Source organism: Pseudomonas sp. 15C, assembly GCF_055484735.1.
Genome location: NZ_JBUDGD010000047.1, coordinates 1 through 44,109, shown reverse-complemented (window position 1 = coordinate 44,109; position 44,109 = coordinate 1). Strand labels below are relative to the sequence as shown.

Genomic DNA, 44,109 nt, shown 5'->3' with positions numbered 1-44,109 from the left:
TGGCTGCGCCAGACGGTCGCTACGCTCCCACGCCCGGATCAATCCCTCCACTCAGCCTTCCGATGTCGCTGGTTAGGCAAGATCAAGAGCACTCGAGCTAACGCTCATTGTTGAGTGGTTAGAAGCGGGTGGTTGGCTTTGGATTGGTGGTGTGGCTGCCCCTCACCCCAGCCCTCTCCCTCTGGAGAGCGAGCCGATCTTTGGGCTTTTCAAATTGTGTGTACAACTCGGTATTGCATGTTGGCGTATATCTGCCAATCACCGCGGTCAGTCCCCTCTCCCTCCGGGAGAGGGTTAGGGTGAGGGGCTTTTGATTTTCAGACTGAGTCAAACATTTGCCTGAACCACCGCCATCGCCAGCAGGCTGGCTCCCACTGTGAATTCGTATGTTGTCCCAAGCCTTGCCTCCACCGCGAAACCTGTGGGAGCCAGCCTGCTGGCGATAGCGCCCCAACAGGCGCCACATCACTGCCCGACAAACCAGCGAAAATACGGGTTCCCGCCATCCCCCTGCATGACTGCGCGAATATCCCGCGCCCAGGCATCGCGATCACCGTCATAGGCATGCAGGCTCGCCCGATAAAATTGCATCAGGCGCTGGCGGTGCGCTTGCAGGCGTTCGGTGAATCCGCCATCGGCGTTCACCAGTGGCGGCGGTTGGTACAGGTCAAGCAAGGCCGGCAGCACGCGGGTGATTTCCTGGCGGCGCACCCACGGTGCGTATTCGATGCGGGGTTGATCGTCGGTCACGGCGGGGGCGTCGGCGGCGAAGCGTTCGAGGCCGGCGCGGTCGGTGACCCAGGTGGCGAGCAGGGCGGCGGCGGAGCCGATGCCGACATCCTGCAAGGTGCTGCGCACGCTGTCCTGCTGGATACGTGCGCTGATTTTCGCCGCGTCGAGGGTCATGGGTTGCAGCGACCCGACCAGCAGCATTTCGTGGAATTCGCTAGTCCACAATGAGGCGTAGGGGAACACATCGAGGAAGCTGCGTACCAATGAGCGCGAGTCGTCGATGTTCTGCGTCGGCAGTGGCAGCCATTGCGCGACGATGCCCTGGTGTTGCAGGCGGCTGGCGGCCAGTTGGTAGAAGTCGCGCGAATACAGGTTGACCACACCGGCGGCTGACGGCGGTGGCGGTTCGAGGGTGATCAGGTCGTAGGTCTGCGCGCTGCGCAGCAGTTCCTGGCGGCCGTCGCGCAGGCGCACGTCCACGCCGGGGTCGCTGGCGGCGTTGAAGTTGCCTTTGAACAGTGGCGCGGCTTCGACCACGGCAGGTAACAGCTCGGCAACCACCCGGTGCTGCAGGCCCGGGTAGCGCAGCAGGGCGCCGGCGGTAATGCCGGTGCCGAAACCGATCACCAGGGCCGAGCGCGGTTCGCCGTTGTGGATCAGCAGCGGCAGCAGTGCCTGAATGCGCATGTAGCGCAGCGACGGCATGGCATCGCCGGTGTTGGATACGCCTTGAATGTACAAACGGTGGAACGTATTCGCGCCGCGACCTTGAGCGACGACCGCAACGGTGCCGCCACGGCCTTCTTCGTAGAACGCGAGGGTGCCATTGCGTGCACCGGGCAGCTGGCTGGCGAGTTTTTCGGCCGGGGTCAACAGCGCCACGGCCACGGTGACCAGCCCCAATGCCACCACGGCCTGACGCCGGCCTTTCTTGACGTGATGCCCTTTGCGCACGGCGAAGTAACCGATGCCTGCGGCGATCATCGCCAGCAGGCCCAAGGTGCGCACCAGACCCAGCCAAGGGATCAGCAGAAAACCGCAGAGCATCACGCCGACAATCCCGCCCAGCGTATTGAACGCCACCACCGCGCCGACGTCCCGGCCGACGCGCTGCTGGCCGACGCTCAAACGCAACGCCAACGGAAACGCCGCGCCCAGCAACAGGGTCGGCACAAACACGATACTCAGCGCCGCCACGGCAAAGCGCGCACTCATTCCGGCCAGTTCGCTGGCTCCCATGTTCAACAACCAGGTTTCTGCCTGACTCTGTGCCAGCACCAGCCAGCGCCCGAGCAGGGCGATTTCCAGCAACGCGACCAGCCCGGCGCCGGCAATCAACAGACCGAACACGCCCCACGGATCACGGATGCGCTCGACGCGGCGGGCGAGCAGGGCGCTGCCGATGAACAAACCGGCCAGATAGGTCGCCAGCACCACGGCGAAGGCATAGGTGCGTGTGCTCATGAACTGCACGATCGATTGTGACCACACCACTTCATAACCGAGCGCCACGCCACCGGCGACGGAGTACAGCCACAGCGCGGTGCGGTCCGGCGCTTTCTCAGCGTGATGTTTGATGGGGGTTGTCACAGCGGCTGGATGCTGGCGGGCGAACCACAATGCGCCGGCCGCCGCGAGCAGGTTGAGCATCGCCGCAAACAACGCACTGCCGCGAACGCCGAGACTGGCGATCAGCATAAACGCGGCGAGCAAAGTGCCGATGATCGCCCCCAAAGTGTTCGCCGCATACAACTGCCCGCCAGCCTTGCCCGGATCGTTGGCCAGCGCGCGCACCAGCACCGGCAAGGTGCCGCCCATCAACACGGCGGGAATGCCGACCAGGGTGAACGGCAACAGCCAGGCGAACACGCCGACATGGCTTTGCAGCCAGGCAAACGCGCTGGCCGCAAGGCTCATGCCCACCGTGGCGCCGACCCCGAGGATCGCCACCAGCACCTCCAGCCCGGCATACAGCAACAACGGTTGCGCCACGCGGTCGGCCCACCGCCCGAACACCCAGCCGCCGATGGCCAGCCCAGCAAAAAAGGCGCTGATGCCCGTGGTGATCGCATACACCTCGACCCCGACCACCAGCGACAACTGCTTGATCCACAGCACCTGATAAACCAGCGCGGCAGCACCGGAAATGCACAGCAGGATGGCGGGGACGAGCAGGGTCTCAGCGGCGCTGGGCGAGGCGGGTATGGCCGACGGCTTGCTGGCGATACGTGTGGACATTGCGGGGGCCTTGTTTCGATTCGAAAATCATCATGAAAGTGCCGGCCTCATCGCGGGCAAGCCCGCTCCCACAAGGAACTCCGGTGATTACCGGTTTTGTGAACCACAGAGATACCTGTGGGAGCGGGCTTGCCCGCGATGGAGGCGACACGGTCTCAAGTCAAAAGGGCCGCCCGCCGACGAGGGCGAGCGGCGGTGCAACGGTGTTACTGAGCAGCTTTCATTTTTTCAGCGATTTTAGCGTCTACTGCCGCACGGATCTGGTCGATACTGAAGCTCGCCGGTTTCTGGCTGGGTGGATAGTCGATGAAGGTCTGCAGGAATGCGGCAGACTTGCCAACGGCCATTTCAGTCAGATAAACGTTCTTCGTCGTCCAGTCGTAATACTGGTCGGAGACGATGTCGGCACGTTCATACGGGTCCATGCGCAGGTTGAAAATCTTCGGTACGCGCAGGCATACGAACGGTTCGCTCCACACCTTGAATCCGCCCGGCGCGCGCTGCTCGCAGAACACCGCTTTCCAGTTGCCAAAGCGCATCGACACCAGTACGCCGTCGTCATTGAAGTAGTAGAACTCTTTGCGCTCGCTCTTCGGACTCTGGCCAGTCAGGTAGGGCAACTGATTGTAGCCATCCAGATGGACTTTGAAGGTGCTGCCTCCAGACGTCGGCGCCCAGCCTTTGAGCAATTTGTTGGTCACATCGGTTTCACCGGCCGCCGCGAGCAAGGTCGGGAACCAGTCCAGACCCGAGAACAGCTCGTTGGACACTTCGCCCGGTTTGATTTTGCCCGGCCAGCGCACCATTGCCGGCACCCGATACGCACCTTCCCAGTTGGAGTTTTTCTCGTTGCGGAACGGCGTGGTGGCAGCGTCTGGCCACGACCATTGGTTAGGACCGTTGTCGGTGGTGTAGACCACAATGGTGTTGTCGGTGATTTTCAGGTCATCGAGCGTTTTCAACAGTTTGCCCACGTCACCATCATGTTCGAGCATACCGTCGGCGTAGTCATTGCCGGGCATGCCGCTCTGGCCCTTCATTGAATCGCGTACGTGGGTAAAAGCGTGCATGCGGGTGGTGTTCATCCAGACGAAGAAGGGTTTATCAGCCTTGGCCTGTTTCTCGATGAAGGCCTGTGCAGCGGCCGTGGTTTCGTCGTCGATGGTCTCCATGCGTTTTTTGTTCAACGCGCCGGTGTCTTCGATCTTGCCGTCGGCGAAGCTGTGGATGACGCCACGCGGGGAGGTTGTTTTGACGAACTCGGCATCATCCTTGGGCCAATACGGGCGTTCCGGTTCTTCCTCGGCGTTGAGGTGATACAGGTTGCCGAAGAATTCATCGAAGCCGTGGTTGGTCGGCAGGTACTCATCCTTGTCGCCGAGGTGGTTCTTGCCGAACTGACCGGTCGCATAACCCTGCGCCTTGAGCGCCTGGGCAATGGTGATGTCACGTTTTTGCAAGCCTACGGGTGCGCCCGGAATGCCGACTTTCGACAGCCCCGTACGCAACGGCGTCTGCCCGGTAATGAACGAGGATCGCCCGGCCGTGCAGCTGTTTTCCGCATAGTAATCGGTGAAGATCATGCCTTCTTTGGCGATACGGTCGATGTTGGGCGTCTTGTAGCCGACCACGCCCATGGAATAGGCGCTGATGTTGGTCTGGCCAACGTCGTCGCCGAAGATCACCAGAATGTTGGGTTTTTCAGCCGCTGTGGCGGTTGCCGACAACGCCATCACCGACGTCGCCACGAGGGCGAGCTTCGGTAGCCACTTGCGTATGCGAGTCATATGACTTGCTCCTTTCGCGGGGGTGGTTGTTTTTGCGACAAACGTTTATTGCAGTCCTGCAGCACGCTTTCTTTTATTGCACCTGCTCGGTGGCCAGCGGTTCGAACGGGTAGATACGCCGCCATTCGGCAGCCATGTCGACCACGGTCCAGCCGCGGGATTCTGCTTCGTCGAGGGCCAGGTCGAGCCGGCCAATACTCGATTGGCGGTCATAGGCCCACTCGCGTTTGGCGTCGGTGTGATGCACCAGCCCCATGAATCGTTTGCCTGGCCCGGCGGCCGTCCACTGCAGCATCTGCAGGTCGCCGTCGGAATTGCCAAAGGCGAGGATCGGGCGCTTGCCGATGACCGCGTCGATGCTTTCCGGTTTGCCGGGGCCGTCGTCGTTGTGCGCCAGTTTCGGCGTGCGCAGGATTGAGGCCTTGCCGTCCTCGTATTGGAAGGAAGTGATGAACGTGGTGCCGATCACTTGCTCGGGGGGAATGCCGTAGACCTTCTCGGCAAACGCACGCATGAAGCCGGTATCGCCACCGGAAACGATGTAGGTCTTGAAGTCCTGGCTGCGCAGGTAGTCGAGCATTTCCAGCATCGGCTGGAAGATCATTTCGGTGTACGGCTTGCCGGTCTTTGGATGGCGCGCCTGGCTCAGCCAGGTTTTCGCGTAGTCATCGAAAGCTTCGGTGGTCATGCCGGTGTGGGTGGCACCGACGATTTTCAGCACGCCCTCCATACCGGTCGCGGCCAGGGCTTTGTGATCGCTTTCCAGTACCGCTTTGAAGGGTTGCGTGGTTTTCCATTCCGGATGCTGCGCCGCGGTGCGCTTGATCTCGTCAAAGGCGAAGAGCAGTTCGAAGTAGGCGGGCTGCTCACTCCACAACGTGCCGTCGTTGTCGAACACGGCGATCCGGTCGGCCGGTTTGACGAAGTCCTTGCTGCTCTGGTCGGTCACAGCCTGGACAAATTCGATGATGCTTTTTTTCGCCGGGCCTTCCTGCCACGACGGTAGCGGCTCGCTGGCCTGGGCGAGCAACGGCAGGGCCAGTGCAAACAGCAAGGCGAGTCCGAAACGTTGGCGGTACAGCATCGGGTTCGTCATGGGAAATCCTTCTCGTGAACAGGGTTGAGCGGACGCAGCGCCGAGGCCGTTTTTACCTGCTGCTGTTCGGCCTGACTTTGAAGCGTAGTCAAGGATTGGCGCAGTTGAACAAGTGTTTGCTCAGTGGTCGGTTGACGTCCGTAAAGCCCGCGTAACAGTCCCTGCAGGCGCGGCCCGGCCTCGACCAGTTTCAGCCCCAGTCGACTGCGCCGCAGCCACAGATACAGGGCGCTCAATTGCGCCGGGCGGGCTTGCAACTGGCCATCGATTTGTTGCCAGGCGAACGCGGGGGATTGCAGCCACGCCATCTGCCTGGCGTGCCTGCGTGCCAGCCAGCGCTGCCGGGCGCGAGTGAACGCAGGGCGCAGCAGATAAACGGCGCTGATCAACGCGACCAATACGCTCAGCCAGAGCAACCAGCGGGTGGAAAAACGCAGTTGATCGCGACCCAGTTGCTTGAGGTCTTCAGTGATCGAAAACACCGGCTGATAAGCGCTGTTCGCCACTGCCTCGAAGGTGACCGCCGGTACTTGTGCACTGCGCAGTTGTTTCGCCGTAGCGTCCCACCATTTCATCTCGAGCGCCGGCAGCGTGTATGAACCTGCCTGATCGACGCGATAGCTGACGCTGTCGATGCGCTGCCCGCCGAGAATATTGCCGCGACCGTCGTCCATGGCGCTGACTTGCGGGTTTTGCACATAGCGACTCAGGCCACCGACATCGCCGAGTGACGGTATTGGCAGGGCCATCGCCAACGCGCCGTCCGCTTGCAGGGTCAACTGCCGGCTGATGCTGTCGCCGACTTTCAGCAGCGTGGCCGACTTGACGATTTCTTGCGTAAAGCGCAGCGCGGTCGCTACCAGCGGCGTTTCACTGGCGGCAAAACCTGGCGGCCGGGTAGCGCCGAACTGTAGCGGCTGGCTTTGGGCGCTGAGTTCAGCACTGGCCTGGCCGGGCGTGGCGCGCACGGTCAGGGCCGGAATAGCGAAGGTTTGCGCGACGTTCGGCGTGATCAGATAGCGGTAGCGCAGCCCACTGAAGGCCACGCCGTCGAAGGACTGATTGAGGTGCTGCGCCTGACCGTCCGGCGGTGTGACCAAGGCACCGTCGAGCTTGAGATCGGGCAGGGTGGCGGCGCTGGTGAACCAGGTGTCGGTGAGAACGTCGAGTTGCAGCTCGACCAGACCGCCGACCATCGCGCCTTCGGCCGGTTGCAGATGGGCGTGGACCTTGAGTTGGGGTTCGGCGGCGAAGACCTGAAGTGTGAACAGGCAGCTCATTAGCAAGCTGATTTTTGTGATCAATGATCGGGCCCCATCGCTGGCAAGCCAGCTCCCACAGGGGCTCACTGTGTTAAGGCGAGATTTGACTACTCTGCAATACCCTGTGGGAGCTGGCTTGCCAGCGATGGCGGCAGCAGGTCTGAAAAAAATCATCGACTGGCTGCCGCCTGTTGATCCTGCAACCTGAACTTCTGCCGCAAAAACTTCGCCGGCGAGGTGGTCAGGTTCTGCAACCACAGCGCATCGGACGCCGCTTGTTCAGTCTTGATCGCTTTGCTCTGGCCCTTGCCCGGTGCCTTGTCGAATTTCACCTCGTCGGGTTTGGTTTCAGGGACGTTCTGCTCGGCGCTTTCGGTGTCTTGCAGCAGCGCCTGCGCGAGGGCCAGATTGGCCGTGGCTTCGGGGAACTGCGGTTGCAGTTTCAAGGCTTGGGTATACGCAGCGATGGCCTGATCGAACTTGAAACGGCGCACGTAAATATTGCCCAGATAGAAATACGCCTGCGGCGTGTCCAGCCGCGCAAAGGTCGCCAGTGCGAGGTCGTAATCGGCCGCGTGATACGCCGCAATGCCTTTCCAGTACGGGTCGATAAACAGCGCCGCCGCTTGCGGCAAGTGATCGTGTTCGAAGGCCCAGCGGCCCTGTTGATCGCGGGTGAAAAAAGCGTCGGTCAGCGCGTTGGCCTGCGCCGGCGCTGCTGGCCAGCCCAGCCCCGCGGTCAGCAACAGTGCGGGCAGCCAATTGACGCTCCAGCCCTTGCGCACGTTGAACAGCGCCAGCAACAACAGCGGCCAGCACAGCCAGTAGCCAGCGTCCTTCCAGTGCAATTCGCGCTGCTCGGCGCTACTGGTCTGAAAGTGCCGTTGCGCGTGCAATTCGATCCAGTCCAGATCGTCGTTGTTGAGGGTCAGACTGCCCAGTGGTGCATCAACCGCAGACGCCAGTTGCTTGAGCGCGGCCTGATCGAAGCTGCCCAGCACCGGGCGCCCGTTGTCATCGCTGCGCGGTTGGCCGTTGGCACCCTGAATGACGCCGCCGTCAACACTGCCGACCGCGAGTACCAACACTTGCAAGGCGCTACCGCGCAAACGCTGATCGAGGACGCCGAGCTGCGCGGTGTCGGCGCCGTCGGTGAGCAGCAGCAGGGTGCCGGGTGTCTTTTCCGCGTCGAGCAAGCGTTTCGCCTGATCGATCACGGCGCTAACGTTCTTGCCCGGTTTATCGATCAGCCCCGTGTTCAACGCTTGGATAAAGGTATCGAGCAGCGCAGGATCATCGGTCGCCGGTAACACCAGATGCGCACTGCCGGCGTAGGCAATCAGTGCGGTGCGCGCGCCGGCACGACGCTGGATCAGATCGTGCAGCTTGTGTTTAACCGCCTCCAGCCGGGTTGGCTGCACATCGCTGGCGTCCATCGACGGCGACAGATCCACCGCGACGATCAGCGGTGCGCGGTTTTCGAGAAAGTCCGGGCGGTCCTGTTCCCAGGTCGGACCGGCAGCGGCGATCGCGCCAAGCATCAGCAACGCGCAGAGCCCATGCACCGGGCGCAGGCGTTGGTGATCTTCAGGCGTGACCAACAAATGTGCCAGCAGGTGTTCGGCGATCTGCCCGCGCAGCTGTCGTTGCAAGTCGCGGCCGCGGCGCCAGAGCAGCGGTAAAAACGCCGCGAACAGCGCTGGCAGCAACCATGCTGGGCGTAGAAAGTGCAGATCGCTGAGGTTGATCTCCATTTCAAGCCTCCTCGCGCTGGCGAGCGAAAACCAGGCGAACCCGCAACAGGGCGCCGAGGTGATACAGCGCCAGAATCAGCAGCGCGGCAGCCAACGGCCAATAAAACAGTTCGCGCTGCGGCTGATGGCTGAGGGTTTTGACCTGATGCGGCGTGAGGCGATCAAGGGTGTCGTAAACCTGATTCAGCGCGTTGCGGTCTTCGGCGCGGAAGAACTGACCACCGGTGCTTTGGGCGAGTTGTTCCAGCGCCGGCAGATTGACCTTGGCCTCGCCCGAGGCGCTCGGGTCGCCGATGCCGATGGTGTGAATGATCACGCCTTTGCTCGCTGCCATTTGTGCCGCGTGGTCCGGGGTGATCGCGCTGCTGGTGTCATTGCCGTCGGTGAGCAGGATCAGCACTTTCTCCTGCTCGTGGGCCTGATCCAGCAGCTTGAGACTCAAACCGATGGCGTCGCCAATCGCCGTGTTGGGGCCGGCCATGCCGATGCCAGTGTCGGCGAGCAGCAGTGACAGGCTGGCGTGATCGAGGGTCAGCGGGGCCTGCGGATAGGCGCCGCTGCCGAACACGATCAGGCCGAGGCGATCATCCTTGCGCTTGTCGATGAAGCCTTGCACGACGTCTTTGACCGCTGCGAGGCGATTGATTTTCGCGCCGTTCGCATTGGTGAAATCTTCGGTTTCCATCGACTGCGAGAGGTCGATGGCGAGCATCAGATCGCGTACCGGTTGTTGCCGTTCAAGGGGCTTTTCGACAAAAACCGGGCGCGCAGCGGCGAGCAGGATCAGCGCCCAGACCAGCAGGTTGAGCAGCAGTTGCCAGTGATTGCGGCGGCTGCCGACAACGCCCGGCGCTTCGCCGACCGCGCGGCTCATCGCAGCAAAGAACGGCACGCGCACGGCACTGCGCGCTTCGTTGTAGGCGGGGAGGTAGCGGTAAGCCAGCCAGGGCAGCGGCATCAGCAGCAACAGCCACGGGTAATCAAGCTGCCACATGGTGATGCTCCACCCAGTATTGGCAGATGTCGAACAGCGCCTGACGTTGCGGCGCGGGCAGGGCGCGCAGGGTGTCGTCGGGGGCGTAGGCGAGTTGCGCGAGTTGAGTGCTGAAATCGGCGGGGAGCGGTTTTTTGCTGTGGCGTTGCAGGAAGGCTTGCCAATCATCCTTCGTTAGCGCCGCAATACCCTGTGGGAGCTGGCTTGCCAGCGATGGCGTGCTGTCAGTCAACGCCGATGCTGAATTTGATGGCCTCATCGCTGGCAAGCCAGCTCCCACAGGGATCGGGTTCCATCTTTGTGATGATGTGGGCATGGACAGCGCCACGCGCTTGAGCAGTTCCGGCAGTTCGCGCAAGGCATTCAAATCATCACTGCGCCCGCGCAACTGCGCCAGTCGCGCCAGGCCTTCGCGTCGGTAAGCGTCTCTGCGCCATTGCCCATAACGCCTCAGCCCGATCAGCAATGCAGCCAGCATCAAAATCGCCAGCAGTACCCACCAACCCCACGTTTGTGGCGCGTAGCTGACCGGTGCCGGCAGGCTCAGCTCCTTGAGCTGGTCAATACTGGGGATGTTCGGGTTCACCGCCGTGCTCCGGCGCTTTTGCCCAGTTCGGCACGTAGCTGCTCGTGAGCGGTTTCAGCGCTGCTGAACATCATCAGCGGCACCTGACTGCGGCGCAGCAGGCTGGCGACGTCTTGCAGGCGACCGCTGAGAAAATCCCCCAGCGGCTGGCGTACGTTGCGCTTGTCGACCGCCAACTCGACCTGCAACTCACCCTGAGTGACCAACAGGCGGCCATTGTTTGGCAACTTCAGCGCCAACGGATCGTAGACCTGCAAGGCGATCACATCGTTGTGCGCCGCCAGTTGCCGCAGCAACTGCAAGGTGCGCGGGCCGGCTCCGGCAAAGTCGCTGACAATGCAGATCAGATGATCATGCCCGGCCAGTGCCAGGCAGCGTTGCAGGGCGGTGTCCAGCTGTGCTTCGTCTTCAGCGTCGGGGTTGCTCGCGTTCAGCGCCTGATTGTGCTCGGCGACACGGCTGAGCAACGCCTCCACGCGTTTGCGGCTGCGCAACGGCGCGACACAGTCGATGCGCTGATCGTTGAACACCAACCCGCCGACCCGATCGCCGGCATTGAACACCATCCACGCTGCCAGTGCCGCCAGTTCGGCGGCGAGGGCGGATTTGAAGCTGCGCTGCGACCCGAAAAACATCGACATGCGCTGGTCGACGACGATCAGCGCCGGGCGGTCGCGTTCCTCGGTGAAGGTACGCACCACCGGTTTGCCGGTGCGCAAGGACGCGCGCCAGTCGAGGTGACGCAAGTCATCGCCGGGCTGATAGCGGCGCAGCTCATCGAAGTTCAAACCGCGCCCGCGCAGCCGCGAGGCATGGTTGCCGGCAAGAATGCTGGCGCGTGGCTGGCGGGCAAGAAAGCTCAGATCACGGGCCTTGAACTCCAGCGCCATCAATTGCGCCAGAGACACGTAAACCAGCCCGTCGGTGTTCATGCCGGAATCGCGACTTTATCAAGGATGCGATCGAGCACCTGATCGGCACTGACGCCGTCGGCGACTGCGTCGTAACTCAGTTGCAGGCGATGCCGCAGCACCGGATGCACCACCGCGCGGACGTTGTCCGGGGAAACGAAATCCTGCCCCTGCAACCATGCATCGGCGCGCGCACAACGGTCCAGACCGATACCACCGCGCGGGCTGGCGCCGATGGCGATCCAGCGTGCCAGATCTTCGTCGTAATCGGCGGGGTAGCGTGTGGCATTGATCAGGTCGATCAGATAGCTGTCGATGGCCGGCGAGACGTGCACGGCGCTGACTTCCTTGCGCGCCGCGAAAATCACCTCCTGAGCGAGGTTGAAGCCCTTCGCCGGCGCGGTACTTGCGCCTTGGGCAAACTCTTCGTTACGCAACAGGCGCAGCACCTGACTTTCGTTTTCGGCGCTGGGATAATCGAGCAGCACCTTCATCAGGAAACGGTCCATCTGCGCTTCCGGCAGCGTGTAGGTGCCTTCCTGCTCGATCGGGTTTTGCGTCGCCACGACGATGAACAACTCCGGCAGCGCATGGCTGTTGCCGGCCACGGTGATCTGGCGTTCCTCCATGGCTTCGAGCAGGGCCGCCTGGACCTTGGCCGGGGCACGGTTGATCTCGTCGGCGAGAATCAGGTTGCCGAACAGCGGGCCGGGCTGAAAACGGATTTCGTTTTTGCCTTCGACCTGATGCAGCACCTCGGCGCCGGTGATGTCCGAGGGCAGCAGGTCCGGGGTGAACTGGATGCGGCTCATTTTCGCGTCGAGGTGTTTGGCCAGGGCTTTGACCGTACGGGTCTTGGCCAGCCCCGGCAGGCTTTCCAGCAGCAAATGGCCGTTGGCCAAGAGGCCGAGCAGGATCTGCCGGATGACTTGATCCTGACCGAGCACCGCTTCGGCGATGCTGGCTTGCAGGGCGTTGAGGTCGCTGAGCGCGGTCATGGGGACAGTCCTTTGTGGCCGAGTCTAGAAAAATGCCAGGGTCAGGTTGACGCTGAAGCCATTGCCTTCGGGGCGGTTTTTGGGGGGCGAGCTTTAGATTCCAGCTTGAGCTGATGCTGGCCTGGAGATTGGCGGCCGGACACACCCCGATTTTCCCTACGGCTTACGGATAACTCGGCACTTGTTGGCCGTTACGGCGTAATCCCTTGTTTAATCAAGCCTGTAGGACACGTCTGTCTGACGCTAGCAGCTAATCGGGGGTTAGCCAGTTGAATGGATTAATTCTTTGGTTTCATCATTTGTTCACGGATCCTTTCTTCCTGCGCTCGCGCCTCGGGAGTGAACTCGGCGCCGAAGTCTTCCGCGGTAAATATCTGGCGGATCTCGATTTCGGCCTCGGTCCCAGGCATCGGATTGGGGCAGCGCTTGACCCACTCGATGGCTTCTTCCTTCGATTTGACTTCCCAGACCCAGTAGCCGGCGATCAGCTCCTTGGTTTCGATGAACGGGCCGTCGATCACGCTGCGCTGGTCACCGGAGAACCTGACCCGTGCGCCTTTACTGCTCGGATGCAGGCCATCGGCACTGACCAGAACGCCGGCCTGGGCCAGTGCTTCGTTGAAATTGCCCATGGCGGTCAGCAGTTCTTCGCTGGGCATGACACCGGCCTCCGAATCGGCGCTGGCTTTGACAAGAATCATGAAACGCATGGTGGTGACTCCGTGGATTGTCGGGGGATTCGCTGTTTAGTCGAATGGGCGGGACGTGAATCGACAATGGGTTGTGAAAAGATACTGGCGATGATGATCCTGTCGGTCTACCTGAGCGTTTTGTTTGCAGACTCAAGCTACATCGCTGGAATGAAGGTCGGATGTTCGCTCGAAAGCCCCTCACCCTAGCCCGCTCCCAAAGGGAGAGGGGACTGATTGGGGGATGCTGAAACGTTCTGGCGACCTGTTGATCTTTCACCGAATCCATTGGCCGAAGCGGGCCAGATCGAAGTAGCCGGTTCAACATTTCAGCCCAGCCAAACGCAGATTCAGCATTCAACATAGTTCGGCTCCCTCTCCCTGGGGAGAGGGCTGGGGTGAGGGGCCGGGGCGCAACAAGACTTGAGGTATTGCCCAATACCCATTAATAAGGTCGCCGCTTTGTATACAATTTCTCGCGCTCACCCCCAACAATTCAACGAAGGGTTTAGCTCGCTGGGTCATTTCATGGTTAACTTCCGCCTCTTGCATGCTTTCCAATCAAAAACATCAGAAGGACTCCAGTCATGGCTCAAGTCACCCTTAAAGGCAATCCGGTTCAAGTCAACGGCCAGTTGCCACAAGCCGGTTCCAAGGCGCCAGCCTTTTCTCTGGTTGCCGGCGATCTGTCTGACGTCACCCTGAAAGACTTTTCCGGCAAGCGCAAAATCCTCAATATCTTCCCAAGCGTCGACACCCCGACCTGCGCAACCTCCGTGCGCAAGTTCAACGCTCAGGCCAACGAACTCGCCAACACCGTGGTCCTTTGCATTTCCGCTGACCTGCCATTCGCCCAGGCGCGTTTCTGCGGTGCCGAAGGTCTCGAAAACGTGAAGAACCTGTCGACCGTGCGCGGTGCCGAGTTCATCGAAAACTACGGCGTGGCCATCGCTGACGGCCCGCTGAAAGGCCTGACCGCCCGTGCCGTTGTCGTGCTGGACGAGAACGACAACGTTCTGCACAGCGAACTGGTCAAGGAAATCGCTGAAGAGCCAAACTACGAAGCGGCACTGTCCGTTCTCAAGTAAGGCTTTTACAATTGTTAACGGCCTGGCCCTGTCCAGGCCGTTTTCATTTGTGTATCAGGGTTTTGCCTCACACCTTGAAACGTAAGTGCAAGGTAAATTGCCGGTAAAGCTGCTTTGCTTAAATCCAGTCAGTGCTTATCGTTCAGCCTCCCGTAATAGAAGCCCACGCGCCCAATGGTTAATCACTCCATGCAATCGTCCTCCCGCAAATCCCGTCGCTGGCTGATCAGCCTGCTTGTCCTGTTGGTGATCGCCGTCCTGTGCTGGAAATTCTGGCCCGCCGGTTCCGCCCACAAGGAGGGCGGGGACAAGGCTGCGGCCGGGCACGCCGGGCGTTCGGGGATGATGCGGCCGGGCTTCGGCGGCGGCACCGGGCCGATTCCGGTGCGCGTGGCGCCGGCGGTCACCGGGGACTTCCCGCTGTATTACAAGGCGCTGGGCACCGTGACGGCGCTCAATACCATCAACGTGCGCAGCCGGGTTGGCGGCGAGCTGATGAAGATCAATTTCGAAGAAGGGCAAATGGTCAAGGCTGGCGATGTCCTGGCCGAGATCGATCCGCGTCCGTACCAGAACGCCTTGCTCCAGGCCGAGGGCACCTTGCTGCAGAACCAGGCGCAGTTGAAAAACGCGCAGGTCGACGTCGAGCGTTATCGCGGCCTGTATAAAGAAGACAGCATCGCCAAACAGACACTCGATACCGCCGAAGCACTGGTCGGCCAGTATCTGGGCACGGTCAAGACCAATCAGGCCGCGGTCAACGACGCCAAGCTCAACCTCGAATTCACCAGGATCCGCGCACCGATTGCCGGGCGCGTCGGCTTGCGTCAGGTCGACGTCGGTAACCTCGTCACCGCCAACGACACCACGGCGCTGGCAGTCATTACCCAGACGCAGCCAATCAGCGTGGCTTTCACCTTGCCGGAAAACAGCCTCGACACCGTACTCGCGCGCTATCGCAGCGGCGCGAAACTGTCGGCTGAGGCGTGGGATCGCGGCGACAGCAAACTGCAGGCCACCGGCGTACTGCAAAGCCTCGACAACCAGATCGACGTCGCCACCGGCACCCTGAAATTCAAGGCCCGTTACGATAACCGCGATCAGGCGCTGTTCCCCAATCAGTTCGTCAATATCCATTTGCTCGCGGACACGCTGAAGGGCGTGGTGCTGGCACCGTCGGCTGCGATTCAGTTCGGCACCAATGGCACCTTTGTTTATGCGCTGGACGGCGACAAGAAAGTCACCATCCGCCAGTTGAAGATCGGCGCCAGTGATGGCGAGAACACCGTTGTCACCGAAGGCCTGGCGGCCGGCGACCGGGTGGTGCTTGAAGGCACCGACCGCCTCAAGGAAGGCAGTGAGGTCGAAGTGGTCAACGACAGCAATCAGGTGCCGACCACGCCGACCGAACACCTGCAAGGCAAATCCGCCGCCAACGCGCCGGACGCCGCCGTGACTGACAAGGCCAAGAAGGGCGCATGAACATTTCGCGGCTGTTCATCCTCCGACCGGTAGCCACCACCCTGAGCATGCTGGCCATTGTCCTGGCCGGTCTGATCGCTTATCGCCTGTTGCCGGTGTCGGCGCTGCCGCAGGTTGATTACCCGACCATCCGCGTCATGACCCTGTATCCCGGCGCCAGCCCGGATGTAATGACCAGCGCAGTGACGGCGCCGCTCGAGCGCCAGTTCGGGCAGATGCCCGGTCTGACGCAGATGGCCTCGACCAGCTCCGGCGGCGCTTCGGTGCTGACCCTGCGTTTCAGCCTCGACATCAATATGGATGTCGCCGAACAGCAGGTGCAGGCGGCGATCAACGCGGCGACCAATCTGCTGCCGACCGACTTGCCGGCACCGCCGGTATACAACAAGGTCAACCCCGCTGATACGCCGGTGCTGACACTGGCGATCACCTCGAAAACCATGCTGCTGCCCAAGCTCAACGATCTGGTCGATACGCGCATGGCGCAGAAGATTGCCCAGATCAGCGGAGTCGGCATGGTCAGCATTGCCGGCGGCCAGCGTCAGGCGGTGCGGATCAAGGTCAACCCGGAAGCGTTGGCGGCGAACAGCCTGAACCTGTCGGACGTGCGCACCTTGATCAGCGCCTCCAACGTCAACCAGCCGAAAGGCAACTTCGACGGCCCGACGCGGGTCTCCATGCTCGATGCCAACGACCAGCTGACCTCGCCCGAGGACTACGCCAACCTGATTCTCGCCTACAAGAACGGCGCGCCGCTGCGGCTCAAGGACGTCGCCGAGATCGTCGATGGCGCCGAGAACGAGCGTCTGGCGGCGTGGGCCAACCAGAATCAGGCGGTGTTGCTGAACATTCAGCGTCAGCCCGGTGCCAACGTGATCGAGGTGGTCGATCGCATCAAGGCGTTGCTGCCAAGCATCACCGACAATCTGCCGGCCGGCCTCGACGTGACGGTACTCACTGATCGTACCCAGACCATCCGCGCTTCGGTCACCGACGTGCAGCATGAACTGCTGATCGCCATCGCTTTGGTGGTGATGGTGACGTTCTTGTTCCTGCGTCGTTTCAGCGCGACGATCATCCCGTCGGTGGCCGTGCCACTGTCGTTGATCGGCACGTTCGGCGTGATGTATCTGGCCGGGTTCTCGGTCAACAACCTGACCCTGATGGCGCTGACCATTGCCACCGGTTTCGTGGTCGACGACGCGATCGTCATGCTCGAAAACATTTCGCGCTTCATCGAGGAGGGCGACAGCCCGATGCAGGCCGCGCTCAAGGGCGCCAGACAGATCGGCTTCACCCTGATTTCCCTGACCCTGTCGCTGATCGCCGTATTGATCCCGCTGCTGTTTATGGCGGACGTGGTCGGGCGGCTGTTCCGCGAATTCGCCATTACCCTGGCGGTGGCGATCCTGATTTCACTGGTGGTGTCGCTGACCCTGACGCCAATGATGTGTGCACGCTTGCTCAAACGTGAACCGCAAGAACACGAGCAGGGCCGTTTCTATCGGGCCAGTGGTGCCTTCATCGACTGGATGACCGCCGGCTACGGGCGCATGTTGCAGTGGGTGCTCAAGCATCAGCCGCTGACCTTGCTGGTGGCCATCGGCACACTGGCGCTGACGGTGTTCCTGTACATGGTCGTGCCCAAGGGCTTCTTCCCGGTCCAGGACACCGGCGTGATCCAGGGGATTTCCGAAGCGCCGCAGTCAATCTCCTTTGCCGCCATGGGCGAGCGCCAGCAGGAACTGGCCCGGGTCATCCTCGAAGACCCAGCGGTGCAAAGCCTGTCGTCGTATATCGGTGTCGACGGCGATAACGCCACCCTCAACAGCGGCCGCTTGCTGATCAACCTCAAGCCCCACGGCGAACGTGATCTGAGCGCCAGTGAAGTGATCGCGCGTCTGCAACCCAAGCTGGACAAGCTCGTCGGTATCCGCCTGTTCATGCAGCCGGTGCAGGACCTGACCATCGAAGACCGCGTCAGCCGCACGCAGTACCAGTTCAGCATGTCCTCGCCGGACGCCGAACTGCTCAGCCAATGGAGCGGAAGGCTGGTCGAGGCACTGGCTCAGCGTCCGGAACTGACCGACGTCGCCAGTGACTTGCAGGACAAGGGCTTGCAGGTCTACCTGGTGATCGACCGCGATGCCGCTTCACGCCTTGGCGTTTCGGTGTCGAACATCACCGATGCGTTGTACGACGCTTTTGGCCAGCGGCAGATCTCGACCATTTACACCCAGGCCAGCCAGTACCGCGTGGTGTTGCAGGCCCAGGCCGGCGAACGCATCGGCCCGCAGGCGCTGGACCAGATCTACGTCAAGACCACCGATGACGCGCAGGTGCGGCTGTCGAGTCTGGCCCATGTCGAAGAGCGGCAGGCGCAGTTGGCAATTACCCATATCGGCCAGTTCCCGGCGGTGATGATGTCCTTCAACCTCGCTCCTGGCGTGGCGCTGGGGCACGCGGTCGACGTGATCGAACAGGTGCAGCAGGAGATCGGCATGCCGGTTGGCGTGCAGACCCAGTTCCAGGGTGCGGCCGAAGCCTTCCAGGCGTCGCTGTCGAGCACCTTGCTGCTGATTCTGGCCGCGGTGGTGACCATGTACATCGTGCTCGGCGTGCTGTACGAAAGCTATATCCACCCGATCACGATCCTTTCGACGCTGCCTTCGGCGGCAGTCGGTGCGTTGCTCGCGCTGCTGCTCAGCGGCAACGATCTGGGGATGATCGCGATCATCGGCATCATTCTGCTGATTGGTATCGTGAAAAAGAACGCGATCATGATGATCGACTTCGCCCTCGATGCCGAACGCACCCAGGGCATGGCCCCGGAACAGGCGATCTATCAGGCAGCGCTGCTGCGCTTCCGGCCGATCCTGATGACCACGCTGGCGGCATTGTTTGGCGCGGTTCCGTTGATGCTTGCGACCGGTTCCGGCGCCGAGCTGCGTCAACCGCTGGGTCTGGTGATGGTTGGCGGATTGCTGGTAAGCCAGGTGCTCACCCTGTTCACCACACCGGTGATCTACCTGTACTTCGACCGCCTCGGCCGACGCTTTGGCAAGCGCAAGGTTGAAGCTGAAGAGGTCTCGGTATGAAAGCAGCTACAGGCTCCAAGCTTCAAGCTGCAAGAGAGAAGCGGGTTCACTGCAAGCTTGTGGCTTGTGGCTTGCAGCTTGCAGCTGGTGGTTGCCACTTATGAATCTCTCCGGTCCGTTCATCAAGCGCCCCGTGGCAACCATGCTGCTTTCGTTGGCCATCATGCTGCTCGGTGGCGTCAGTTTCGGTCTGCTGCCGGTATCGCCGCTGCCGCAGATGGATTTCCCGGTGATTGTCGTGCAGGCGAGCCTGCCCGGTGCCAGCCCGGAAGTGATGGCGTCGACGGTGGCGACGCCGCTGGAGCGTTCGTTCGGTGCGATTGCTGGCGTCAATACCATGAGCAGTCGCTCCAGTCAGGGCTCGACCCGGGTCATTCTGCAGTTTGACCTCGACCGCGACATCAATGGCGCTGCGCGGGAAGTGCAGGCGGCGATCAACGCGTCGCGCAATCTGCTGCCAAGCGGGATGCGCAGCATGCCGACCTATAAAAAGGTCAACCCGTCGCAGGCGCCGATCATGGTCCTGTCGCTGACATCGGACGTGCTGGAAAAAGGTCAGCTCTACGACCTCGCCTCGACCATCCTCTCGCAGAGCCTGTCGCAAGTGCAGGGCGTCGGCGAAGTGCAGATCGGCGGCAGTTCGCTGCCGGCGGTGCGCATCGAACTTGAGCCGCAGGCGCTGAACCAGTACGGCGTGGCGCTCGACGATGTGCGCAAGACCATCGCCGAAGCCAACGTGCGCCGGCCGAAAGGTTCGGTCGAGGACGGTCAGCGCCTGTGGCAGATCCAGGCCAATGACCAGTTGGAGAAGGCCAAGGACTACGAGTCGCTGATCATCCACTACGCCGACGGCGCTGCGCTGCGCCTCAAGGACGTGGCCAAGGTCAGTGATGGCGTCGAAGACCGTTACAACAGCGGTTTCTTCAACGATGACGCGGCGGTGCTGTTAGTGATCAACCGGCAGGCCGGCGCCAACATCATCGAGACCGTCAACGAGATCAAGGCGCAGCTGCCGGCCTTGCAAGCGGTATTGCCGGCCAGCGTCAAGCTGAACCTGGCGATGGACCGCTCGCCGGTGATCAAGGCGACTCTGCACGAAGCGGAAATGACCCTGTTGATCGCCGTGGCCCTGGTGATTGTGGTGGTGTTCCTGTTTCTCGGGAATTTCCGCGCGTCGCTGATTCCGTCCCTGGCGGTACCGGTGTCGCTGGTCGGCACCTTTGCGGTGATGTACCTGTATGGATTCTCTCTGAACAACCTGTCGCTGATGGCGCTGATTCTCGCCACCGGTCTGGTAGTGGACGACGCCATCGTGGTGCTGGAGAACATTTCCCGGCACATCGACGAAGGCGTCAAACCGATGCAGGCCGCTTACCTCGGGGCCAAGGAAGTCGGTTTCACCTTGCTGTCGATGAACGTCTCGCTGGTGGCCGTGTTCCTGTCGATTCTGTTCATGGGCGGGATTGTCGAAAGCCTGTTCCGCGAGTTTTCCATCACCCTCGCGGCGGCGATCATCGTCTCGCTGGTGGTCTCCCTGACCTTGACGCCGATGCTCTGCGCACGCTGGCTCAAGCCGCACACGCCGGGGCAGGAAAACCGTCTGCAACGCTGGAGCCAGCGGACCAACGACTGGATGGTCGACAAGTACGCCAGCAGTCTCGACTGGGTGCTGCGCCACCGCCGTTTAACCCTGCTCAGCCTGTTGATCACCGTCGCGGTCAACGTCGCCTTGTACGTGGTGGTGCCGAAGACCTTCATGCCTCAACAGGACACCGGTCAGTTGATCGGTTTCGTGCGCGGCGACGACGGCCTGTCGTTCAGCGTGATGCAGCCAAAAATGGAGATCTTCCGCCGCGCCGTGCTCAAGGACGCTGCGGTAGAGAGCGTCGCCGGCTTCATCGGTGGCAGCAACGGCACCAACAACGCCTTCATGCTGGTGCGCCTGAAGCCGATCAAGGACCGCCAGCTCAACGCACAGAAGGTCATCGAACGCCTGCGCAAGGAAATGCCCAAGGTCCCTGGCGCACAACTGATGCTGATGGCCGACCAGGACCTGCAATTCGGCGGCGGCCGCGAGCAGACCACTTCGCAATACAGCTACATCCTGCAAAGCGGTGATCTGGGCGAGCTGCGCAAGTGGTACCCGAAAGTAGTCACCGCGTTGCGCGCGTTGCCCGAACTGACCGCGATCGATGCCCGAGAAGGCGCGGGCGCGCAGCAAGTCACGCTGATCGTCGACCGTGATCAGGCCAAACGCCTCGGCGTCGACATGGACATGGTCACCGCCGTGCTCAACAACGCCTACAGCCAGCGGCAGATATCAACGATCTATGACAGCCTCAACCAATATCAGGTGGTGATGGAGGTCAATCCCAAATACGCCCAGGACCCGGTGACGCTCAAGCAGGTCCAGGTGATTACCGCCGATGGCGCTCGCGTGCCGCTATCGACCTTCGCCCATTACGAAAACAGCCTCGAAGACGATCGCGTCAGCCACGAAGGCCAGTTCGCCTCCGAGAGCATCGCATTCGATATGGCCGAAGGCGTGACGGTGGAGCAGGGTAGCGCAGCCATCGAGCGGGCGATCGCCAAAGTCGGTCTGCCGGAAGACGTGATCGCGAAAATGGCTGGTACCGCCGACGCCTTTGCCGCGACGCAAAAAAGCCAGCCGTTCATGATTCTCGGCGCACTGCTGGCGGTGTATCTGGTGCTCGGCGTGTTGTATGAAAGTTACATTCATCCGCTGACGATTCTTTCCACACTGCCGTCAGCGGGTGTCGGCGCGTTGCTGTCGATCTATGTGTTGGGTAGCGAGTTCAGCCTGATCTCCTTGCTTGGCCTGTTCCTGCTGATCGGCGTGGTGAAGAAAAACGCCATTCTGATGATCGACCTGGCCTTGCAACTTGAACGCCATCAGGGCCTGTCGCCGCTGGAGTCGATCCGCAGTGCCTGCCTGCAACGGCTGCGGCCGATTCTGATGACCACGCTGGCGGCGATTCTCGGCGCCTTGCCGCTGCTGCTCGGCCGTGCCGAAGGTGCGGAAATGCGCCAGCCGCTGGGCCTGACCATCATCGGCGGGCTGGTCTTCAGCCAGATCCTCACGCTTTACACCACCCCGGTGGTTTACCTCTATCTCGACAAGCTGCGCCATCGTTTCAACAAATGGCGTGGCGTGCGTACTGACGCCGCTCTGGAAACTCCGCTATGACTGACCGTTCGCTTTTCAATTTCGCCACCGCACGGGGTTCGCGCTTGCTGAGCCTGTCGCTGTGCGTGGCGCTGCTCAGTGCCTGCGCTGTCGGCCCGGATTATCAACGCCCGCAGACGGCTGAAATCGCTCAGTACAAGGAAGCCGAAGGCTGGACCCAGGCTAACCCGAGCGATGCGCTGGCCCGGGGCGCCTGGTGGGAGTTGTATGGCGATCAGCAGCTCAACGGGCTGATCGAGAAACTCAACAGCTCCAACCAGACCGTCGCCCAGTCAGAAGCCCAGTATCGCCAGGCCCAGGCCTTGGTGCGCAGCGCGCGCGGGGCGTTTTACCCCAGCGTCGATCTGAGCCTGGGCAAGACTCGCTCCAGCCAGGGCACCGGCAGCAGCAGTTCGAGCCTGAGCAGTTCTTCCAGTGGCATTCGCGATACTTACAATGCTGAGCTGGGCGTCAGTTGGGAAGCTGACGTCTGGGGCAAACTGCGCCGCGGCCTCGAAGCCGACGAGGCCAGCGCCCAGGCCAGTTTTGCCGATCTGGCGGCGATGCGTCTGAGCCAGCAGTCGGAACTGGTGCAGAATTACCTGCAATTGCGGGTCATCGATCAGCAGAAACGTTTGCTCGAAGCGACCGTTGCGGCTTATCAGCGATCGTTGCAGATGACCCAGAACCAGTACCGCGCCGGGGTTTCCGGACGTGATGCGGTCGCACAGGCGCAGACCCAGCTGAAAAGCACCCAGGCCGATCTGGTCGACCTGATCTGGCAGCGTGCACAATTCGAGAACGCCATTGCCGTGCTCACCGGGCAAGCGCCCGCCGACTTCAGCATTGCCGAAGTACAGACCATCCCGAAACTGCCGCAAGTGCCGGTGAGTCTGCCGTCGCAATTGCTGGAACGGCGTCCGGACATTGCTTCGGCGGAGCGTTCGGTGATTGCCGCCAACGCCAATATCGGCGTGGCGAAAGCCGCGTACTACCCGGACCTGACCCTGAGTTTGAGTGGCGGCTATAGCAGCAGTACTTCGCAGAACCTGATCAGCCTGCCGAACCGTTTCTGGTCGGTGGGACCGAAACTGGCGTTGCCGTTGTTCGACGGCGGCCAGCGCTCGGCGGAAGTCGACCGCACCGAAGCGGTATACGACCAGACCGTGGCCCAATACCGGCAGACCGTTCTCGATGGTTTCCGCGAAGTGGAAAACTATCTGGTGCAGCTCAAGGTGTATGAAGAAGAAGCCGCGGTGCGCCAGGAAGCGCTCGACGCGGCGCGCGATTCCTTGCGCCTGACCGAAAACCAGTACAAGGCCGGGTTGATTGCCTATATCGACGTGGTCGTGGTGCAAGCCACGGCACTGAGTAACGAGCGCAGTGTGCTGAATATTCTGCAAAGCCGTTTGATCGCCAGCGTGCAATTGATTGCCGCACTGGGCGGTGGCTGGGATGGCCAGCTGGAAGTCAGCGACACGCAATAACTGGCCGAACACTTGTGGGAGCGAGCCTGCTCGCGAAAGCGTCCGCACGGCCACGGCTTATATCGAGGCGAATGGCCTAATCGCGAGCAGGCTCGCTCCCACAATTTAACCCCGCGTGCTTCAGAAATCTCCGAAGAGCCGATTGTAGGACGATCAGACACCGCTTCATCGGCTTGATGGCCATTTGATAACTTTGTCAGTGCGTTCTTCTGCGCAATCAGTACAATCGCCGCATTTGCCCGACCGAGAATGGACGCGATTGTGCGTTGGGTGGCCACGAGAATCCCCATGCTCATCGGTAGTTACTCTTCCACTCTGGTTTTCATTTCGTTGTGCGTGGCGATTCTCGCTTCCTACACCGCACTCGACCTCACCGGCCGCATCGCCACCGCCAAGGGCCGCGCCGTGCATTTCTGGACGGCCGGCGGGGCGTTCGCCATGGGTGTCGGCGTGTGGTCGATGCACTTCATCGGCATGCTCGCCTTCAAACTGCCGATCGATCTGGGCTACGACATTGTCCTCACCGCGCTGTCGCTGCTGATTGCCGTGCTGTCCTGCGGCTTTGCCCTGTGGCTGGTCAGCCAGCCGAAGCTGCCGATCCTGCAACTGGGCTTCGGCGCGCTGATCATGGGGGCCGGCATCAGTACCATGCATTACACCGGCATGGCGGCGATGCGCATGACGCCGGGCATCGATTACGATCCGGCACTGTTCGGCGCCTCGTTGCTGATCGCCGTCGGCGCTTCGGCCGCAGCGTTGTGGATCGCCTTTCGTCTGCGCCAGCATTCGCCTCATGTGCGGCTGATTCGCGCCGGTGCGGCGGTGATCATGGGTGTCGCCATCGTCGGCATGCATTACACCGGCATGGCCGCTGCGCAATTTCCGGCGGGCAGTTTCTGCGGCGCCACGCTCAACGGCTTGAAAGGCAACGGCCTCGACGGTCTGGTCCTGATCACCACGCTGGCGGTGCTATCGATTGCCTTGCTCACCTCGATCCTCGACGCCCGCCTCGAAGCACGTACTGCCGACCTCGCGCATTCGCTGACCGTGGCCAACCGCGAACTCACCCAATTAGCGCTGCACGACACCCTGACCGGTCTGCCGAATCGCATGCTGCTCGACGACCGCATCAATCAGGCGATGAAAAAAGTCCATGAACACGGCGGCTGTTTCGCGCTGATGTTTATCGATCTGGACGGTTTCAAGCCGGTCAACGATGCGTTCGGCCACCACATGGGCGACGAGTTGCTGCGCGAGGTCGGTGTGCGTCTGCGCGAGGATCTGCGCGGCCAGGACACGCTGGCGCGGATCGGCGGTGACGAGTTCGTCCTGCTGGTGCGTTTGAGTGAACCCAATGATGCGCTCGGCCTGGCTGCGCGCCAGGTGGGTTTGGTCGCCCAGGCGTTCCGCGTCGCGGGTCATGATCTGCAGATTTCCGCCAGCGTCGGCATCGCCCTGTACCCGGGCAACGGCCAGAACGCCCAGGAACTGCTGATGAACGCGGACGCGGCGATGTACCACGCCAAGGGTGGCGGAAAAAACGGCTACAGCTTTTTCGACGCCTCGATGAACAACAACGCGCGCAAGCAGTTGCAGTTGCTGCAGGACCTGCGCGCGGCGCTGGAGCACAGTCAGTTCAGCCTGCATTACCAGCCCAAGTTCGACGCCGGCAATGGTCGGGCGGTCGGGGCCGAGGCGTTGCTGCGCTGGCAGCACCCGGTGCACGGCCTGTTGATGCCGGACAAGTTCATCGAACTGGCGGAGAAAAGCGGCCTGATCATTCCGATTGGCGAGTGGGTGCTCAACGAGGCCTGCCGGCAGATGCGCGAGTGGTTCGTGCTCGGTTACACCGACTGGCGGATTGCCGTGAACCTCTCGGCCTTGCAGTTCTGCCACACCGGGCTGGTGCGCAGCGTCGCCAAAGCGTTGGCCACGCATCACTTGCCCGCGAACAGCCTGACCCTGGAAATCACCGAAACCACGGCGATGAGCGATGCCGATGCGAGCATGACGGTGTTGCAGGAGTTGTCGGACATGGGCGTCGACCTGTCGATCGATGACTTCGGCACCGGATATTCCAGCCTGATGTACCTCAAGCGCCTGCCGGCCAACGAGCTGAAGATCGATCGGGGTTTTGTCCGCGATCTGGAACACGACAGCGACGACGCGGCGATTGTCTCGGCGATCGTGGCGCTGGGGCAGGCGCTGGGTCTGCGGATTGTTGCTGAAGGGGTTGAAACCGGGGTGCAGCAGAAGTTTCTGACCCAGTTGGGCTGTGATTCCTTGCAGGGCTATCTGCTCGGGCACCCGATGCCGGCCGAGCGTTTCATGCAGGACATTGTGCGCGGTGAGGCATTGGCGCTGGCCTGACTGACCGCGTCGCCTGCCATCGCCAGCAGGCTGGCTCCCACACTGGATCTGCTCATGACGCCGAGCCCTGTGGGATTTAGCCTGCTGGCGATGGCGGCCGGCCGGGCGCCACAGACCTTATGCAAAACCCGGCAATGACGGTTATTCTTGGCCCCGACTGTCACGTGTGCATTTGGGGGAAAGGCCAGCATGGATAAAGTCATCGTGATCACCGGCGGCGGGCGTGGCATCGGCGCCGCTACGGCGCTGTTGGCGGCCGAGCAGGGCTATCGGATCTGCATCAACTATCAGTCGGATGAACAGGCCGCGCACAGCGTGCTGGAGCAAGTCCGTGCCTTGGGCGCCCAGGCCATTGCGGTGCGCGCCGACGTCAGTATCGAAGACGAAGTGATCGCGCTGTTCCATCGCGTCGACAGCGAGCTGGGCCGGGTCACCGCTCTGGTGAACAACGCCGGCACCGTCGGGCAAAAGTCGCGGGTCGATGAGATGTCCGAATTCCGTATTCTGAAAATCATGAAAACCAACGTGCTGGCGCCGATCCTCTGCGCCAAACACGCGATCCTGCGCATGTCGCCCAAGCACGGCGGGCAGGGTGGCAGCATCGTCAACGTGTCCTCCGTCGCCGCACGGCTCGGTTCGCCCAACGAGTACGTCGATTACGCCGCCTCCAAAGGCGCACTCGATACCTTCACCATTGGCCTGTCGAAGGAAGTGGCGGGCGAAGGCATTCGGGTCAATGCGGTGCGTCCGGGTTACATCTATACCGATTTCCACGCGTTGAGCGGCGACCCGGAGCGGGTCAGCAAACTGGAATCGGCCATCCCCATGGCCCGTGGTGGTCGCCCGGATGAAGTGGCAGAGGCGATTGTCTGGTTGTTGTCGGACAAGGCGTCGTATGCGACGGGGACGTTTGTGGATCTGGGGGGCGGGCGTTAGTTCTGCGGTGGCGGGTGGGGCGCTATCGCCAGCAGGCTGGCTCCCACATTGGTTCTATATTCACAAATCAACTGTGGGAGCCAGCCTGCTGGCGATGGCGATCGATCAGGCAATATCTGTCTGTCAGAACGACCGCACAATCCGCCCCAACGTCTCCATGGCCTTTTCCGAATCCTCGGTCCACGGGCTGCCATAGTTCAGGCGAATGCAATTTCGAAAGCGTTGGGTCGGTGAGAAAATTGGCCCCGGCGCTATGCTGATGCCTTGGGCCAGCGCCATCTGAAACAACTTCAGCGAATCCATCTGCGGTGGCAATTCCAGCCACAAAAAGTACCCGCCTGCCGGCTGGCTGACCCGCGTCTGCGCCGGGAAGTAACGAGCGATGGCCGCGAGCATGGCGCTTTGCTGTTCCTCCAGCGCATAGCGCAATTTGCGCAAGTGGCGGTCGTAGCCGCCGTGTTGCAGGTAATCGGCAATCGCTGCTTGCGCCGGCATCGACGCGCACAGCGAGGTCATCAGTTTCAGTCGTTCGATTTTCTGCGCATAACGCCCGGCGGCGACCCAGCCGATGCGGTAGCCGGGGGCGAGGCTTTTGGCGAACGAGCCGCAGTGCATGACCAGCCCTTCGGTGTCGAACGCCTTGGCCGGCTTCGGCGCGTGCTGGCCGTAATAGAGTTCAGCGTAGACATCGTCTTCGATCAGCGGGACCTGGTGCTCACGCAGCAATTCGACCAGTTCCTGTTTCTTCGCCTCGGGCATGGTCGCGCCCATCGGGTTCTGAAAACTGGTCATGCACCAGCAGGCCTTGATCGGATGGCGTTCGAGCGTCTGCGCGAGCACGCCGAGGTCGATGCCGTCACGCGGATGCACAGGAATTTCCACGGCCTTGAGCTTGAGCCGCTCGAGCACTTGCAGGCTGGCATAGAACGCCGGGGCTTCGATGGCCACCAGATCGCCGGGCTCGGTCACGGCTTGCAGGCACAGGTTCAGCGCTTCGAGCGCGCCGTTGGTGATCAGCAGTTCTTCCATCGGCAGCATCAGCCCGCCGACCATGTAGCGCAGGGCGATCTGACGACGCAATTGCGGATTGCCCGGCGACATGTCGGTGACCACCATGCGCGGGTCCATCTCGCGCGCGGCGCTGGCGAGCGAGCGCGACAGGCGTTGCAGCGGGAACAGGGTCGGACTGGGGAAGGCCGAGCCGAAGGGTACGGTGTTCGGGTCCTTGATCGAATCGAGCACCGAGAACACCAGTTCGCTGACGTCGACTTCGGTGGACTCATTGACCTGATGGCTGATCACCGGCTCGGAAAACGGGCTCGGTGCATGAGTGTTGACGAAATAGCCGGAACGCGGACGCGCACGGATCAGGCCGCGGCGTTCGAGCAGGTAGTAGGCCTGGAATACCGTGGACGGGCTGACGCCGTATGTCTGGCTGGCGTAACGCACCGACGGCACGCGCTGGCCGGGACCGAGGACGCCGGAGCGGATCAGTTCAGCGATGTCGTCAGCGAATTTTTCGTAGCGTTTCATTGGGAGCCTTGGTGTCTTGATTTTTGTGGTGTGTCAGGGGGAAGGCCCCTCACCCTGGCCCTCTCCCGGGGGGAGAGGGAACTGACCGTGTTGAATTCGAGAAGTACGCTGACCTGAGCTGGCTGTGTTGAATTCATAATCAACTCGGTTTTGCAGATTGATGCAGAAAGTCATACACATCGGTCGGCTCCCTCTCCCTCGGGAGAGGGCTGGGGTGAGGGGCGCGATTCTAACGGCTCAACGATTCATCGGCGCGACAAACCTGCTCTTGGCCACGCTGTACACCTGTGGCTCGTCGCTGTCGGCGATCTTGAAACTCAACGTTTGCGAGCTGCTGCTCGGCCGTTCGCTGGTCATCGCCACGGACACGGGCACATCGACAATCTCGCCGGGCGCCAGGCTCAGTTCGGTCTGCCCTTGCAATTGGAAGCCATCCGCGTCGACCAGTTGCAGGTTGTAGTTCTGTCGCTGCTGAGTCTTGTTGATGACTTTGAGGCTGTAGATGTTCTCGACCTGTCCCAACGCATTTTCGCGAAACAGCCCGCGGTCCTTGGTCACGTCCAGCGAGACCATTGGCCGCTCTACCAACGCCAGTGCCAGCGCGCCGATCATCACCAGCAGCACCAGCGTGTAGCCGATCAAACGAGGCCGCAGCAAATGCGTTTTGCCGCCCTGCAATTCGCGCTCGGAACTGTAGCGGATCAGCCCGCGCGGGTAGTTCATCTTGTCCATGATCGAATCGCAGGCATCGATGCACGCGGCGCAGCCGATGCATTCCATTTGCAAGCCGTCGCGGATGTCGATGCCGGTCGGGCAGACCTGCACGCACAGCTGACAATCGATGCAATCGCCAAGCCCCGCTTCAACCGGTTTGATTTCGCGTTTGCGCGGCCCACGGTTTTCGCCGCGGGCGGCGTCGTAGGCGATGGTCAGGGTGTCCTTATCGAACATCACGCTCTGGAACCGCGCATAGGGGCACATGTGCATGCACACCGCCTCGCGCAGCCAACCGGCATTGATGTAGGTGGCTGCGGTGAAGAACAGCACCCAGAACAAACTGACACCGCCGATCTGCAAGGTCAGCAGCTCTTCCGCGAGTGGCCGGATCGGGGTGAAGTAGCCGACGAAGGTCAGGCCGGTGAGCACGCTGATCGCCAGCCACAAGGTGTGCTTGGCCGCGCGCCGTGCCAGTTTGTTCAGGTTCCACGGCGCGGCTTGCAGTTTGATCCGCTGGTTGCGCTCGCCTTCGGTGATTTTCTCGCACCACATGAACATCCATGTCCACGAACTTTGCGGGCAGGTATAGCCGCACCAGACGCGGCCGGCGAACACGGTGATGGCGAACAGGCCGAACGCGGCGATGATCAGCAGCGCCGACAGCAGAATGAAATCCTGTGGCCAGAAGGTTGCGCCAAAGATATGGAATTTGCTTTCAGCCAGATCCCAGAGCACCGCCTGGCGACCACCCCAATTCAGCCACACGGTGCCGAAGAACAGTGCAAACAGAAACCCCGCGCCACTCAGGCGCAAGTTGCGGAACAGACCGGTGAAGCTGCGGGTGTGAATCTGGGTGTCGCTGGACTTGAATGTCGCCTTCAGCGGGCGTGCGGGCACCTTCTTTATATGAGGCGCTTGGGTGGGGGACGCTTCAACGGTTCGGACGGGGATTCGTTCGCTCATGGTCGTTCGCTCATCAGCCTCCATCAGGCCGGAGCACTATGAGCGTCGATCTGTTTGCAGAACAGACTCAGGTATTTGAATAAAAAGCGGATCAGACGGGCGTGGGCGCAGAGCGTGCGTCAACTTGAAGCAGCACGCGGATAAAGGCGCAAGCGACTATCGCAGGCGTTCGCGCACGGTGTTGATCAAGGTCAGTCAAACCACCGAATCACCCGTGTCGGCTTTCACGTGTTCGCGGCCGTCTTTGGCGCCGGCGACGGTCAGTGCATTGACTTCGGCCTCGGTCAGGTAGATGCGCTGACCTTCGATATCGACCGCCGACATGGCTTTATCGGTGTCGGTGATCACGGTCAGGTCGCTGCAAAGGCGAATTTCCTCGCCGTTTTCGGTGGTGAAGAAGCACGTCTGGTTCTCGATTCGAACGGGCATGAGCGCTGTCCTTTTTCCATGAGGGTCTTGTGGATTAGGGCGCAAGCGTTGCGGTTGGTTCTGCGCAACCGATTAATGGTCGCCGTTGTCCATCGTTTATCAAGCCATAACAAGAGACTGAACGATGGACGACTGGTGGGACGAGGTGTGGCAAACCCTGCAAGCGGAATTTGCCGACGTCGCCGATGCATCGCAAATCACCCGCATCACCGTACGCCTGGTGATGGCAGCGGTGCTCGGCGGCATTCTTGGCTTCGAGCGCGAGCACAAGGGCAAGGCCGCTGGCGTGCGTACGCACATGCTGGTGGCGCTGGGCGCCGCGTTGTTTGTGCTGGTGCCGCAAACCTCAGGCGCGGAATCCGATGCCATGAGTCGGGTGTTGCAAGGCGTGATCGCCGGGATCGGCTTTCTGGGGGCCGGGACCATTCTGAAGAATCAGCAGGGCGACGAGGCCCACGTCAAAGGCCTGACCACGGCGGCGGGGTTGTGGATGACGGCGGCGATCGGCGTGGCGGTGGGGCTGGGCAAGGAGGCGACAGCGCTGCTGAGTACCATTCTGGCGCTGGCGATCTTCAGCGTGATGCCTCATGTGGTGCGGGTGTTTGAAAAGGACGTCGACAAGAATGACCACCTCTGACTGATCGCTGCCACGGTGATTCGCTGCCACGGTGATCGTTCCCACGCGGAGCGTGGGAACGATCGGGTACAAAAATCAGACGATTACGGGGGGCATCGTCGATGGCGGTTCTTCTTTCGGCGGCGGTGTGGTACCCGGCGGTTCCTGCTCGGGCACCGCTGGCGGTTCGGTTTCCGGCAGGGTCGGTTTGTCGATGTTCGGGTCCGGCGTTTCCGCCGGGATCGGGATAGTCATTGAGAACCTCCGTGTGGCACATGGCGTGAGACGTGCTTAAGTGGGTTGACCACCTTGCGATCAATTCGATCCGCCGTCGCGGCGCAGTAATTTCATCTGAACTTTTATCCGCGGCGGTCGCTCGGAACCTAAGTGAGTTCAACACGGGGCGGCTGCCCTGTCGCGAACAGTGATCAGGCACAAGAGCGTCCTTGGGGCGTAGAAGGAGAGATGCTCAATGACTGCTGAACAACCTTCCGAACTCGGCTACAACCCGCACATGCCGCTGGCGCAGGCGTTGCTGCTGCCGCGTATCGTTATTGAAAACACCATGCCGACCCTCGACGGCGGCCAGTTCGCGGTCAAGTCGATCGCCGGGCGCGACATAGTCGTCACCAGCAAGGTCTTCGCCGATGGCCACGACAAACTCGCGGTGCGCATCCGCTGGCGCGAAGCAGGCGCCGAGGAATGGCAGACCGAGGTCATGTCCGATCAGGGCAATAACGGCTGGCGAGGCCAGTTCCGCCCGCAGGAGCAGGGCCGCTACGTTTATTGCATCGAAGCGTGGATCGATCATTTCGCCAGTTTTCAATATGAACTGGAGAAGAAACACAGCGCCGCCGTGCCGGTCTCGCTGGAATTGCAGGAAGGCCGCAGCATGGTGCAACAGGCCGCCGAACGCAGCGAAGGTCAGCTCAGCGAAGACTTGGCAGCGCTGCACCACCAATTGTCCGGGCTGCTCGAAACCGAGCAGGTCGCGTTGTTCCTGCACTCACGCAGTGCAGAGTTGATGGCCCAGGCCGATCACCGCGCCTACCTGAGCATCAGTCCCGAATTCCCCGTAGACGTTGAACGTGAACTGGCCGAGTTCGCCAGTTGGTACGAGCTGTTTCCGCGCTCGATCACCGACAATCCCAAGCGCCACGGCACGTTCAACGATGTGCATTCACGCTTGCCGATGATTCAGGACATGGGTTTCGACGTGCTGTACTTCACGCCGATCCATCCCATCGGTCGCGCGCATCGCAAGGGCCGCAACAATTCGCTGACCGCCGGCCCGGACGATCCCGGCAGCCCGTATGCGATCGGCAGCGAGGAGGGCGGCCACGAAGCGATTCACTCGCAACTTGGCACCCGCGAAGACTTCCGCCGATTGGTGGCGGCGGCTGCTGAACACGGGCTGGAGATCGCTCTCGATTTCGCCATCCAGTGTTCGCAGGATCATCCGTGGCTCAAGCAGCATCCGGGCTGGTTCAACTGGCGCCCGGACGGCACGATCAAATATGCCGAGAACCCGCCGAAGAAATATCAGGACATCGTCAACGTCGATTTCTACGCACCGGATGCGATTCCGAGTCTGTGGGTGGAGTTGCGCGACATCGTCGTCGGCTGGGTCGAGGAGGGTGTGAAGATCTTTCGCGTCGACAACCCGCACACCAAACCGCTGCCGTTCTGGCAATGGCTGATCGCCGACGTGCGCGCGCTGTACCCGGAGGTGATCTTCCTTGCTGAAGCTTTCACCGCCCCGGCAATGATGGCGCGTCTGGGCAAGGTCGGTTACACGCAGAGCTACACCTATTTCACCTGGCGCAACACCAAGGCCGAGCTGGCCGAGTATTTCACCGAACTGAACCAGTCGCCGTGGCGTGAATGCTACCGGCCGAATTTCTTCGTCAATACGCCGGACATCAACCCGGCGTTCCTGCATGACTCCGGGCGTCCCGGCTTTCTCATTCGGGCGGCGCTGGCGACCATGGGCTCTGGCCTGTGGGGCATGTATTCGGGCTTTGAACTGTGCGAATCGGCGCCAGTGCCGGGCAAAGAGGAGTATCTGGATTCGGAGAAGTACGAGATCCGCGTCCGCGACTTTACCGCGCCGGGCAACATCATTGCCGAGATCGCCCAGCTCAACCGCATCCGCCGGCAGAACCCGGCGCTGCACACGCATCTGGGCCTGAAGATCTACAACGCCTGGAACGACAACATTCTGTACTTCGGCAAGCGCAGCGCGGATGGCAGCAATTTCATTCTGGTGGCGGTCAGCCTTGATCCGCATAACGTCCAGGAAGCGAATTTTGAACTGCCGCTGTGGGAAATGGGTCTGCCAGACGATGCCACGACACACGGCGAAGACTTGATGAACGGCCACCGCTGGGACTGGCATGGCAAATACCAGTTCATGCGCATTGATCCGGCGTACCAGCCGTTCGGGATCTGGCGAATCAGCGCTACGTAAGGCTGGCGATTTTCCTGTGGGAGCTGGCTCGCCAGCGATGACGTTGGGTCAGCCAGCATTTTCGGTGCTGTTCCACCGCAATCGCTGGCAAGCCAGCTCCCACAATGACCTCATTGCTTTGAAAAGCAGGTTGTCTTCAAGTATTCAACAGGAGTTTCACATGGCGAAGAAACCCAAGGCAGCCGCCTTCATCAAAGACCCGCTCTGGTACAAGGATGCGGTGATCTATCAGGTTCACGTCAAATCGTTTTACGACTCCAACAATGACGGAATCGGCGACTTTCCCGGCTTGATCGCCAAACTCGATTACATTGCCGACCTCGGCGTCAACACCATCTGGCTTTTGCCGTTCTATCCTTCGCCACGTCGCGATGACGGCTACGACATCGCCGAATACCGCGGCGTGCACAGCGACTACGGGACCATGGCCGATGCGCGGCGCTTTATTGCCGAGGCGCACAAGCGTGGCTTGCGCGTCATTACCGAGCTGGTCATCAACCACACCTCGGACCAGCATCCGTGGTTTCAACGGGCACGCAAGGCCAAACCCGGCTCAGCGGCGCGGGATTTCTACGTGTGGTCGGATGACGACCAGAAATACGACGGCACGCGGATCATCTTCCTCGACACCGAAAAATCCAACTGGACCTGGGACCCGGTCGCTGGCCAGTACTTCTGGCACCGCTTCTATTCACACCAGCCGGACCTGAATTTCGATAATCCGCAAGTCATGAAAGCGGTGCTGTCAGTGATGCGCTACTGGCTGGACATGGGTATCGATGGCCTGCGTCTGGACGCGATTCCGTATCTGATCGAGCGTGACGGCACCAACAATGAAAACCTGCCGGAAACCCACGACGTCCTCAAGCAGATCCGCGCCGAGATCGACGCCAATTACCCTGACCGCATGCTGCTCGCCGAGGCCAATCAATGGCCGGAAGACACGCAGCTGTACTTCGGCGACACCGATGCTGCCGGGATCAATGGCGACGAATGCCACATGGCTTTTCACTTCCCGCTGATGCCACGCATGTACATGGCGCTGGCACAGGAAGATCGCTTCCCGATCACCGATATTCTTCGCCAGACCCCGGAAATTCCTGCCAACTGCCAATGGGCGATTTTCCTGCGCAACCACGATGAGCTGACCCTGGAAATGGTCACCGACAAAGAGCGCGATTACCTGTGGAACTACTACGCCGCTGACCGTCGCGCGCGGATCAACCTTGGTATCCGCCGCCGTCTGGCGCCGTTGATGGAACGTGATCGCCGCCGCATCGAATTGCTCAACAGCCTGTTGCTGTCGATGCCCGGCACGCCGACTCTGTATTACGGCGACGAGATCGGCATGGGCGACAACATCTATCTGGGCGACCGCGATGGCGTGCGCACCCCCATGCAGTGGTCGATCGACCGCAACGGCGGCTTTTCCCGTGCCGACCCGGCGAGTCTGGTACTGCCGCCGATCATGGACCCGCTCTACGGGTATCAATCGGTCAACGTCGAAACCCAGTCCGGCGATCCGCATTCGCTGCTGAACTGGACGCGCCGCCTGCTCGCTGTGCGCAAACAGTCCAAGGCGTTTGGTCGGGGCACGTTGAAGATGCTCTCGCCGAACAATCGTCGCGTGCTGGCGTATATCCGTGAGTACACCGATGTCGACGGCAAGCACGAGATCATTCTGTGTGTGGCCAACGTATCGCGCAGTGCGCAGGCGGTGGAGCTGGATCTCTCGGCTTACGCCGGCATGGTCCCGGTGGAAATGCTCGGTGGTAACGCGTTCCCACCGATCGGTCAGTTGAATTTCCTCCTGACCCTGGCGCCGTATGGCTTCTATTGGTTCGGTCTGGCCGCAGAAAACCAGATGCCGAGCTGGCACGTCGAGCCGGCGCAGAGCCTGCCCGACTTCACCACGCTGGTACTGAAAAAACGCATGGAAGAACTGCTCGAAGCGCCGTCGCGCACGACGCTGGAGCAAAGCATCCTGCCGAGCTGGCTGCAGAACCGCCGCTGGTTCGCCGGCAAGGATGCGGCCATCGAGAAGGTCCATCTGGCTTACGGCGTGCGTTTCGGCGATGCCCAGCATCCGGTGCTGCTCAGCGAAATCGAAGTCACTGCTGGCGGCCAGACCCATCGCTATCAGTTGCCGTTCGGCTTCATCGCAGAGGACCAGGTCGGCCCGGCATTGCCGCAGCAATTGGCGCTGTCGCGTGTAAGACGCGTGCGACAGGTCGGTCTGATCACCGATGCGTTCAGCCTTGAGGCGTTCGTGCGCGCAGTGCTGCAAGGCATGCAGAACGACACGGTGCTGGAGTCGGCCGAGGGTGAAATCCGCTTTGCCTCGACACCGCATCTGGAAAAACTTGGCCTTGGCGCGGAGTCGGAAGTGCGTTATCTGTCGGCCGAGCAGTCAAACAGCTCGGTGGTGATCGGCAACAGCCTGGTGCTTAAGCTGATACGTAAAGTCGCTTCTGGCGTACACCCGGAACTGGAGATGAGCGCTTACCTGACCGAGGCCGGATTTGCCAATATCTCTCCGCTGCTGGGTTCGGTGATTCGCCGCGATGGCGCAGGCGAAGACAACCTGCTGATGATTGCCCAAGGTTATCTGAGCAATCAGGGCGATGCGTGGGAGTGGACGCAGAACAACCTCGAACGGGCCTTGCGCGACGAGCTGGCAGATGCCGTCTCCGAGCAGGAGCAACATTACAACGCCCTTGGCGAGTTGAAGGATTTTGCCGGCATGCTCGGCCAGCGTCTGGGCGAGATGCATCAGGTGCTCGCCGCGCCGACCGACAATGCCGATTTCGCACCGCAAGTGGCGTCGGCCAAGGACATGCAGGCGACCGGCAAGGACGTGGCCGCGCAAGTGGAGCGCGCGCTGACCCTGCTCAAGCAGCATCAGGGCGAACTCAGCGCCGCCGATCAGAAACTGGTCAAGCGCTTGATCGACGACAAGAAAACCATCCTCGCCCATGTGCAGGATCTGGCGAAAAAAGCCACTGGCGGGCTGCGCATTCGCGTCCACGGCGATTTGCACCTTGGGCAGGTTCTGGTGATCAAGGGCGATGCCTACCTGATCGATTTCGAGGGTGAACCGGCGCGGCCATTGAGTGAACGCCGTGGCAAACACAGTCCGTACAAGGACGTCAGCGGGGTGTTGCGCTCCTTCGATTACGCGGCGGCGATGACCATCAACGTGCACAACGTCGATAACAGCGCCGAAGCCGATGCCGCGCGCAAACGCGTCGCCGAGCGCTATCTGCGCGAAGCCCGCGAGGCATTTGTTCAGGCATACCGCCAGGCGGCGGCTAACCTTGATCATGCCTGGCAGGATCCTGCAGGTGCCGACGCCGCGCTGGCGCTGTTCGGCCTGGAGAAGGCAGCCTATGAAGTGGCCTATGAAGCCTTGAATCGCCCCACGTGGCTGCCCGTGCCATTGCACGGTTTGTATGGGTTATTGACGGGGCTTAAACCCTTTTCCGATCTTGGTGGAGAGTAGTCATGAGTTTCTCGAACAAGGAACAGGGTCAGGTCAAAGAGGCCTTGCTGCCCTCGGCAAAAGATATCGATGCCTTGGTGCGTGCTGAACATCACGATCCTTTTTCCATTCTCGGTCCGCACGGCGATGGCGCTGGCGGGCAATTCATCCGCGCCTATCTGCCCGGCGCGCTGAGTGTGGCTGTGGTGGACAAGGACAGCGGCGAAGAACTCGGCCCGCTGGAAATGACCGAAACGCCCGGGCTGTTTGTCGGCCACTTTGCCCAGGCGCGTTCTTACCTGCTGCGCACACGCTGGGCGGGTGGCGAGCAGGTCGCCGAAGATCCTTACAGCTTTGGTCAGTTGCTCGGTGAGATGGACTTGTACCTGTTCGCCGAAGGCAATCACCGTGACCTCAGTGCCTGCCTCGGTGCGCAGCTGAAAACCGTCGACGGCGTCGATGGCGTGCGCTTCGCCGTATGGGCGCCGAATGCCCGGCGGGTCTCGGTGGTCGGTGATTTCAACGTCTGGGACGGTCGTCGCCATCCGATGCGCTTGCGCCATCCGTCCGGGGTGTGGGAACTGTTCATTCCGCGTATGCAAGCGGGTGAGTTGTACAAATACGAAATTCTTGGCGCGCACGGCATTTTGCCGCTCAAGGCCGATCCGATGGCGCTGGCTACCAGCCTGCCGCCGGACACCGCCTCGAAAGTCGCCTCGCCGTTGCAGATCGACTGGCAGGATCAGGACTGGATGAGCAGCCGCCACGAGCGCCAGCAACGTGCCAAACCGCTATCGATCTACGAATTGCACGCCGGTTCGTGGCAATGCGAGCTGGACGATCTCGGCGAAGTAGCGCGCCAGTACAGCTGGCCGGAGTTGGCCGATCGACTTATTCCGTACGTGAAAGAACTCGGTTTCACTCACATCGAATTGATGCCGATCATGGAGCATCCATTCGGCGGTTCGTGGGGTTACCAACTGCTTTCGCAGTTCGCGCCGAGCGCGCGATATGGCACGCCTGATCAGTTCGCCGCGTTCGTCAATGCCTGCCATCAGGCCGACATCGGTGTGATCCTCGACTGGGTGCCGGCGCATTTCCCGACCGATACCCACGGGTTGGCGCAATTCGACGGCACCGCGCTGTATGAATATGCCAACCCGCTGGAAGGCTTCCATCAGGACTGGGACACACTGATCTACAACCTTGGCCGCACCGAAGTGCACGGCTACATGCTCGCTTCGGCGTTGCACTGGCTCAAGCACTTCCATATCGACGGTTTGCGCGTCGACGCGGTGGCTTCGATGCTCTATCGCGACTATTCACGCAAGGCTGGCGAATGGGTGCCGAACCGCCACGGCGGACGCGAGAACCTTGAGGCGATCGACTTCCTGCGCCACCTGAACGATGTGGTCGAACTCGAAGCGCCGGGCGCGCTGGTGATTGCCGAAGAGTCCACTGCATGGCCCGGTGTCAGCCAGAGCACCCAGCAGGGCGGCCTCGGCTTTTCCTACAAATGGAACATGGGCTGGATGCACGATTCGCTGCATTACATCCAGCAGGATCCGGTGTACCGCGCGCACCATCACAACGAGCTGAGCTTCGGTCTGGTCTACGCCTGGTCCGAGCGTTTCATCCTGCCGATTTCGCACGACGAAGTGGTGCACGGCAAGCATTCGCTGATCGACAAGATGCCCGGCGACCGCTGGCAAAAATTCGCCAACCTGCGCGCCTATCTGAGCTTCATGTGGACCCACCCGGGCAAGAAGTTGCTGTTCATGGGCTGCGAGTTCGGCCAGTGGCGCGAGTGGAACCACGATCAGCAACTCGACTGGTACCTGCTGCAATATTCCGAGCACAAAGGCGTGCAGAAGTTGGTCGGCGACCTCAATCGGTTGTATCGCGAAGAACCGGCGCTACATGATCAGGACGACGCACCGCAGGGCTTCCAGTGGTTGATCGGCGACGATGCGATCAACAGCGTTTACGCCTGGTTGCGCTGGAGCAAGGAGGGCGAGCCGGTGCTGGTGGTGGCCAACTTCACGCCGGTGCCGCGCCAGTCCTATCGTGTCGGTGTGCCGTTTGCCGGCCGCTGGAAAGAACTGCTCAACAGCGACGCCGAGACCTATGCCGGTTCTAACTATGGCAACGGCGGCGGGGCGCAGACCGAAGAGGTGCCAAGCCATGGTCAGGCGCTGTCGCTGGAGTTGAACCTGCCGCCGCTGGCCGTGTTGATTCTCAAGCCGGAGGGTCAGTAAAACACCCAGACCCTGTGGGAGCGGGCTTGCCCGCGATGAGTCCGGCACTTCAGCATTAACAGTGACTGACACGCCGCCATCGCTGGCAAGCCAGCTCCCACAGGGGCTACGGGGAAGCTGAAATCACCAACGCATCCGCACACCCAGGCTGCCGATCAACCCATTCAAATCATTGTCATCGACGTCGCTGCTGTAATCCGCGCTGACATACAGGCTCACCGTGGGACTCATGCGTGCCACCAGTCCGAGGCCTAAATCCACGGTCGATGACTTGCGGCTGCTGCTGATCTTGTCGACCTGATCCAGCGTTACCGTGCTGCCGGTGTAGACGGTGTGCCAGAGGTTGGTGCGCACGTAGGGTTCCACCGGCAAACCGTTCAAATCGTAACTGCCCTTCAATCGCGCGCCGACGCGACCGCTCCACGCCGTCAGGTCACTGGACGAGGTGTTGCCGGAACCTGCATAAGGCGTGTCGAGGCTGATGCGTTGATTGATCAATTGCGCCTGCGGCTCCACCACCCAGTTTTCGCTCAGCCCGATGGGAAAACCACCTTCGACCGAGAAGGTCATCGCGCTGCCTTCACTGGCCTGGCGTGCGCCTTGCGGGCTGCGACTGAAACCACTGACACGTCCGGCGCTGGCGGACAGGTCGACGTGCCAGCCCTGAGCGCCGGTCAGGCTGTAATAGGCACCCAGGCTTTGGCCTTGCAGATTCAGGGTGTCAGTGCCAGGGTCGGCGAGGGCGCGGCTGGTCAGCGGGCCGTTGCGACTGGCGCGGATCTGATTATCGCCACCGATGACACCGATGGTTTGCGTATAGCCGTTGTGGCTTTGCAGGGTCAGCAGCGCCGGCCCTTTGCTCTCGCCGCTGCCGGGCATTGCGTAGCTGGACGACAACACATCGGTTTGCGCTTGCCGCGCACTGCGCCCGTACAACTCATCCCAGGTTGACGGTGCGAGATCTTCACTGATCAGCCGTGAGCCGATTGGATCACGCCGTGGGCCGAGTTGCTGCGGGTCAGGGGTAATCACTGTGACGGGGAGGGTCATCACCGGCACATCCGCGCGATACCAGATGCGGGTGGCATCCACCGCTGGCTCGGCCTTGGCCTCCATGGACGAGCACAACAGGATCGAGCTCGACACGGTGCAGAAAGTGAATCTGATCTCTTGTGGGGTGAGTGAAGTTTTCATGGCGGTCTACCTTGCAGGCGCATGCGGCATCTCGATGTGGCGCCTCTCCTACCCCGAACGAGGGGCGACCGAATGGAGCGGGGCGAGCCGTGACCGCTCGCTTTTGCGAGTGGCCGGAGGTTCGTCCCGGTTGATTTTCCGGGGTAGTAAGGTAGAGATAAGAAGAGTGATGGCGCTGCGTCAAGAAATTGGACGATGGGCGGTAATGGCAAAACGGCTCCGCCAAATCTTTGTTTTTATGCGTATTACTAAGTGGTTGTTTGTGCGAGGAATCGCCTGCGCAACAGCTAGGCAGAGCTGCTCAGTCCCCCGACGGAAGGTAGTCGCCCATGCGCCAACAGTGGCGCCACCGACCTCGGCGCCAAGCAAGGCACTGTCAAAATTGCGTCTACAGATGCACTTCCACTGCCAGCGGCAAATGATCGGAAAGATGCGTCCACGGTTTGTTGCCGAGGATTTGCGGGTCATGGCTGCTGGCATTGCGCAGGTAGATCCGGTCCAGTCGCAGCAATGGGAATCGTGCCGGATAGGTCTTGGCCGGGCGGCCATGATGACGCTCGAATGCCTCGTGCAGATAGTCCCGCCGGGCAAGGGCGACGTTGCCTTGCAACTGCCAGTCGTTGAAGTCGCCGGCGATGATGACCGGGGCATCGTCAGGCAGCGATTCCAGTAGCTGGCAAAGCAGCTTCAACTGCAATTGCCGGTGGCTTTCGAGCAGACTCAAATGCACGCAGATGGCATGCACTTCGGCGTGCCCCGGCACATCGAGTATGCAATGCAGCAAGCCACGCCGTTCGGGGCCGGTGATCGACACATCGAGGTTGCGGTATTCGCGGATCGGGTATTTCGACAGCAGGGCATTGCCGTGATGGCCGTCGGGGTACACGGCGTTGCGTCCGTAGGCAAAATCGCTCCACATGCTATCGGCGAGAAATTCGTACTGCGAGGTTTGTGGCCATTCGTTGTAGCGGCTCGAATGCCGTTCATGTTCACCGACCACTTCCTGCAGGAACACCAGGTCGGCCGCCGTACTGCGCACCGCTTCGCGCAGCTCGGGCAGGATGAAGCGGCGATTCAGTGCGGTGAAGCCCTTGTGGGTATTGACCGTCAACACGCGCAGGCGATGAATGACGGGTGCGTCGACACGCTGACGCTCGGGTTCGCTGGACACGTTCACTCCTCGAAATTACGCACGCTTGTTCATGCGACTGATGGGGAGGGGTGGCAGTTCCGTCTGATCTGACCACAACCCCTCTGTAGGAGTGAGCCTGCTTGCGATAGCGGTGGGTCAGGCAATAGATGCGTCAATTGATAGACCGCTATCGCGAGCAGGCTCACTCCTACAGGGGATTGTGGCGGTCAGACGAAGACAATTTCATAGGGCAAGCGCATCCGCTCCAGGATCACCGGTGGCAACAGCGGCGCGATGCCAATGGCCGGTTCGCCGTTGAGCTGGCTGGCGTAGGCGTGGGTGGCGTGGCTTTTGCGCGCGACGGTCCAGGTGTCGAGGCGCACTTTGCGTGCGCGCTCCCAAGGGATCTGTTGCTGTTCGCGCTCCGGCCAGTGCCAGGCCCAGACCGGCACATCGTGGTAGCGGGCGCCGACCTGTTCTGCGGCTTTGGCGCTGGCACGGCCGACCGCTTCATGGTCATCGTTGCCATCGTTGCGCCAGGTACTGAACACCACATCGCCGGGGCGCAGGTACCGATTGATGAACTCGCAGACCTGCGCTTCCTGCACTCGCAGCGCATTGTCGGTGAAACCGCCGCGCACCCATTTCAGGCTGTGCATCGGCAGGCCGAGGCGGCGCAGGGCTTCGACGCTTTCCTGCGGGCGAAACACGCTCAGGCGTTTTTCCGACCATTGCCGCGAGCCGGGGTGGCTGGCGCTGCCATCGGTGATCGAGAGCAATTGCAGCGGATGGCCGAGGTTGGCGAGCAGTTGCAGAAGACCGCCGCACGTCACCACCTCATCACCGGGATGCGGGGCGATCAACACGGCGCGAGCGCCGGGCGGGACCAGAGCGAGGGTATTGATGACGGGAATGCTGTCGAGCTGCACGGCCGAATTCCAGATTTGCGCCGGCAGATTGCTTTCATTGAGGATGAACGGTTTCATCGGTGCGACGTCCTTGTGTGGCATGCCCAGCGTCATCGGTCACAAACGCTGACCGTGAACGCTGATGGCAAAATGGGTTGCAACTGTGCGGTGCTCCGACCCTTGGGTTACCGCGATGCAGAGTATTGCTCAAGACACGGGATTCGTCGCGTCACAGATCAATCTGATCCGTATTTTTTTCGCCAGACTGTGTCAGATTGCGCAAATAGTCGCCGAATCCGCCGCGGGCGCGGCTGTCGAGGCGGGCGCTGGTGTGTACCCGTGGGCGATGGCTCCAGGCGATGTGCGCACCCGAGCGTTCCAGGGCGCGCACCAGTTGCACGTCTTCGTCGCAAGCCAAGGGTTTGAAGCCGCCGGCAGAGATATAAGCCGCCGCGCTGACACCCAGGTTGGCGCCATGGATATGCCGGTGGCCCTCACGTGCCTGATAGTGGCGGTGATAGCGGATCTGCGCCGCTTCATCCACCGAATCGGGCCAGTGCTCAATGGTCACCGTGCCGCACACCGCGTCAGCCTGCAGGCCGAGCTGAGCGACCAGCCAATCGTCGGCGACGCGGCTGTCGGCGTCGGTGCAGGCGATCCAGCGTGCGCCACGCTCCAGCAACCACCAGGCGCCGACGGCGCGCGCTTCGCCAACGTTGCTGGCATCTATCGGCAAGCACATCACCGGGTATTGACTGACAATCTGCGCCGAGCGATCAGTGCAGCTGTCGAGCACCACCAGCACTTGCACTTCCTCGCCGGACAGTTGCGCATGTTGACTGGCGCGCAATGCGGCGCGCAGGCACTCATCGAGCAGCGCCTCTTCGTTGTGTGCCGGAATCACGATACCAATCAACGCAAACCCTCCAGCGCCGCCACCGAACGTGGCTCGCGACTCCACACCTCAAGAATGAAATCCGCTTCCTGATGCAGCACCAGACGCGGCAATGCCAGTTGTTCATGAATCTGATCGTGGACCTGCCGTGCATTCAGCGGGCAGCCCTCGATCGGCGGACGCCAGTGGCAGGCCAGTAATTGGCCGTCGGCGGTCAGGGAATGGCCGATGTGGCGGATCACCTCTGTCAGATCCTCGCGGTCGAGGTAGTAGCCGATTTCGCTAAATACAATCAGGTCGAATTTTTCCTCCGGCCAGTGCCCGGGGAGGCGGTTCTGCCGCACTTCGACGTGGTCGAACAGGCTCAAGCGGGTCTGCGCCAGTTTCACCGCGGCGGCGGCAGTGTCGCAGCACACCAGACGGCTGCAACGGCTGGCCAGCTCGGCGCTCAGTTCGCCGTTGGCGCAACCCGGTTCGAAGATCGCCCGATAATGCGGACGCGGCAGGGCGGCGAGGGTGATCGCGCGTTTGCGCTGTTCGTACCAGCGTTGGCGGAATGCCCAAGGGTCGTCGTTACCGGAAAACAGACCATCGAAATAGCGATCCTCGACACTCAAAGGAACACCACTTCGAAAGGCTGCAACAAACGTTCAAGGACATACGGCGCCAACACCGGCGCCAGTCCTGCATCGCGGTCGCCTTCCAGTTGGCTGGCGAACGCATGGGCGGCGTGGCGTTTGGGCTGTTTTCCTTGTTCTGGGCCCATATGGCCTGTGACGGTGGAAAACGCCGAGGGTTCGAACCGATCAGAGGATTTG

30 protein-coding genes and 2 pseudogenes are annotated in these 44,109 nt (G+C 61.3%); 11 read left to right on the top strand and 21 right to left on the bottom strand.

All coding sequences use genetic code 11. From position 1 onward, the window contains the following. Positions 1-465 precede the first annotated feature (465 nt). The 11 genes and pseudogenes from ACYYKW_RS20640 to ACYYKW_RS20590 all read right to left on the bottom strand — a co-directional run bounded on the left by ACYYKW_RS20640 (position 466) and on the right by ACYYKW_RS20590 (position 13,068). Positions 466-2,970: a spermidine synthase gene (locus ACYYKW_RS20640; protein WP_464991005.1), complete on the bottom strand. Its 2,505-nt coding sequence runs from the start codon at positions 2,968-2,970 to the stop codon at positions 466-468. Positions 2,971-3,176: 206 nt separating this feature from the next. Then, positions 3,177-4,757, bottom strand: a complete 1,581-nt coding sequence (locus tag ACYYKW_RS20635; protein WP_093101274.1) for an arylsulfatase — start codon at positions 4,755-4,757, stop codon at positions 3,177-3,179. Positions 4,758-4,830: 73 nt separating this feature from the next. Beyond that, positions 4,831-5,853, bottom strand: coding sequence for an HAD family hydrolase (locus tag ACYYKW_RS20630; RefSeq protein ID WP_093101276.1), 1,023 nt, complete (start codon positions 5,851-5,853; stop codon positions 4,831-4,833). Beyond that, positions 5,850-7,289 (bottom strand): BatD family protein, encoded by a 1,440-nt coding sequence (locus ACYYKW_RS20625; RefSeq protein ID WP_464991004.1) that lies wholly within the window; start codon positions 7,287-7,289, stop codon positions 5,850-5,852. Before ACYYKW_RS20625 ends, ACYYKW_RS20630 begins: the two co-directional genes overlap by 4 nt. After that, complete coding sequence (locus tag ACYYKW_RS20620; RefSeq protein WP_464991003.1) at positions 7,286-8,869, bottom strand: VWA domain-containing protein; 1,584 nt, start codon at positions 8,867-8,869, stop codon at positions 7,286-7,288. Before ACYYKW_RS20620 ends, ACYYKW_RS20625 begins: the two co-directional genes overlap by 4 nt. A 1-nt stretch (position 8,870) precedes the next feature. Then, positions 8,871-9,863 carry a vWA domain-containing protein gene (locus tag ACYYKW_RS20615; protein ID WP_464991002.1) on the bottom strand — a complete coding sequence of 331 codons (993 nt, stop codon included), beginning with the start codon at positions 9,861-9,863 and terminating at the stop codon, positions 8,871-8,873. Then, the gene (locus ACYYKW_RS20610; protein ID WP_464991001.1) at positions 9,850-10,449 is read right to left on the bottom strand and encodes a DUF4381 domain-containing protein; all 600 of its coding nucleotides are present in this window, start codon (positions 10,447-10,449) and stop codon (positions 9,850-9,852) included. Before ACYYKW_RS20610 ends, ACYYKW_RS20615 begins: the two co-directional genes overlap by 14 nt. Next, positions 10,446-11,381 (bottom strand): DUF58 domain-containing protein, encoded by a 936-nt coding sequence (locus ACYYKW_RS20605; protein ID WP_464991000.1) that lies wholly within the window; start codon positions 11,379-11,381, stop codon positions 10,446-10,448. The genes ACYYKW_RS20610 and ACYYKW_RS20605 overlap by 4 nt, the downstream gene beginning before the upstream one ends. Continuing rightward, positions 11,378-12,358 carry an AAA family ATPase gene (locus ACYYKW_RS20600; RefSeq protein ID WP_464990999.1) on the bottom strand — a complete coding sequence of 327 codons (981 nt, stop codon included), beginning with the start codon at positions 12,356-12,358 and terminating at the stop codon, positions 11,378-11,380. Before ACYYKW_RS20600 ends, ACYYKW_RS20605 begins: the two co-directional genes overlap by 4 nt. A 24-nt stretch (positions 12,359-12,382) precedes the next feature. Next, positions 12,383-12,491 (bottom strand): annotated as a pseudogene (locus ACYYKW_RS20595) (SphA family protein); the annotation flags it as partial. A gap of 145 nt (positions 12,492-12,636) precedes the next feature. Then, positions 12,637-13,068, bottom strand: coding sequence for a YciI family protein (locus ACYYKW_RS20590; RefSeq protein ID WP_464990998.1), 432 nt, complete (start codon positions 13,066-13,068; stop codon positions 12,637-12,639). 566 nt (positions 13,069-13,634) lie between these two features. Here ACYYKW_RS20590 and tpx point away from each other — a divergent pair. From tpx to ACYYKW_RS20555, 7 genes are all read left to right on the top strand, one after another. Further along, complete coding sequence (tpx, locus tag ACYYKW_RS20585; protein WP_464990997.1) at positions 13,635-14,135, top strand: thiol peroxidase; 501 nt, start codon at positions 13,635-13,637, stop codon at positions 14,133-14,135. A gap of 174 nt (positions 14,136-14,309) precedes the next feature. Further along, positions 14,310-15,617 (top strand): MdtA/MuxA family multidrug efflux RND transporter periplasmic adaptor subunit, encoded by a 1,308-nt coding sequence (locus ACYYKW_RS20580; protein WP_464990996.1) that lies wholly within the window; start codon positions 14,310-14,312, stop codon positions 15,615-15,617. Further along, the gene (locus tag ACYYKW_RS20575) at positions 15,614-18,715 is read left to right on the top strand and encodes an MdtB/MuxB family multidrug efflux RND transporter permease subunit (protein WP_464990995.1); all 3,102 of its coding nucleotides are present in this window, start codon (positions 15,614-15,616) and stop codon (positions 18,713-18,715) included. Before ACYYKW_RS20580 ends, ACYYKW_RS20575 begins: the two co-directional genes overlap by 4 nt. Before the next feature lie 100 nt (positions 18,716-18,815). Next, complete coding sequence (locus tag ACYYKW_RS20570; protein ID WP_090283759.1) at positions 18,816-21,923, top strand: efflux RND transporter permease subunit; 3,108 nt, start codon at positions 18,816-18,818, stop codon at positions 21,921-21,923. Beyond that, entirely contained in the window at positions 21,920-23,389 is a 1,470-nt protein-coding gene (locus ACYYKW_RS20565) for an efflux transporter outer membrane subunit (RefSeq protein WP_336355690.1), read from the top strand. The genes ACYYKW_RS20570 and ACYYKW_RS20565 overlap by 4 nt, the downstream gene beginning before the upstream one ends. Before the next feature lie 288 nt (positions 23,390-23,677). Beyond that, positions 23,678-25,759, top strand: coding sequence for a putative bifunctional diguanylate cyclase/phosphodiesterase (locus ACYYKW_RS20560; RefSeq protein WP_464990994.1), 2,082 nt, complete (start codon positions 23,678-23,680; stop codon positions 25,757-25,759). Between the two features lie 189 nt (positions 25,760-25,948). Then, on the top strand, positions 25,949-26,695 hold the full coding sequence (locus ACYYKW_RS20555) for an SDR family oxidoreductase (protein ID WP_090283753.1): 747 nt from the start codon (positions 25,949-25,951) through the stop codon (positions 26,693-26,695). A 123-nt stretch (positions 26,696-26,818) separates the two neighbouring features. Here the strand turns inward: ACYYKW_RS20555 and mapR are convergent, their stop codons facing one another. The 3 genes from mapR to ACYYKW_RS20540 form a co-directional block, all read right to left on the bottom strand. Continuing rightward, the gene (gene mapR, locus ACYYKW_RS20550) at positions 26,819-28,228 is read right to left on the bottom strand and encodes a GntR family transcriptional regulator MpaR (RefSeq protein ID WP_093101296.1); all 1,410 of its coding nucleotides are present in this window, start codon (positions 28,226-28,228) and stop codon (positions 26,819-26,821) included. Between the two features lie 237 nt (positions 28,229-28,465). After that, entirely contained in the window at positions 28,466-29,908 is a 1,443-nt protein-coding gene (ccoG, locus tag ACYYKW_RS20545; protein ID WP_464990993.1) for a cytochrome c oxidase accessory protein CcoG, read from the bottom strand. Positions 29,909-30,103: 195 nt separating this feature from the next. Beyond that, a complete protein-coding gene (locus ACYYKW_RS20540; RefSeq protein WP_464990992.1) occupies positions 30,104-30,337 on the bottom strand; it encodes a DUF3203 family protein in 234 nt (77 codons plus the stop codon). A gap of 124 nt (positions 30,338-30,461) precedes the next feature. Between ACYYKW_RS20540 and ACYYKW_RS20535 the strand changes: the two genes are divergently transcribed. Next, positions 30,462-30,974, top strand: coding sequence for an MgtC/SapB family protein (locus ACYYKW_RS20535; protein WP_090283745.1), 513 nt, complete (start codon positions 30,462-30,464; stop codon positions 30,972-30,974). A 75-nt stretch (positions 30,975-31,049) separates the two neighbouring features. Here the strand turns inward: ACYYKW_RS20535 and ACYYKW_RS20530 are convergent, their stop codons facing one another. Further along, positions 31,050-31,208, bottom strand: a complete 159-nt coding sequence (locus ACYYKW_RS20530; protein WP_167359896.1) for a hypothetical protein — start codon at positions 31,206-31,208, stop codon at positions 31,050-31,052. Between the two features lie 217 nt (positions 31,209-31,425). On the opposite strand from ACYYKW_RS20530, the gene ACYYKW_RS20525 reads away from it, so the two are divergent. From ACYYKW_RS20525 to glgB, 3 genes are all read left to right on the top strand, one after another. Further along, complete coding sequence (locus ACYYKW_RS20525) at positions 31,426-33,423, top strand: alpha-1,4-glucan--maltose-1-phosphate maltosyltransferase (RefSeq protein WP_464990991.1); 1,998 nt, start codon at positions 31,426-31,428, stop codon at positions 33,421-33,423. Between the two features lie 160 nt (positions 33,424-33,583). Next, positions 33,584-36,925 carry a maltose alpha-D-glucosyltransferase gene (gene treS, locus ACYYKW_RS20520; RefSeq protein ID WP_464990990.1) on the top strand — a complete coding sequence of 1,114 codons (3,342 nt, stop codon included), beginning with the start codon at positions 33,584-33,586 and terminating at the stop codon, positions 36,923-36,925. Between the two features lie 2 nt (positions 36,926-36,927). Further along, positions 36,928-39,162, top strand: coding sequence for a 1,4-alpha-glucan branching protein GlgB (glgB, locus tag ACYYKW_RS20515; protein ID WP_464990989.1), 2,235 nt, complete (start codon positions 36,928-36,930; stop codon positions 39,160-39,162). A 123-nt stretch (positions 39,163-39,285) separates the two neighbouring features. On the opposite strand, the gene ACYYKW_RS20510 is transcribed toward glgB, so the two are convergent. The 6 genes and pseudogenes from ACYYKW_RS20510 to ACYYKW_RS20485 all read right to left on the bottom strand — a co-directional run. Next, complete coding sequence (locus ACYYKW_RS20510) at positions 39,286-40,356, bottom strand: autotransporter domain-containing protein (protein ID WP_464990988.1); 1,071 nt, start codon at positions 40,354-40,356, stop codon at positions 39,286-39,288. A 388-nt stretch (positions 40,357-40,744) separates the two neighbouring features. Continuing rightward, complete coding sequence (locus ACYYKW_RS20505; RefSeq protein ID WP_090283735.1) at positions 40,745-41,527, bottom strand: endonuclease/exonuclease/phosphatase family protein; 783 nt, start codon at positions 41,525-41,527, stop codon at positions 40,745-40,747. A 188-nt stretch (positions 41,528-41,715) separates the two neighbouring features. Beyond that, a complete protein-coding gene (locus ACYYKW_RS20500) occupies positions 41,716-42,474 on the bottom strand; it encodes a PIG-L deacetylase family protein (protein WP_464990987.1) in 759 nt (252 codons plus the stop codon). Positions 42,475-42,625: 151 nt separating this feature from the next. After that, on the bottom strand, positions 42,626-43,312 hold the full coding sequence (locus ACYYKW_RS20495; protein WP_464990986.1) for a glycosyltransferase family 2 protein: 687 nt from the start codon (positions 43,310-43,312) through the stop codon (positions 42,626-42,628). Further along, on the bottom strand, positions 43,309-43,908 hold the full coding sequence (locus ACYYKW_RS20490; RefSeq protein ID WP_464990985.1) for an SAM-dependent methyltransferase: 600 nt from the start codon (positions 43,906-43,908) through the stop codon (positions 43,309-43,311). Before ACYYKW_RS20490 ends, ACYYKW_RS20495 begins: the two co-directional genes overlap by 4 nt. Then, a pseudogene (locus ACYYKW_RS20485) lies at positions 43,905-44,109 on the bottom strand (hypothetical protein); the annotation flags it as partial. The pseudogene ACYYKW_RS20485 and the gene ACYYKW_RS20490, both read right to left, overlap by 4 nt.

Excerpts from the sequence above, each read along its gene's own strand:
- ACYYKW_RS20640 (WP_464991005.1), bottom strand. The coding sequence starts at position 2,970 with ATGTCCACACGTATCGCCAGCAAGCCGTCGGCCATACCCGCCTCGCCC.
- ACYYKW_RS20635 (WP_093101274.1), bottom strand. The coding sequence starts at position 4,757 with ATGACTCGCATACGCAAGTGGCTACCGAAGCTCGCCCTCGTGGCGACG.
- ACYYKW_RS20630 (WP_093101276.1), bottom strand. The coding sequence starts at position 5,853 with ATGACGAACCCGATGCTGTACCGCCAACGTTTCGGACTCGCCTTGCTG.
- ACYYKW_RS20625 (WP_464991004.1), bottom strand. The coding sequence starts at position 7,289 with ATGATTTTTTTCAGACCTGCTGCCGCCATCGCTGGCAAGCCAGCTCCC.
- ACYYKW_RS20620 (WP_464991003.1), bottom strand. The coding sequence starts at position 8,869 with ATGGAGATCAACCTCAGCGATCTGCACTTTCTACGCCCAGCATGGTTG.
- ACYYKW_RS20615 (WP_464991002.1), bottom strand. The coding sequence starts at position 9,863 with ATGTGGCAGCTTGATTACCCGTGGCTGTTGCTGCTGATGCCGCTGCCC.
- ACYYKW_RS20605 (WP_464991000.1), bottom strand. The coding sequence starts at position 11,381 with ATGAACACCGACGGGCTGGTTTACGTGTCTCTGGCGCAATTGATGGCG.
- ACYYKW_RS20600 (WP_464990999.1), bottom strand. The coding sequence starts at position 12,358 with ATGACCGCGCTCAGCGACCTCAACGCCCTGCAAGCCAGCATCGCCGAA.
- ACYYKW_RS20590 (WP_464990998.1), bottom strand. The coding sequence starts at position 13,068 with ATGCGTTTCATGATTCTTGTCAAAGCCAGCGCCGATTCGGAGGCCGGT.
- tpx (WP_464990997.1), top strand. The coding sequence starts at position 13,635 with ATGGCTCAAGTCACCCTTAAAGGCAATCCGGTTCAAGTCAACGGCCAG.
- ACYYKW_RS20580 (WP_464990996.1), top strand. The coding sequence starts at position 14,310 with ATGGTTAATCACTCCATGCAATCGTCCTCCCGCAAATCCCGTCGCTGG.
- ACYYKW_RS20575 (WP_464990995.1), top strand. The coding sequence starts at position 15,614 with ATGAACATTTCGCGGCTGTTCATCCTCCGACCGGTAGCCACCACCCTG.
- ACYYKW_RS20570 (WP_090283759.1), top strand. The coding sequence starts at position 18,816 with ATGAATCTCTCCGGTCCGTTCATCAAGCGCCCCGTGGCAACCATGCTG.
- ACYYKW_RS20565 (WP_336355690.1), top strand. The coding sequence starts at position 21,920 with ATGACTGACCGTTCGCTTTTCAATTTCGCCACCGCACGGGGTTCGCGC.
- ACYYKW_RS20560 (WP_464990994.1), top strand. The coding sequence starts at position 23,678 with ATGCTCATCGGTAGTTACTCTTCCACTCTGGTTTTCATTTCGTTGTGC.
- ACYYKW_RS20555 (WP_090283753.1), top strand. The coding sequence starts at position 25,949 with ATGGATAAAGTCATCGTGATCACCGGCGGCGGGCGTGGCATCGGCGCC.
- mapR (WP_093101296.1), bottom strand. The coding sequence starts at position 28,228 with ATGAAACGCTACGAAAAATTCGCTGACGACATCGCTGAACTGATCCGC.
- ccoG (WP_464990993.1), bottom strand. The coding sequence starts at position 29,908 with ATGAGCGAACGAATCCCCGTCCGAACCGTTGAAGCGTCCCCCACCCAA.
- ACYYKW_RS20540 (WP_464990992.1), bottom strand. The coding sequence starts at position 30,337 with ATGCCCGTTCGAATCGAGAACCAGACGTGCTTCTTCACCACCGAAAAC.
- ACYYKW_RS20535 (WP_090283745.1), top strand. The coding sequence starts at position 30,462 with ATGGACGACTGGTGGGACGAGGTGTGGCAAACCCTGCAAGCGGAATTT.
- ACYYKW_RS20530 (WP_167359896.1), bottom strand. The coding sequence starts at position 31,208 with ATGACTATCCCGATCCCGGCGGAAACGCCGGACCCGAACATCGACAAA.
- ACYYKW_RS20525 (WP_464990991.1), top strand. The coding sequence starts at position 31,426 with ATGACTGCTGAACAACCTTCCGAACTCGGCTACAACCCGCACATGCCG.
- treS (WP_464990990.1), top strand. The coding sequence starts at position 33,584 with ATGGCGAAGAAACCCAAGGCAGCCGCCTTCATCAAAGACCCGCTCTGG.
- glgB (WP_464990989.1), top strand. The coding sequence starts at position 36,928 with ATGAGTTTCTCGAACAAGGAACAGGGTCAGGTCAAAGAGGCCTTGCTG.
- ACYYKW_RS20510 (WP_464990988.1), bottom strand. The coding sequence starts at position 40,356 with ATGAAAACTTCACTCACCCCACAAGAGATCAGATTCACTTTCTGCACC.
- ACYYKW_RS20500 (WP_464990987.1), bottom strand. The coding sequence starts at position 42,474 with ATGAAACCGTTCATCCTCAATGAAAGCAATCTGCCGGCGCAAATCTGG.